Raw genomic sequence first — 57,671 nt, 5'->3', positions numbered from 1 at the left:
AACTACTACCGATTCCACTAATACGAGTACAGCGACTAAAAAGATGAGCACCAGTACCACTGATGCACAAATGCAATTAGCTACCGTTGATGATACCGTTTCCTCGGATGGTGTGCCTGATTCACCAAACTACATAGATGGATTTGGGGTAACTAATAACTATTCCCGTTACAAGGGACCCATGACTTGGCGCCCAGCTAGTGAGGATGAGTATCTATTTGATGGGGTTGTTCAATGGGATTCTGCAAAAAACACGGGAAGTAGCATTCAAGTTGCCTTTACGGTTAATGTTAAAACTGACACAGTGACCGCCTATGAGATAGCGGCTGATGGGAAGACAATCTTGAGGACCTATGTTCTTCCAGGTACGACCAGTGCCCCACTAATGTCACAGAGTTTTGCCGGTTATGGTTATGCAAGATCGGGTCAATCAATCCAACTATATTTGGTAAAGGGAACGGGTCTCCTTTTTGAACAGTATTTGCTTGCCGATGGGACAAAATTTAGTGACCAGGACCATGATGGTGTTGATGACTATACCCCAATGGGCCGGGTATGAGAAGATCTTCCTGAAGTTATTCATCAGGTGACCCATTACGTAGATGCTGAGACTGGGCAGGCATTAATGGATAACGTAACCCAAGATGGCTGGACTAACCAAGAATATACAACCGGCCGGCCTGCATCCATACAAAAAGATGGAAAAACCTATTACTTAGTAATACATGAAGAGCCGGCTAATCGAAATGGTGTTTTTAGCCCTTTCAAAAAAGGCTATGTTCAATTTTCTGATCGCTTTGTTGGCTATGGGGTCAAGATGACGCAAATCACGGATGATGGGGTCATGTCATTTAATCTTTATAAAAAAGATAGTGCTGGCAATTGGGTATTAACCAGTGAGCCAACTAAAACCATTGCGCCTGGTCAACCCGAACAGTATTATTCCATTCAAAATGTTGGGAAGCTCATTATTCGAAATCCCTATGTAACCGGGCAGTTAGATAGCTATAACATAACGTATGAATACGATGCGCGTGTTCCGCAAACAACTATTACGACGCCTGTGACAAATGAAAGTTCTACTATTTCGGGGATGGCCGATGAGACAACGGCTAAGCCAGGAGACACAGTGAATGTGTACGGTACGGATGGTCAATTAATAGGTTCAACAACTGTAGGTGCTGATTTGTCATGGACGATTGATGTTCCAGCTGGGACGACCCTAGAACCTGGGAAAACAGTTACTGCGGAAGTATTAAATCCAGCCAGCGGTCAAGGGGGTAAAGCTACAAAGGTAGTCGCAGATACCCGTGTTCCTAATACGACTATGAATCCAGTTAAGGATACAGATACATCCGTTTCAGGTGAAATTGGTACGTCCGGTAAACCCGGTGATCTCATTGTTGTAACAGATGCGGCTGGAAATAAAATTGGTGAAACGAAGGTTCAAGCAGATGGAACTTGGCGTATTGATAACCTTCCTGTGGGAACGTTAAAACCGAATACAGACGTTAAAGCGGTGATTACTAATCCTTTGAATAATGAGTCAACTTCGGCAAGTCAAAAGGTAACTGACACGCGTGTTCCGGATGTTGTAATTGATGGGGTTGATGAATCGTCAACCGCAATTACAGGAGAAGTTGGTCCAAATGGTCAACCGGGGGATGAAATCACAGTTGTTGATAGTCATAATCAAGTCATTGGAACAACCAAGGTTGATCAAAATGGATCTTGGTCGCTTCCAATCCCTGAAGGAACGAGCTTAGCTTATGGTGATAAGATTCAGGTAACCATCAAAAATCCAGCGAACAATCAAACGGGTAGCAATGAAACAACGGTGACCGATAAGCATCTACCGGATGTAACGCTAAATCCAGTTAAGGATACAGACAGAGTTATTTCAGGAACGGCTGGTACGACGGGTAAACCTGGTGATCAGGTGGTGGTGACCGACGCTGATGGAAAGAAAATTGGAGAGACAACGGTTAAAGATGATGGTACTTGGTCACTACCAGTACCAGAAGACGTTGACTTACAGCCCAACACCAAGGTGACTGCAACTGCTACTAACCCAAAGGACCCAAGTCAAACTCCCGCAGTGGCTAAACAGTTGGTTGAAGATACACGTAAACCATCAATCACCGTTGATCCAATTAAAGACAGTGATGCAATCATCACAGGTACCGCTGGTGCTACGGGTAAACCTGGCGATCAGGTGGTGGTAAAGGATGCGCACGGAAAAGTTATAGGTGAGACTAAGGTGCAAGCAGATGGAACGTGGACCATTTCAAATGTTCCGGCAGGTAGCTTGGAAGCAAATACCAAGGTGACCGCAACCATTACGAATCCCAATAACCCAGGTGACCCGACATTAGTTGAGGTACCGGTAGCAGATACCCGTGTACCAGGTGCAACTATTGACCCCGTTGAGGCAGGGGCAGATACACTTACTGGTCAAACGAGTAACGCACAACCAGGGGATATCATTACGGTGACTGATAATGCTGGTAATATTATTGGTAGTCCACAAGTTCAAGCAGACGGAACGTGGACGCTACCGGTACCACAAGGGACAACGCTAAACCCTGGTGATATGGTAAAGGTGCATATTACGAATCCTAATAATGGACAGGGGGCTTCTGACCAGACAATTGTCGGGCAGTATCGTACACCAGATGTTACCATTAATGATGTCCAGTCGGATACAACCAGTATCTCTGGAACAGCTGGAGAGTCTGGTTTACCTGGAGATCGGATTGTGGTAACAGATGGCAATGGTAGAATAATTGGCAAAACAAGCATTAAAGAAGATGGAACGTGGTCGATTCCATTGCCAAATGGGATGGACTTACAACCAGGGGCAGAGATTACTGCTACCGCTACCAACCCTAAGAATGGCCGGACTGCGTTTGCCAAGACATTGGTGATTGATGCGGCTAATCCAGTAGTAACGATTGACCATGTCCATACCAATGACCAGCAAATTACCGGTAGTGGAACTGTAGGCGGGATTGTAACAGTTACTGATGAGGTTGGCCGTAAATTAGGAGCGACTGTGGTAGATGTAAGTGGACATTGGACTATTAAAGTACCTAGTGACTATGTACTCAAGGATGGGACAAGATTAGTTGCAACCATTACAAATAGAATTAACGGTAAGACAGCTATCGCAAAAACGGTGGTTGTGACGACATTGTTAGAAAAGGCTAGAGAACAGACAACACCTGCTGAACTAGCTAGGCAAGCAGCACAAGCAGTTAAGCCAACTAAGGCGGTTACCAAGCAAACCTTAGCAAAAACTGAGCAAGCCTTGCCTAAAACTGGTGAGCGAGCAACAAATACCTTAACAGTTGTGGGCGTCATTGGACTGATGCTGGGTATGCTTGGTAGGGAAAGTAAAAAGCGTCGTGAAAATTAACGTTATGAACCCTTATAGGGTCATGTAAACAATGAAAAAGAACTAATCTTTTAAAAAGATTAGTTCTTTTTTTACATAAAACACATTCTTTACCTGTTTAATAACTAACGAAGTCGGTGTTATGTAGTTTAGAAAACAAGATAAAGCTTGGTGACTCGTAGAAAACGAAGGTCCTATGGTACAAATATAGTGTGTGACTGAGCAAGAATATACGAGTGCATAAAGGAAACCGCTTTCCTTAAAGTGTGATAGCTTGTTAGAATAGTGGGATACGGTTAAAGCAATAGCAGCGTAGTAGCTTGATCAGCGGTACACGATTGTGATGTTATCTTTATTTAAAACCGTGCGGGAGGACAGACTTAATGGTGGACCGAAGAGTAAACCGAACAAAACGACTGATAAAGGAGGCCTTTATTGATTTAATAGCAGAGCAGTCATTGCACACAATTATGGTTTCAGAAGTAGCAGAAAGGGCTGATGTTGGACGCTCAACCTTTTATAAGTATTATGACAATGTGGGGGATTTGTTTGAACAATTAAGCGATGGACTGATTGATGATTTAGTAGTGATTATGATTAAGGATTTGGAAGATCATTTGGAATTTGATCCAGAACGTCTTATGCATAAGGTAATTAATTATGTAGAGGAAAATAGTCGGGTGCTAACCCTATTTATCAGAGAAGGGGATCACTTTGTACAAGATATGAAGCAAACTTTTTGTAATGAACTTATTGAAAGTCAGCATATAGCCAGTGACGACTATAATCGACGAATGCGAATTGCCTTTACTGTGGATGCCGTCGTTGACATATTAGCACGTTGGCAATTATCGTCTGAAAAAAAGGCGGCTTACTTGGTTGAACAGGGCATTGTTAGTGTGCTGGATAAAATATATGGTAGCAAGGTCTAATAATAAGCTTTTGCCAGCGAAAGTGGTTAAGTTTAATCAAGTAGATGTTAGTCAGGCAATTCTTGCTAAGTAAAATTAAGGAAACACTTTGGATAAGTATCAGATAATTAAGCAAAAAAATACCGACTAGGCCATATATATGAGCTAGTCGGTATTTTTTAAAAGGCGTTGGTTAACTGTTGTAGTAGGCGTTTAACGTGCTGAGACCAGGGCTGACAAAACTCAACCACCGCCTGGTAGTCATCAACAAAGTCGACAAGAATACTCTCACGATAGTGCGGTAGGGCAGTCGTTGCACCCCACATATGTTTTAAGATAATATCCTTTTCCATCGGCGATAAGGGAGTAAGTTTCTCGGCATTACGTACGGCGACACGGGCATGAATAAAGGCATGTGTCCCTAGCTCAAACTTTGTTACTCGCCAGTCATAAAAAAACAAGTCATGTAAGAGACCAGCCCGTGCCACAGCGCGTGTATTTAAGCCTAAGCGTTTAGCAATACAGTAACTACGATAAGAAACGCTGAGTGAATGGGTTAGTCGATCTGAGTGGTGATGCTGGGTATACTGGGCCAATGATTGGACCTCCCGGCGCGCCAAAAGATCATCAACAAGTGTCAGATATTCAGAATCGGTTTGCCAATTTTTCATAGAATCATCGCCCTCCACAAATCAGCATACGGGTCAAAGATTAAGTTAACCTTGAGTGAGCGCAAACATGGCAATACCAGCTGCAACTGCCACGTTCAAAGACTCTGCTTCGCCCACCAAAGGAATGTAGAGATTTTGACTTGCAGCAGCACTTAGAGCAGGCTGCATTCCCTGACCCTCGTTGCCCATGATTAAGGCAAAGGCAGGTTCGGGATTAACGGTAAACAAGTCCACTGCGGCAGGGTTTAATTCCGTACCATAGACATTGATCCCGTTTTCCTTAAAGGCCGCCGTCCATGTTAAGAGGTCACCGCTGGCTAGTTCAATATGAAATTGGCTGCCCTGCATGGCACGAGTAGCCTTAGGTGAATAGGGGTCTACCGAACCTTGGCCAAAGACAACGCCAGCAAAGCCAGCAGCATCTGCAGTCCTAACCATCGTCCCAACGTTACCCGGGTCTTGAATGCCATCTAAGAACAACCAGGCGCCTTCATGAATAAATTGAGGGGCCCGGTTAGCTTTAGGCAAGGAAACTTCTGCAAAAATTCCCTGAGGGGTCACTAAGTCGGATAACTTTTTGGCAATCTCAGGCGTAATTTCAAAAACAGGAACCCCGGTAGGAAGTTCAGTGGCATGTAGCTTTAATTGCTCACTAGTGCCGATTAATGCGTGTAGGTGGCCATGATGTTGAATGGCCTCTTCCACTAAGTGCCAACCGTCTAAGAGGTAGCTACCACTTGCTTGACGGCCTTTTTTACTTGATAATTTTTGCCATGTTTTCACTCGGCTATTTTGAGTTGATTTTATATTTTCCATAATGTCTATTATAGGCCCTTAGCTAGTAAATTGGCTATGCTATAATGGCTAACGGTAGGAAATATTATAAAAATAAATACAATTATTTAGGAAAGAAGGTAGTTGGCATGCCAATGTTGGACAGGAATGATCAAAAACAGGTTGCAGCCTATCAAAATTTTGTCCGTACAACTCCCAGTGCGCGGGTAACGCAAGACTTAGCCTGGGGTAGCGTAAAAAACAACTGGGAGGCCCGAGACTTTTATGTTCAGGATGCGGATGGTCAGATTAAAGCGGCCTTATCGGTACTGCTAACTGATACTCCCGCTGGTAAGAAATTTGCCTATGCGTCAAAGGGACCAGTGATGGCAACCTTTGATTTAGCGCTCCTAGATGCCTTGCTAGCAGAGGCCTTACCACATTTGAGTGATGCTTACGTTTTACGTATGGATCCTGAGGTGCCTTATTCAGATGAGTTAAATCAGGCCTTACAAGACCATGGCTTTCAGACCCGTAATCGGAATGTGGCCGCCGCTGGTATGCATGCAACGATTCAACCCCGTCTTAATATGGTGATGGATTTGACGGCCTTTCCTGAGGCCAAACAGACCTTGGATCTGTACCCTTCAAAAACCAAGAGTAAGTTAAAGCGGCCTATTCGTGATGGGGTTACTGTTACCAATGGTGCAACCGCGGCTGAACTAGCCGACTTTTATACAACCTACGAGGCCATGGCTAAGCGCCACGGTATTACTTATCGGCCCAAGGCCTATTTTGAACGCATGCAAGCAGCCTTTGGAGCTGATATCATGCAAATCTTTGTCGCTCGACGCCAAGGACAGCTATTGTCAACGGGAATCGGTTTTAAGTATGGTGATAAAGTCTGGTATATGTATGCTGGCTCAGTCGATGGTGAAACTTACTATGCCCCCTATGCTGTCCAAACCGCGATGATTCAGTGGGCTCTGGACAATGGTGTTCGTTACTATGATATGGGCGGGATTGGTGAAGAAGATCGCAGTGACCATCTCTACCTGTTCAAGCATGTCTTTGTAAAAGCACCAGCTACTGAGTATATTGGAGAAATCGACCGGGTAATTGATCCAACGGTCTATGCAAAATTAGTGGAAAATGACTAGCAATCAGGCTAATCAAGCCTGCCTGGTAATTAGTAAGTAAACGCGTTAAAATGGACAGGTATAGCTAATAGCTTAAATCTAGAAAATAATATAATTAATCAAAGAAAGGAGCAGTGGGAAGATGACAGAAACGGTTACAAAACCTGTTGATTGTAGTGAACAACCGGTGCTATGTGACAAGTTTATTGCTACCTTTGCTTTTCTAGGCCGGAAATGGAATGGTTTAATTATTGAATCATTACTTAATAACGGTCCTATGCGCTTTAAGGACCTTTCACAAATGGTAACGAAGTGTTCAGACCGTGTGCTCGTTGAACGGCTGAAGGAACTAGAAGAGGGGCAGATTATTGAGCGACGGACCTATGAAAATTCGTCTTTAATTGAATATGCCTTAACGCCTAAAGGTGAGTCCATGAAGGAAATGATGACGGCCATTCATCAGTGGTCAGACAAGTGGATGGTACCGAATGAATCAGTAATTACGGGCTAAGTGGCTTGCCTTGCTGGCAAACAATCGGTAAAATAGGGTATAAAGACAGTGAATGGTCAGAGCAATTAAGGATTAGCTAGCGAATTGGGGATGGTGAAAGCCCAACCTAATGCTTATTTGCAGATTCAACCAGGAGTCGAGCCATTGATAAGGTGGTTCCGCTTAGTCAGCGTTAACTGACTGCTTGAGGATGCCTATATTTTGGGCATTGAATCAGGGTGGTACCACGTCTATTAGCGTCCCTTCGATATTTCATTATCGAAGGGACTTTTTTATTGAATTAAAAAAAGGAGTTAGGAAATGAGTTTAGCAGAAAAACTAGACCAATTAAGGGTAACAGCCTTGGCAGAGATTAGTGCTAGTGACTCACAAGCAGACTTGAATCAGATTCGGGTCAAGTGGCTGGGTAAAAAAGGGCCAATTACCGAAGTATTGCGCGGAATGAAAGATTTAGCACCGGCAGAGCGGCCAACCATTGGGGCCAAGGCTAATGAATTACGTGATACCTTGACCCAGGCCATTGGTGATAAACAAGCTACCCTGGCCGCAGCAGCATTAGCAGCGCAATTGGCAGGTGAAACAATTGATGTCACCTTACCAGGTAAACCAGTTGTTCAGGGGCAACCCCATGTCTTACAACAAATCATTGAAGACTTAGAGGACCAATTTATTGGGATGGGTTATCAAATTGTTGAAGGGCCTGAGGTCGAACAGGATGAATATAACTTTAAGCGCATGAACTTACCTGAAGACCACCCCGCCCGTGATATGCAGGATACATTTTATATTAGTAAAAGCTTGTTGATGCGGACCCAAACGTCACCGGTTCAAGCCCGGACGCTAGAACAACACGATTTTTCTAAGGGACCATTGAAGATGATTTCACCAGGTCGGGTCTATCGGCGTGATACAGATGATGCGACACATTCGCACCAATTTCACCAAGTTGAGGGCTTAGTAATTGATAAGCATATTACAATGGGTGATTTGAAAGGAACGTTATTAGCAGTGGCCCACCAACTATTTGGCGCTGATCATGATATCCGTTTACGGCCATCTTATTTTCCCTTTACGGAACCTTCTGTTGAAGTTGATGTGTCCTGGGGACCAGTTACGGACCAGACCAAACCAGAGGATATTGACTGGATTGAAGTTCTAGGAGCTGGCATGGTCCATCCAAATGTATTACGCATGGCCGGCGTAGACCCAGATGTATATGGAGGCTTTGCATTTGGTCTGGGACCAGACCGTTTTGCCATGTTGAAGCATGGCGTAGAAGATATTCGTAACTTCTACTTGAACGATATTCGTTTTCTCAAGCAATTTGACCAGAAAGGCTAGGCGATTATAATGAATGTTTCACTTAATTGGTTGCGCGATTATTTACCAATCACCATTCCTGCCAATGAATTAGCTGAAAAGATTGCACGGACGGCCGTGGAAATTGATGACCAATATCATTTGGCCGGTGACATGAAAAAGATTGTGATTGCCCGTGTCTTATCAGTTGAACCACACCCAGACTCAGATCATCTAGTGATTACCCAGATTGATGCCGGTGAGGATGAACCCCTACAAATTGTTACTGGGGCCCCTAATGTGGCAGTTGGTCAAACGGTGGTGTTGGCTAAACATGGGTCAACGGTTGGCGATCATAAGAAGATCCGCCGGGGTAAATTACGGGGTGAAGTATCTAACGGGATGTTAGTGGCCCTCCAAGAGATTGGGATTGACGATAAAGTCAGTCCAAAAAACTTTGAAGAAGGTATCTGGGTTTTTAATGAAGCTGATGCAAAATCGCTCGTACCAGGAGAAGATGCCCTGACCGTTTTGGGGCTGCGTGATGATATTTTAGAATTGGGGATTACCCCAAACCGGGCCGATATGTTATCGATGAATGGAACTGCCTGGGAAGTCGGTGCCATTCTAGATGAAGTGCCAACCTTACCTCAATTTGAGTTAACGGAAAGTTCAGTGCCTGCTGCAGAAGCGATTAAGGTAACAGCACCGGCTGACTTAGCACCTAAATATGGGGTGCGGGTAGTTAAAAACGTTAAGGTGGCCGATTCACCCTTGTGGTTGCAACGCCGTCTTTGGGCTATGGGTATTCGCCCCATTTCAAATGTGGTGGATGTAACCAATTTGATGCTCTTAACCTACGGACAACCCCTACACGCCTTTGATTATGACCGGCTACCAGCTAAGGAATTGACGGTTAGGGCGGCTGAAGCAAATGAAGAGCTAACAACCTTGGATGGTGTTGAACGTAGAACCCAAGCCGGTGATATTCTTGTGACCTCTGCTAACCAACCCCTGATGTTCGCTGGGGTGATGGGGGGCGCCTCTACTGAGGTCACCGCAGAGACAGAAAATGTCGTCTTAGAGGCCGCTATATTTGAGCCCAAGGCGATTCGGCATGCTGCACGTGACCAAAACTTGCATTCTGAGGCCTCACAACGTTTTGAACGTGGCGTTAATGTGGATGATACCTTTAAGGCCTTAGACCATGCGGCTGCCTTATTAGCGGAGTTGGCCCAAGGAGAAGTCTTAGCTGGACGGGTGATTGCGCAAGATTATGCTTATCAGGCACCAAGCATTGCCATTACCGTGGCAAAAATTAATCATGTGCTAGGGACGGACTTAACGGTTGAGACCGTGGGCACTATTTTTGACCGATTAGGTTTTCCTTATCAAGTTGATGCTGGTGACCGCTTTACAGTGACCATTCCTGCCCGACGTTGGGATATTAAAATTCCAGCGGACTTAATTGAAGAAGTTGCCCGGATATATGGGTATGATGAGCTACCAACTACCTTGCCAGTTGGTGAAATGACGATGGGGGGCTTGACAGGTAAGCAACATTTCCTAAGGGCGAGTCGGCATGTGCTAGAAGGTTTAGGAATGAACCAGGCTATTTCTTATGCATTGACGACGCCTGCTAAGGCCGCCCGTTTCCAAATTACGCCAGTTACGCCGGTGGTATTGGATTATCCAATGTCACAAGATCATCAAGTAACCCGGGGCAGTTTGATTACGAGCCTCTTAGATGATGTCGCTTATAATCTGGCCCATAAACAAGCTGATCTGGCCCTATATGAACAAGGACGTGTTTTTGATGCCAAAGGGGATGATACCCTGCCGGAGGAAAGAGAGCATTTGGCTGGTATTTTAACCGGCCATCTGCAAACAGCTAGCTGGGATCAAAAAGCACAAGACGTTGACTTCTTTACGTTAAAGGGAATTGTTGAACAATTACTGACTAACCTAGGCTTCACTGACGTGCACTTTGTTGCCAATCGTGAGCGTCCAGATATGCATCCTGGTCAAACGGCTGATATTTTCTTGGGTTCAACCTTAGTCGGCTTTATTGGACAAATCCATCCGCAGACAGCTCAAGATTATCGGATTAAGCAAACCTTTGCCTTTGAGCTTGATTTAACGGCAATGTTGGCGCTACCTCGTGAAGGGGACCATTATGATGTTATTTCACGTTTCCCATCAATTTCACGTGATTTAGCACTGCTGGTTGACCGGGACACGACGTCAGCCGATGTATTAGCGCTTATTAAAGCGCATGGGGGCGCTTATCTAAAATCAGTGACTGTCTTTGACGTCTATACAGGTGATAAGGTACCAGCGGATAAGAAGTCCCTGGCTTACAGTCTGACCTTTGTTAGTCCTGAGACGACCTTGGTTGATGCGGATATTAATGCTGCCATGGACCGGATTAATCAGGCCTTAGTAGAGCAGTTAGCTGCACAAGTACGTTAAGTTTTTGTGACAATACCATTTTTAGGACTGGAAACTGGTATACTGTTACTTGCATGTTTTACGGTGAAAACAGAACTAAACGTAATTAAGAGGAGCACAGTTCATGGCGAAGTATTCAAGACAATCACAGCAGCGCCGACAAGGGGTTCATTTGAGCCTGTTTTGGAAGCTGGTGATCACTATCGGAATCATTGTCGGCCTTGGTGGCATTTATTATGCCTATGTGCAAAATGACCAAACCAATTATGCGGCCTTAAACCCGCAAAAAAAGAAGACCAAAGAAGTTGAAATTAAAGCCGGCGCCTCGCCTAAACAAATGGGCTTGGCTTTGAAGAAGGCGGGGGTGTTACGCTCAGAACGGGCCTTTGCCCACTATGTGGATGCCAAAGGCTTTACTGATTTGAAATCAGGTTATTATGAGTTAAGTCCCTCAATGACGGTACCAGCAATTGTAGATGCGTTACGTTTTGGGGGCTCCCCAGTACCCATTAACAGTAAGAATGTGGTAGTAGTTCGCGAAGGTGAACCAATCGCCGACATTGCAAAGGAAGTTGGTAAAAAGACAAACTTTAGTGAGCAGGAGTTTTTAAAAGCTACCAATGATCCTAAGCTCTTTAAACAGTTGCAAGAGGAATTTCCGGGTTTGCTGGACTCAGCGGCCAAGGCTAAAAATGTTCGTTATCGTTTAGAGGGGTATTTATATCCGGCTACGTATCCTTGGCGTGATGCAAAGTCAGTCAATGAGTTAATTGAAACCATGGTCCAGCAGGAGTATTACGTGCTTAGGCCAAGGTTTGCTGACATTGAGCAATCGAAGCTAACCATTCAAGAACTCTTAACCTTAGCTTCACTGGTGGAGCGTGAGGGAGTCGATAAGGATAGTCGTCGAATTATTGCTGGTGTTTTCCTAAACCGGCTCGACATTAATATGCCAATCCAGTCAGACGTGGCGACTAAGTATGCCTTAAATACCAAGAAGACTAATTTATCCAATCAAGATGTTCAATCTGACAGTCCTTATAACTTGTATAAGTTTACAGGGTTAGGACCTGGACCGTTTAATAATCCAAGTATTGAATCAATTGATGCGGTCTTAAACCCTAAGGATCGGGATGCGGGTTATCTTTACTTTGTTGCCAATTTGAAGACTGGTAAGGTATATTATTCTCAGAATTATGATGCTCATCTATCTCGATTAGGTGAAGTTGATGCAACTAATCAATCAATGGGTAAGAATGACCATTAAATAAAAAACGTGGAGCTAAGCTTCACGTTTTTTTATTAGCAGCTTTTTAGAGAAGTTACAATCAGGGAAAAATAAAAAGGACGTTTCCATAAGGGAAAACGTCCTTTTTATTTAGGCTGTTTCTACAGCAATGATTTTAACCTGCATTGAACCACCATTTGGTAGGTCAACCTGGACTTCATCATTTAAATGATGGCCCAGCAAAGCTTTGGCAATTGGTGATTCATTTGAAATCTTACCTTCAAAGGGATCTGCTTCTGCACCACCAACGATGCTATAGGTCTCAGGTTCTTCATCGGGTAGTTCTTTAAAGGTTACCTTCTTACCAACGGAAACTTCATCAGGATCAATGGCCGAGGAATCGATAATTACGGCATTATCAAGCATGTTTTGTAACGTATTGATTCGACCTTCTACAAAGGCTTGCTCATCTTTAGCCGAAGCGTATTCGGAATTTTCAGATAAGTCACCAAAACTGCGGGCAATCTGAATACGATTAGTAATTTCAGCTCGTTTTTCGGTGATTAGGGTATTTAACTCGTCAGCAAGCTTTTGCTTACCTTCCAAGGTCATTGGATATTCTTTTTCTTCAGCCATGATTGGCCTCCTATTATTATAATCTAGCAAGGAAACTGCTTTTCAAAAGATACATTACCATGTACAGTGTGTTCTGTAAAGGTTTACCCTGTTAAATTAAGGTAGATCTGGCCTGTCATGCCGGTGATTTAGATAGCTTGACCAGGCTAAACCAAGGGTAAATAAAATAGTTCCTAAGCTAATATAGAGTCCTAATTTAAAGAAAGGAGGCCGATAAGTGAAGTGGACTTGATGTTCCCCTTCATTAAGTGGCAGTCCAATCAAGAACTTGCCAATTTTAAGGGGCTTCACTGGCTGACCATCAACTGTTGCCTGCCAACCTGGGCCGTAGGGGATAGTGGTCATCAGCATTTGATTGCCAGCCGGCATGGTAATCGTCCCCTTGATATCAGTATTACTAAAGTGGTTGATGACTAAGGCGTGTTGTTTAATTGCCTTGGCCTCCCTTGTAAGCTGTTGCTGGTTGGCCCGATAGAGGGAAACATTTTTCAGCCATAAGTCCGCTCGCTTAAAGTGCATGGTGATCGTTTGGGTTTGTCCTTTTTGTCCGTTTCTTAGCGGAATCACGATTGTATGTCGATGACTTGGGATTTCTGGCACGGTTTGCCCATTGATTTGAATTTCTAAGTCGTCTGAATTTAAGCTATCACCCAGGGTCAAGTAGTATGGGTCATCTGTACTTGGTATATAGGATAGACTAATTTTGGCATCGGCATGTTGATCCTGTTTGGTTAAGTACGCCCCGGTAACAGTTTGAGGTAATTGGGTGTTAACGGTGGTTGAGTGGTCAAAGTTAACACTAGTGAACACAGGAGATTCATCATTACCAGTTAGGGCAGCCCAGAGGCGGTTTTGATTGCCCAGCGGATCATTTTCTTTCCACTTAAGGTTTGTTAAATCGCTGTTAGCTGCAAAGGCTAAGGGTAAGGCTTGTGGATTCTTTGAGAGGAGGGTCAGCGTATTAGTATAGACAATAGGATACTCATCATTAGTATCTTGCCGCCTAAGGGTAGTTAAATTAGCTGGTGTCCCAGGTCGATTAGCCTCATGGTCGTTACTTTGCAAGAGATAACGCATTCCTAAAAAGGTATCGGTTAAGATAGTTCCACTATCATAGCTAATATAGTTATCACCTTCAGGTTGACCAATGGCTGCCATGAAATCACTCTGTTGGTGTTCTAGGCCGGAAGAAAAGACGGAGGCACCATAATAGTGGCCTTGAAAGGGATCTCCTTTGGTCCGTTGGAAGCTCTGGGCGACCCGATAAAAGTCGTTTTTATGGTGGGGTAGCTGTTCGCTAAGCGTATTTAGGTTGGTCATAGCAGTTTGATATTCACGGTTAGTTAAATAAGAAAAATTATTTAAGGTTAGGACCGTACTGGTAGCTAACTCGCTGAGCACTAAAGCAGCTAATAAAAGTGACCACCAACGACCACGACTTTGTGAAAGTAATAAGATGATAAAGAGGGCTAAGAAACACCCACCAATGAGCAACTGTTCTTGACTGAGAAAGTTGAGTTTATCTACACGTTGGTACAGGTAGGCAAAGCCCAAGCCAGCTAGACCCAAAAAGGAAAGTAACTGGAGGGAGGACAGGCGGAACTGATTGGTCCAAATGGAGGCCGTCAACCAAAGTAGCCAAAAACAGAAGACGAAAGAAAACCGATAAGGATACCAAACAGGATATTGAAAACCATGCCACAGTAGGTTCAAGGGGCTATACATCATAGACAGTACGAGAACAGCTGTGACTAGGCAGGTTGTTAGGCGAACTGGCCAACGGATTTGCCGACTAGTTATAAAAAACCAAATGATGATTAAGGGTAATGTGCCGACAAAAATGTTCGGTAGGCCAGTGGGCATTTGGGCGAAATTAAAGGAGCCAACAAAAAATTTGCCAAGTATATCAGCGGCGGGATAATCAAATTGCCACTTTAAGTCTTGCAACATATGCTGGCCCTTGCTGTTAAGGAGTGAGACTGCGGTAGGCAACCAGATAACAGCGGCTAAACCAATGCTGATGATGCTAGCAAAGATAAATTGACCTAGGGAGTGGAGCCGTTGTTGCCAGGGATAGGCTGACCAGGTTAAGCGCCAAACAAGGTAAAGTACCATAAAGAGACCGAGCATGTAGGCCATGTAGTAGTTGATGACACAGGCGGCAGTTAAGGGCAAAACATAGTACCACATACTTTTTTGCTTGAAATAACTTTCTAGCCCCAAGACAACGAGGGGCAAAAGAATGGCGACGTCTAGCCAAAGCAAGTTCAGTTGATTTGCGACAAACCAACCTGAAAAGGCATAGGCAGTTCCAAAAATAGGGAGAGACCAACCCTTTTGCCAACGCATCTTAAGGATGGCAAAGGCAAAGGACCAGCTGGTTAGACCATATTTTAGGACTGTTAGCCAGAAAAGGGCGCTTGGTAACTGGGTATTAGCAAAGGGTAAGAGTAACAAATTAGTTGGGCTCATCAGATAGTAGGCCCAGTCGCCATACATTTCCCCACCTAATCCTTTAGAAAAGGAGTAAAAAATTTGTGAAGGGTCAGTTAATAGGGTATGGCGAAAAAATTCAAAAAAATCAATATATTGTTGGCCTAAATCCACGGTCAAAATGGAGCTATTCCCAAAGGGGGCCATGTGCCGACTAGCAAAGTAAGCGGTCATAAAGAGTGCCGGCAATAAAAAGCTTACCCATAAAGACCAGGTATTAGGTCGCCAATTTTTAGGATTAAAACGTTTAGTCATCGCTATCCTCCAAATAATAACTTAGGTATATTAAACCATATTTTAAGCCTAAGATTGGGGCTTAATGTGGATCAAAGTAAAAAGTTAAAGTTAGATATGCTACAATAGATAGGTTATCAAGAAGAACAAAAGTAGGTACCGGGGAGCGTATATTAGCAGACCGGGTAAAGAATAGAAGTGAGGAAGTCAAGTCATGCAATCACCAAATCGTCACGGTGGCGGACGGGCTAGGCGACAATCAATGTCCCGCATTCCAGCGCGGTTAAATATCTTGATGGGCATCGTCGTATTAATGCTAGGAATATTGGGTTGGCGCTTAGGAACCCTTCAAATTACCGATAGTGCCCAGTACAAACAAGCTGTTAAAAGTGCTGACACGAGTATTGAAAAAGCCAACGTTCAGCGGGGAGTTATTTACGATAGCTCTGGTAAGGCGCTGGTTTCCAATCAAGGCGAACAGGCGATTACCTATACTAAACCGCGTAATGTGACTGAGCAAGAGCTGTACACAGTTGCCAATGAAGTGGGCAAATATGTCACGATTAAGACTGACCGCTTGTCTGACCATAATTATGCCAATTACTACGTCTTAAATAAGCGTCATGCTAAGCGTGTGGCTAAGTTAAGTCAGACCGAAGCTGCTCCCGGCACCGATGCCTATGCAGCTGATTTAACTAATTATGTAGAACGTCATCAAGCGAAGTTTCCCCTGTCAGCAAGTGAGCGGAATCAGGCGATGCTTTTTCAAAAGATGGTAAATGCCTATGCCTTATCAACTATTTACTTAAAGGAAGAAGATGTTAGCCAAGAAGAAATTGCTAGCATTGGGGAGCGTCAGGCTAAAATGCCGGGCGTACGAGTTGGCCTTTATTATAAGCGTGAGTCGCCTTCTGACACGGATGCGATGGCATCGATTATTGGATCGGTATCGACCTCAACAGCTGGCTTGCCAGAAAACAGTGTCCATCAATTGTTAACTAAGGGTTATTCAAGAGACGATTCAGTTGGGACAACCTTCTTAGAGGCGCAATATCAGGATGCCCTCAAGGGAACTAAAAAAGAAATTGAAGTCAAGAGCAATGCACAGGGAGAGTCGACCGAAAAGACGCTCTATCCAGGTCAACCGGGTTCAGATTTGCATCTAACCATTAATGCTAAGTTCCAGGCCGATGTACAGGATATTTTAAAGAAGAATATACCGGGTGGTCATACCCAGGGTGCCTACGCTGTTGTGCTGAACCCAAACACCGGTGGCGTTTATGCCATGGGTGGCGTTAATCGCTTGGCATCTGGTAAGTTACAGGATGATGCAATGGCGACCATTAACCGGGCCGAGGTAGTTGGTTCGGTTGTTAAGCCGGCCATGATTACCAATGCCATGTTGAACGGGACCATTTCACCAAGTAACAGTGTCTTAACGGACCAACCAATTCAAGTGGCGGGGACTGCGCCTAAGAGTTCCTGGTTTAATCGGAATGGTGAGCAGTCGATTCCATTGACCGCCTCAGATGCCTTAATGGTGTCGTCTAACTCCTATGTGATGCAGCTGATGTTAAAAATGGCTGGTAAGCCATATAGTAAGGATATGAGCTTGGCTAACTTGGGCTCTGGTATTTTCCAAACGATGCGGGAAGGGTTTAATCGCTTTGGTTTGGGGGTTGATACCGGTATCGATTTGCCGGGCGAAGTAACTGGAATTCGTGGTTCAACATCACCGGACCATTATGGTAATGCCTTGGATGAATCCTTTGGTCAATATGATACCTACACGACGATGCAGTTGGCTCAATATGTGGCAACCATTGCCAATGGCGGTTATCGGGTCCGTCCGCATGTGGTTCAATCTATTAAGCAACATGCTAAAGATAATGATGATACCACACCGCTTGAGACAACGGTTAATACTCAGGTATTGGGAACCGTTGGCTGGACACCAGCTGAACGGAATGTCATTTGGGAGGGGATGCGTAAGGTGGTTCATGGTAAGAGTCCCTTTGTGACTGGATCCATGTTGAAGGGTGTTAAGCCTGCGGTTTATGCTAAAACTGGAACGGCTGAAACAACAACTGATCAAGCTAGCACCTTAACCTATTCATTAGTGTCCTTCGTACCGGATGCCGATGTGGCAATGGCCATTGTGGTACCAGGAGTATCAGAAACTACAAGTACGGTTAATCAGACGATTGCGCAACAAATCTATGAAGCTTATTGGAAAGATGTTGAAAGCAAGTCGAATGTAAAAGATAATTAAATTAAATAGGCCTGCGCTGAAGCCATTTCGACGGAGGCCTTTTTACTTGCATATTTTTAATATTAAGAATAAAATGAGAGAAATATGAAAAAGGAGTTTAACATGAGCGCAATTAATCAAGATGAAACCGCTGCTTTTCGGGCAGCATTTTTAGCAAATGACAAGCAAAGGGCTCTGCAACGCGCCGTTTGGAAGAATGGCATTAAAGCCTCGGCCGAGAATGAAGCGGCCGTGGTTGAGAATACGCCGCTCTTTTCATTGGACTTAGCGACTGGTAAGGTAGCTAATCAAAAAAAGTCCGGTCGTTGTTGGATGTTTGCGGCCTTGAATACCGTTAGACACCAAATGACCACTAATTTCCAGTTAAAGGACTTTGAACTATCTCAAAATTATACTTACTTTTGGGATAAGTACGAAAAGGCCAATTACTTCTATGACAATATTATTGCAACGGCTCAAGAACCGGTAACAAGTCGTAAGGTGGCCTTTTTATTAGCAACACCGCAACAAGACGGTGGTCAGTGGGACATGGTGGTATCCTTGTTCAAAAAGTACGGTATGGTGCCTAAGACGGCCATGCCCGAAACAGCCAGCTCAGAAAATTCAAGTGAATTAAACGCTACCCTAAATCAGCTCTTGCGTAAGCAAGCAATTACGTTACGACACTTAGTTGCTAATCAAGCAAGTGCCGATGACATAGACCAGCACCGACAAGCCTTTTTGCAAGATGTGTATAATGTGCTGGCGATGTCCCTAGGCTTGCCCCCTGAGCACTTTGACTTTGAGTTTAGGGATACAGAGGGGAACTTTGTTCATGAAAAGGCGATGACCCCCCAAGCCTTTTTTGAAAAATATGGACGGATGGATTTTGACGACTATGTTAGCATTATTAATGCACCAACGGCAGATAAGCCCTTTATGCAGACCTATACAGTTGATATGTTAGGTAATGTCGTTGATGGCAAGCCAGTCAAGTATCTTAACCTGCCAATGTCAGAGTTGAAGGAATTGGCCTTAAAGCAATTGCAAGCCGGCGAATCAGTTTGGTTTGGGTGCGATGTAGGACAGTCATCAATCCGTGATAAGGGAATTATGGCAGCAAATGCCTATGATCTTAATGCCCTCTTTGATGTTGACTTTGATATGACCAAGGCCCAACGGTTAGCCTACGGCGAAAGTATGATGACCCATGCTATGGTGTTAACGGGTGCTGATTTGGTTGACCAGGTACCAACTAAATGGAAGGTTGAAAATAGTTGGGGTGACAAAGTTGGCGCGGACGGCTTTTTTGTGATGAGTGATGCTTGGATGGACCAGTATACCTATCAAATTGTAGTGCGCAAAGACTTACTATCAACGCAACAGCAAGCAGCACTTGCTACTGAGCCAAAGGTCTTGGGCCCTTGGGATCCGATGGGCGCACTGGCCAATAATTAATTTTGATCGCGAAAAAATCTCTTTACCTTAGGGTAAGGAGATTTTATTTTATCCAGAGTTGTTGACTATGTTAGACTAGAGAAATTAAGGCGAACTGTTAGGAGCAGGCTCAGAATGATTGAAAAAGCAGAGATACGAAAATGCGCTCAAGCTAACTATCGTGACTATTTGACCGGACATGGTAGTTACGCAATGCAAGCGCTAGTGCAGATAGTGACGGGGTTGCCGGCCTGGCAAAAGGCACAGCGTGTGGCCCTCACGCTTTCCCAAACGGGTGAGCTACCAACCCAGTTGTTAATTGAGACGGCCCTATTGCAAGGGAAAGATGTGTTTCTACCCCGGGTGGCACCAAAGCGGCAGTTAGAGTTCATTCCAATAAACCAGGATACGACTTACGAACGGCACCCTTATGGGATGTTAGAACCAGTGGGCACCCCCTTAAGTGAGGTAGAGCAGCTAGACTTTGTGCTGGTGCCCGGTCTAGCTTATAGCCAAGCCGGTGACCGGGTAGGTTTTGGGGGCGGCTACTATGACCGCTTTTTAATACGAGTTCCCAATGCGGCAACGGTTGGGGTGACGTTGCCAGCTAATTACTATCCGACCCCTATTTGGCCGGTTGAAGTCTGTGACTACCGTGTTCAAACGGTGCGGTTGTTAAAAGGAGTACAGCAACAAGATGATGAAAACAGTTAAGCAGAATTGGCAACTAGCACCGGTGACGCTCACGCTGACGATAGGTATGGTGTTGGTCTTTGTCATGCAGCTTGTGCTATCCGGGGGCCTGGCCATTTCACAAGCTATATTATTGAAGATGGGGGCTCAAGATGCACCCGACATTATCCTACACCACGAATGGTGGCGCCTCTTGACGGCAGGGTTCTTACATGCCAATGGGATGCACTTGCTATTAAACGTACTGGTTTTTTACTATCTTGGTCGGATTTTGGAGAGTGCTTTGGGTCACTGGCAATTAGCAGCCCTTTTCTTATTTAGTATTGTGACAGGTAATTTAGCAGAATTGGCATTTCTTAGCCGGTTAGGAACGATTGGCATTGGTGCTTCTGGAGGTGTCTTTGGTTTAATTGCAGCAATTATTTATTTGGGCTGGATGGAAAAACGGCCCGGGTTTTGGCAGGGGCAGGCCAAGACCATGCTGTTATTCGTGGCGTTAAACGTTTTGTTTGATATCTTTACGCCTAATATTGGTCATTGGGCCCATGCCGTGGGGTTCATTGGTGGAGGTCTGTTGGCCCCTGCTTTGTTACAGAGCACCTATGCTAAGCAAACGTTTAGACGGCCACGCGGGCGTAGCAGCTTAGGCTTGGTCTTATGTGGCCTTTTGGTGTTCGCACTTGGCCTTTGGATTTATGTTCGTTTTGGAGGCTACTAATGCGGAAATTTATTGATGTCTTAACCTTACTCAAACAATTTAATATCTATATTCACCTGGGTGATCGGCTCTGGGATATCGAATTAGCGGCTATTGAAATTGATAATCTCTACCGGGCGGGTTTACTTACAGCTGATGATTATGCACAAATTAAACTGGTTTTACGTCATGAGCATGAAATGGAATTGGCGGCGCGTAGTTAGCAAAAGAAACATTTATTGCTGGTCAATCTTGAAATTTTTGTATTAATTAGGCTATAATATTCCTTGTGAAGAAAACGATTACAATCGTTTGCCGGGTCGATTAAGCTCTAGGCGGACCTAACAAATATAAAAATAGTAAGCGAGGATATAACATGGAAAAAGATAAGCTAATTGGAATTGACCTTGGGGGGACAACGGTCAAGTTTGCCATTATGACTAAAGAGGGTGATATTCAACAAAAGTGGTCAATTACGACCAACATTATGGATGAAGGTTCACATATTGTTCCTGACATTATTCAGTCAATCAATCATCATTTAGACCTATATCAATTGCCCAAGGAACGGGTTATCGGGATTGGAATGGGGACACCGGGAACTGTTGACCAGGAGATGGGAACGGTTAAGGGGGCCTTTAACTTGAATTGGCGTGAACCACAAAATGTGCGCGCTGAAATTGAAGCTGGAGTTGGCCTACCAGTAGCCATCGATAATGATGCCAATTCAGCTGCCTTAGGTGAGCAATGGCGCGGTGCTGGAAATAATGAGCCCGATGTAGCCTTTATCACCTTAGGTACAGGAGTCGGTGGTGGTTTGATCCATGAAGGTAAGTTAATTCATGGTGTTTCAGGGGCGGCTGGTGAAGTTGGCCATATGGTTGTTGAACCTGATGGTTACCTATGTACCTGTGGCAATCATGGCTGCCTAGAGCAATACGCATCTGCTACCGGTGTGGTGCATCTAGCCCACGATTTTGCGGATGCTTATGCAGGTAATTCAAAGTTAAAGCAACTCTTAGATAATGGTGACGAAGTAACATCAAAGATTGTCTTTGATTTAGCCAAGCAGGATGATTTCTTGGCTAATGAAGTAGTTAATAAGGTTGCTTACTACCTTGGCTTGGCCTGTGCCAATTTAGCTAATATTCTGAACCCATCAAAGATTGTCATTGGTGGTGGTGTGTCGGCTGCTGGTCGCTTCCTATTGGACCGAGTTGATGAAAACTTCCAAAAGTTTGCCTTTAAGTCAACACGTGACGTTACGGAATTACGCTTAGCAGAACTTGGCAATGATGCCGGTGCCTATGGGGCTGCTTCACTTGCCTTACAAAACCAAGCGGCTCATGCTTAATCAATAATCTTATATTAAGAGAGTCTTGATTGGCTCTCTTTTTATTCGCCAAGGCAGTCATTTTCTGCTAAAATTTATAGAAACTGTTAGAAAGAGGACGTATACCGGATGTGGACAATTTTATTTATTGGCTTAGTGCTGATTTCAGTCTGGTTGGGATGGTTATACTTGCAGACACACTACTTTGCTAAACAACATGCGACCTTGTTAGATTCGCATGATTTTGAAGAACAGGGCCGGGGGCATCAAATTATTGATTTGCGCGATGCCGGTGCCTTTAAGGTCAAGCATGTCTTTGGTGCTCGTAACATTCCATATGCTATGTTACAGGAAAATCATGCTGCCTTGCGCCGTGATAAACCAGTCTTCTTATACGATTCGAATATGCAGCTGGCCAGCCGAATGGCTAAGAAGTTACATAAAGATGGTTATGAGAACATTTACATCTTAAAGGGTGGCTTTACGATGTATGATGGTCGGACGAAATCAAATCAAAGCTAAAGAAAAAGCGACTGTGAATTCACAGTCGCTTTTCGTTAATATAGTCGCTTAAAAGCGAGGGCCATGTGAGTGGGCCGCTTTACGGGCTGCCTTTAACTCTGTTTCTTCAAACTTAGCCTCTTCGTCTTCGATTGGCTCAATAACCTGCTTGTGGTAAGCAAATCCAGCCATGGCAGCAGAAGCAATGGTCCCTAAAACGCCAGTTACTAGTCCCAAACCAAATTTTTTCATGATAGCGGACACTCCTTTTATTTCTAAGTATTTAACATAATTTTAACATATTTTATCCAAGGATATGGCTGGAAAGCCAGTAAATTTAAATGAGGAGCAAAAATGCAAAAACTGATTGTCATTGTTGGGCCAACCGCAGTTGGCAAAACAGCACTTTCCCTAAGCCTAGCGCAAGCACTTGATGGGGAAATCGTGTCAGGTGATTCGATGCAAATTTATCGCGGTTTAGACATAGGGACAGCTAAAGCTACTCCTGCGGAGCAAGCGCTGGTACCCCACCATCTAATTGATGTTGCAGATCCTGATGAAAACTATTCGGTGGCACGGTTTGTCCAAATGGCACAAAAGTCAATTCAAGAAATTACTGCCCGGGGCAAACTACCAATCTTGGTCGGTGGGACGGGCTTTTATGTCCAAGCCTTACTTGGCGATCGTCCTTTAGCGAAGATTCAAGAACATCCAGATTCTGCTTTTGAAGAATATTGGAATCAACAGGTGCAAAGGGATGGTGAAACAACATTACGGAAAACCTTAGCCCAAGTAGATCCAATCAGTGCAGAACGGATTTTGCCGGGTCAAATTAGGCGTTTAAAACGAGCCTTGCTCGTATCAAAACAAACGGGGCACCCTTTTTCTAGTTTACAACCGCAACCAAAGCGGCGCTATGATGCCTTTATCATTGGCTTGAATACGGAACGAGCATACTTGTATAAGCGAATTAACCAACGAGTAGACAGCATGTTAGCAGACGGGCTCCTGAATGAGGCTCGATTGGTCTATGACCTGCCAGCTGAGGCCACCGCTAAAAAGGCGATTGGTTATAAGGAACTATTTCCATATTTGGCTGGCGAGGCAACATTAGCCCAAGCAAGCGAAGTGCTAAAAACAGCGTCACGACATTATGCAAAACGCCAGTTAACCTGGTTTAAAAATCAGTTTACTGATATTCATTGGCTTGATCTTATAGAAAAACCAGACATGGTAAAACCTTTAACAACAGAAATTAAGGCTTTCATGTCAGAATAATTAACATTTACCCATATAAGGAGCTTAATTGGTGCTACAATACCACTTGTACAGGAGGTCAGGGACGATGAGCGAACGGGAATTACGTCGTGATTTAGCAGTGCTACCGATTAGTGCTGTGCGTGAACTGACTGGTTTGTCAGATCGCCAAATACGTTATTATGATCAGCAAGGTTTGATTGAGCCCCAGCGAGGGGCCGGTAAACAGCGGCGGTATTCGTTAGCTGATATTGACCGCTTATTAAAAATTGCTGATTATATGGACGCAGGTTATACAGTAGCTGAAATTCGTCAGGTAGAAGAAAAGCAAATGCGTAAAGCCATGGCTAAGTCAACCGAAGATGATGAGCAGCTACGACACTTTCTGGCAAATGAGTTATTAAAGATTGGTCGTTTTGGCGATCAACAAGAGTACTAGTTTCGGTAAGCAGTAGGTAATCATAAAGGAGAAGGGCATGGGACGCAAGAACTATACGCAAGACGACGTTCGACAATTAATAAAAGATGAAAACGTTGAATTTTTACGTTTACAGTTTTCAGATGTTTTTGGCAACATTAAGAATGTTGAGTTGCCAGTATCACAATTGGATAAGCTTCTGAGTAATAAAGTGATGTTCGATGGTTCCTCCATTGATGGGTTTGTGCGAATTGAAGAGTCTGATATGTATCTTTATCCAGACTTGACGACCTTTATGATTTTCCCTTGGGCAACGGATGCACATGGCGGTAAGGTCGCCCGTATTATTTGTGATATCTATACAGTAGATGGAGAGCCCTTTGCTGGTGACCCACGCAACAACCTTAAACGGGTGCTAAAGGAAATGACGGATGCTGGTTATTCGTCCTTTAATTTAGGAACTGAACCTGAATTCTTTCTCTTCAAGATGGATGCAGACGGTCATCCAACGATGAAGCTTAATGATAAAGGGGGGTATTTTGATTTAGCGCCTTTGGACATGGGCGAAAATACCCGACGTGAAATTGTTCTGGAAATGGAAAAAATGGGCTTTGAAGTTGAAGCAGCACATCATGAAGTGGCCCCCGGACAACATGAGGTCGACTTTAAGTATGCTAATGCTTTAGAGGCTGCTGATAATATTCAAACCTTTAAATTGATTGTCAAAACCATTGCACGTAAGCACGGCCTATATGCAACCTTCCTACCAAAGCCCGTTTCAGGAATTAATGGAAACGGTATGCATATCAATATGTCACTCTTTAAGGATGGAAAGAACGTCTTTTATGATCCAAAGGACAAGGAAGGACTATCACAGACAGCCTACCATTTCTTAGGTGGAATTTTAGACCATGCAGCTAATTTTACTGCGTTAGCTAACCCAACCGTTAATTCTTATAAGCGCTTAACCCCTGGTTTTGAAGCCCCCGTCTATATTGCTTGGTCTGGTTCTAACCGTTCGCCAATGGTGCGGGTGCCAGCTTCAAGAGGTCAATCAACGCGGCTGGAATTGCGGTCAGTTGACCCAACAGCCAACCCATATTTGATTTTTGCAGCCATCTTAGAAGCGGGCCTAGATGGTATTCGGCGGAAGCTCGAGCCAAACAATTCTGTTGATCAAAATATCTACTTGATGGATGAAGGTGAGCGCAAGAAGGCGGGCATCAAAGATCTACCGGATACGCTTTTGGCCGCCATTGATGATTTTTCAACAGATGATGTCATGAAGGCAGCAATTGGGCCAGTGATGACGCGGACCTTTATTGATGCTAAGCGGCTTGAATATCAATCTTACCGTCAGGCTGTATCAAAGTGGGAAATTGATAATTATCTCGATCAATACTAAAATTTTCTAAAATCTTCTAAAAAACAGGGTTATCATCGTGAGATGATAACCCTGTTTTTTAGATTTGGATGTATGATAGGGGTATTAGTAAAGCTTGTGTGATTTGTCGATATGGAGGGATGTACACATGGAGCAAATGCCCTATATTAAATCATCAATTACCAATGTGAATGCGGTTCTTGATGGAAAGCTACAAGTAAAAGTGGATTATATTAAGTCTATCCAGGAAGCCTTAAGCAAGGGGGATGATCGACGAATTTACGAGCTCATTGACAGCCAAAAATATAATGAAACCATTCGTAAGGCTCCCCATGCAGATAGTAACGAGTCGCTAGCAGCCTTAATTTCAGACGTGAAGTTTGACTTAAGTCATCATTTAGGCCAACAGTTAATTGATTATTTATCTGACCGTTTTCCTTTCTTTTATTATGAAGAGGAACGGCTAGGGGTTTTTCGCCTTTACTTTGGTAACTGGTGGGATCGACGCCAATTTGGCTTTTTGGATCCAATCACGGTCCGTTTTATTTTTGATGATGGTGAATACGATAAATTAGTTAAGTCAGTTGAACTCGCCCAGGAGGGGACACGCTTTCATGCCACGGCAATTGAAGATACGACCAAGGCAAATGAAATTTTGCAGGGACTTGTTCAAGCTCAGCCAGAACGAAATCAGCAACGCCAAGTGCTTGAACAAAAATTGAGTAGTTTAGAGGAACGGGGTGGCTTTTTTGGGGGCCGAAATCAAAATGAAGAACAGGCTCAGTTAAAACAAGCCCTAGCCAAATTAGACGCAGCTGATGCTAAGGCTGCCAAGGTGCCGGCACAAATTGAAGCCAATAATGCGAAAATTTTAGAGTATTCAAAAGAAGATACCATTTTAATTTATGAACAACGGGCAATTAATGACACCTTTGGAACCTTTACTGACTTCCAAAGTGCTGTTTCAAACCTATACGCAGATTATGTAGGTCAGTTAGCAAAGCGGGAGGATGAGCAAAATGACTGAGCGCTTACGAGAACGGGTCGTAAATTATACAGATTTAATTGAAAATGACCTAACAGCTATTCAAGACTTATTGGCCAATGCAAGGATGATGGCGCAAAGTGATGATCCGGTTGAACTGCATCAACTGGCTGGTAAGCTCACGCAAGCACAGCTTCCGCTTGATTGGGTAAAGGTACCGCGTCAATATAGCCACGCTGACTGGTATCTAATTGCAATGGATCGTTTTTTAGAGTTAGCGGGTATTAGTGGTTTTGATATTTTGATGCCAGCGACCCGAGAAGAAGTGACCATGATTATTCCGGAGTTAGGCCTACCAGTAACCTTTGAATTTGATGTCAATCAAGATGAAAATGGGGGGGCCTACTTTGTAGAATTGGCAACGGGTTATCGGCTCTTTTATTGGTCCTTGGAGCGCAAGCAGTTATTGTTCAATGCTAAAGCCATTACGGACTTGCTAGTGGCTAAGTTCCGTCCTCAGGCAACGGCTGCCCAAATTCGGACCATTTCAATTATGTTAACTGAATTTGGACGTTATTTAGAACGGACCTTTGACTATCAGGTGGATTATAATATTCTCGAAACACAGGATAGTTATCACTACCCGCTCGTGCAAAATGAAATGCCGGCCGGGATGTTAGACCGGTTATTTGTCCTTTCGGCAGAAACTGATTACTTTTTGCAAAGTATTCCACAAGGGGCGGCCATTATGCTCGACAACCAAGTTGAAGTACGGATCTTCTATGAGGAAGATGAGCATTTGCCAGGCCAGCAACAGTGGTATTTCCAGGTTATTGATGGTCGGGATGCCGTTTCTTGGTTAGACGTGTTAATGGACTATGACTTTATTGGTGCTTGGTACTTGAAGGAACGGAAAGCAGTAGAAGTGACGTATGATCAACTGGTGTTTGCTCAGCAAACGAGTCAACCACGGGAAATTTCGCCCTTAGTTGGTGCACGCCGGGCGCCAATGATAGATGAAACGGTTGTTAAACAAAAGGTGCAACCAGAAGATGAAACAGTGGTGGAAGAAGCCGCGGGTGAGCCAGGTGTTGAGGATACCGAAACGAATCTTGATGGGGAAGAGTTAGACCGTCAGGATGAACTAGGAGATGAGAAGGGCGAGGCATGACGCTAGATATTGCAAGGTATTTACGGTTAACGCAAGATTGGCGACGGCAAGGGCATCCGCTCTGGGAGCGGCCGTTAAAACAGCAAGATTGGTTGTTAAATGATTACTTGAATTTATCAGCCTTAATCAATGCCCTAATGGTCGAAACACAGGGGATTAATCCTAATTTTGCAAGTTTGAAGGTAAAGGCACAGCCAGACAAGGTTTTGGCGATCTATGCACAAGCCTTGGTTGCCTTTTTAGATATTAGTGTGGCCCAACAGTGGACCCATCTGATGGTATTAGAGCAGGCGGATTTTACGGCTCTAGGACGTTTTCCTAAAGGCCAACTAGGCCACCACTATATGGGGATGTTGACCATGCTTAATAATGCCTATTATCAAAAGCGACAGGCAGATTTTGCCCATGCTTGGCGGTCCTTTCTTAAATTGGGCTTGAATGAGTTATCACTGTCAGAAAAAGAATTAGATTCTGTTCTGCTGCAAATTTTGCAGTCAGCTTGACTAACCTTGAGTTGGACTACACTTTTGAGGCTTGCACCAGTTTGAAAATCAGTCTACAATAGTTAAACGGTGGCTTGGTTTCACCGTTTAACCTGTCGTACCCGTAGCATAACTGGATAATGCACTCGGTTTCTACCCGAGCGACTGTGGGTTCGAACCCCACCGGGTACATCGTAAAACACCTCATTAATTAATGAGGTGTTTTTTTAATTACTGCTTGTTTTTATATCATTACCGGGATTATTATATGCAAAGAGTAGGTTAATGGTCAGATTTTTTGGGAAAGTAGGTAAATAAGATGAGAATAAAGGTGAATCACTTGCGTCATCAGTATGGGAAACGGGTTGTTTTAAAGGATCTTTCCTTTACTTTGCATGATCAGCAATTTATTGGTGTTTTAGGGCCAAATGGAGCCGGAAAATCAACATTGATGCGTCTAATTAGTCACCAACTAACACCTACTGAGGGGCAGGTCGAGTGGTTGGATGAGAATCAGCATGTACTATCAGCAGGGGAACGTGCTCGGATTACAGGGTACGTACATCAAACAAGTGTCTTAGACGACTATCTGACGGTCAAAGAAAATCTAATTTCACGAGGAGCGATAAAAGGATTATCCAAGAAGGCAACTGTTGCCCGGATTGCTGAATTAACGCCCAGTTTGGGGATTGATGAGTTAGCCAAGTATTCATATGGTAAATTATCTGGTGGTCAGAAACGCCGCGTTGATATTGCAAGTGCCCTTTTAAATCGGCCACGTTTATTGGTGTTAGATGAACCGACTAGTGGAATTGATCCTGAAATTCGCCAACATATTTGGTCAGCTTTGACACAAATTCGGCACCAGGATCAGGTATCTATTATTTTGATTACCCACTATCTAGAAGAAATGGCGGATGTCGACCAATTGCTGGTGCTTTTGGAGGGCCGTTTGCAATTTGATGGTCAACCAGCTGATTTTATCCAAGCCTATTCACAAAACCAATTGCGTTTATGGTTGAAGGAAGCAACTGGGGACCAGGTAGAGATTAAGCAGCTACCTTACCAATCCTTAGATGAGAAGATGAGCATCATTAATCATGCATATCAGACGGGGCGGTTAGTTGATTTTAAGGATGAACCACAAAGTTTAGAAGGTGCCTATCTAAATCGCTTGGCGCAAGCTCAACGGGAGGTGTTACATGCTGAGTCTAATTAAACGGAACCTATTGTATACCCTACGGGACCGGACTTCCTTTGCCATGTCCTTCATTTCAGTCGCCATTTTAATTATGATGTATAAACTTTTTTTGAATAATCTACAAATCAGTCAATTAAAAGCGGCTATCCATAGTCAACATGTGGGCCTTGCGGGAACGACGATGATTAATTTTTGGTTAATTAGTGGGCTGGTAGTAGTCACCCTAGCCACTGCTGCCATTAATGGTTTGAGTGTCTTGGTGGAAGATCGTGTTAGTGGAAAGCAAGCAGACTTTATGATAGCGGGCGTTAAGCCCTATCGCATGTTGCTGGCCTATTTAATTTCAGCTGTCATATTAACGTTTATCACGACCGGGGCTACCTTCCTGGCGGGTACTATTATTTTTGTGGGCTGGTCAGGTCTCACGGGATTTAGCCTAGTAGCCTGGAGCCAGTTAGTGGGGCTAATGGTTTTTGCCAGTCTGCTTGCCTGTTTGTTAGCATTACCTTGGGTAGCAATGATGAAAAGTCTCCAGTCATTTTCAATTTTCAGTACGATGGTGGGCACATTAATCGGCTTTGTCGCGGGGATTTATCTGCCGCTAGGGGCTTTAAGTAATAGTTTACAAAAGTTAGTCCTGAGTTTGCCCTTTGTGCACGAGGGAGCGTTATTTAAGCAGATTTTAATGGCGCCTAGTGCAGATAGCTTTTTCAAGGGAATGTCTGCGGCTGCCCGACAACAATACGATCTTTTTTTTGGCAATCGTTTGACGGATCTAGCGGGACAGGTCATAAGTTCGGGGGCCAGTCAGCTTTATCTACTAGCTTGGCTAGTGGTTGCTAGTCTACTAACCATTCTGAGTTACTATTGGTCGCAGCGCCATTAAAAAAACAAGGCGGGTTTAATCTAACCCGCCTTGTTTTTGCTTTTATACGGTGGTCGTTTTTGGCAAAGTAAGTAAAGTCCTAAAAGGGCCAAGCTCGTTGCACTAGTCAGGTAAGCAGCTAGGAGCCAAGTGGGTAGTAAAAGCCGTATCTGTAAGTGATGATCACCCGCCTGAAGCTTTAATTGTAGGCGGCCTTGTTTAGAAACACGACTAATACGAGGCTGACCGTTATCAAAGACTTGATAGGATAAGTAATGGTATTGCCAGATTGGTAAATCATAGTGGCCACTTTTGGGCAAGTGCACCCATAGATCAATGCCGTTTGGAACACTGTGTTGCCGTTTTGGTGGATTCACGGTCACTGGACTGGCAAAGTCAGTTGGCTGCGTTTTGTCTAAGTGCAAATCGTTACCAGAAAAATGACTGGGCCTAACTGAATGGGCCTGGTTAACATCCCGAGCATATTCAGAAGCAAAAAAGGCTTTTTTACCAGCTTTAACATAAGGAGCCTGTTCAATCGGCAGGTAGTCGCGGTAGGTTCGCATGTTAATGAAGGCCGGTTGCTGATAAGTCTGATTTGTAATTTTAGTCAGTCGGCGGTGATAACCAGGTTGGGCCTGCCAAGTTGTTTGTGCTTGTAATTGCTGGTGAACATGGAAGACAGTTTTAGCAGCTGAAAATAGGGTCACGCTGGCTAGAACTATGTAAAAAATGGTCGAAACCCCCTTACCTAAGGGTTGTTGACACAAGCGGACTAAGCAAATGAAAATAGCAAGTTGCGCGCTGTAAAGGTAAAAACGTTGTGGAAATTGGACTAGTTCAATTAGGGGCTGCAAGGTTAAATTACTGCCATAAATAAAGAAAAGAGTTAGACTAGCTATTTTAAGTGGTCGCCAGTTATCATGGCGCCACAGAGTTAAAGCTAGGTAGGTTAATGCTAGCAGGGTTAGCGGGGTGTAACCAAAATAAGGGCCAATTCCTAGGTGGTGCCAATGTTCTTCGAATAACTGGCCCCACTGAAAGAAGGAGCGTTGGGCAACTTTAGCGACAGCCAAGGTTTGACTACTAGCAACTAAGATAGTGACCAAGGTGGGTAAGCCAATCCCCAGCGCCCAGCAACCAGCTTGAACAAAGGAGAGAAAGCGATGGCGATGACTGATAAGGTCAAGGCCAGCAATCAGCACTACTAATAAAATTAAAATAAAGGCAGATGGTAAGTGGGTAAGTAAGGTTAGTCCAATATTAAGCCCCAAGACAGTAGCTGTTGCAGGATGGGGAGTGTTCGTTTGCAGCTGGTAAAGGCTCCAAAAAATTGGTGGCATGAAAATAAAAACCAGAGCGAGTGGTAATTGGCCATAGACCAGCAAATTAATGAGGGGAATGCTGTAAGTAACGGTGAGCGCAGCTAGCAGGGCCTGATTAGTGGTTAAGTGGCTAGCCTTGAAAACGAGGTAGTTACTGGCGGCAATGGCACAAAGGATGAGACCAAAGATACAGTAGACTTGTTGGACCGGGGCTAGCCAATTCGTGATGGCCACCAGAGGTAGGAGGGTCTGACTAGGATAGAGACCCTGAATGAGTTGCCCAGCTTGACCAAAGGTGAACCAAGAGCCTAGCGTGGGCAAGGCCTGGTGTAGCATGGCTTGACGAATTTCATAAATCCGCATCAGATGAAACCAGGTATCATGCCGATATGATAGGGTACCAGTTAGTAAAAGCGGCAGTAATAAAAGCCAGGGTAGGGTTAGTAGAACCAACCAGGGCCAGAATTTAAATCGGGTATTCACGTTAAAAAGCCTCACATGTTAAAAGATAATCGCACATTTATCATAGCATAGTTGACACTGGCCGGTATGTCAGCTTAGTAGGCTGGCTATTTCTAAGTTAGGGATTGCCTAAATGGGTACGATGGGCTATAATAGACACGTTGTGTTTGTGGAACTCACAAACTGCAACCATTCGTTGTCTGTAGTAAGTGGCAGTTTTGTCCGCGGGCACGGTGAGTCTAAGTTGTCGCTAGCAATAGCAAAGGAAAAAGAGGAGGTCTGCAGACTCATGGCAGCATATGCAATTATTGAGACTGGTGGAAAGCAATATAAGGTTACACCAGGTGACGTGATTTACGTTGAAAAGCTTGAAAACGCTGAAGGCGATAAGGTTGTCTTTGATAAGGTTGTCTTTGCTGACGGTAAGATTGGCGCCCCTTACGTAGAAGGTGCATCCGTTTCTGGAACCGTACAAAAGCAAGGCAAGCAAAAGAAGGTTGTTACCTTTAAGTATAAGCCTAAGAAGGGCTCACATTCTAAGCAAGGTCATCGTCAACCTTATACTAAGGTTGTCATTGACGCGATTGCCTAGGGCGTTAGAGAGAGGAGAGTTTGAATCATGCAATTGAATTTAACTAATTTAACGATGTTCGCGCACCACAAAGGTGGCGGATCATCTGCTAACGGTCGTGACTCTGCTGGTCGTCGCCTAGGAACTAAGCGCGCTGACGGACAAGATGTTACAGCTGGATCAATTATTTATCGTCAACGGGGAACACATATCTATCCAGGGGCCAATGTTGGTCGCGGTGGTGATGATACCTTGTTTGCTTTGACAGATGGTGTGGTTAAGTTCGGTCGTTTGGGCCGTGACCGCCGTCAAGTATCAGTGATCTCTCGTGAAGAATACAACGAAATGATCGCTAAGTAATTTAATAAAAAAGGACTTACCAATTTAGTTTGGTAAGTCCTTTTTTTATTGTTCTAAGGTGGTTTGTGGAGGATAGGTTGATACAAATAACGCCCCTAGTATGCATGCATATCCTGTTTGAACTGAGATCATTCGAGGATGTGTATTTGAAGGGGTAAAATACACCCACTGATTAGATTGCTCCCACTAACGAGTGGTATTAATCTTGGTTAGCTATTTTGCAACAACGTGTTTAAATAAATGTTTCATGATAAAGACGCTGAAAATGAGTAAGGTCACCATGTTAGCAAGCAGGGAAATGAAAAACATGACCTGGTTTCGATTATTATGATTAACAGTTACTGTTACCTGATTGCGTTTATTTAATAAATCATCAGGTAAAGTTACCTTTAATTGACCATCACTTTTGCGAACTGGCACATTTACCCCATTTAATTTAACTTGATAATGATAGTGATGATAACCAACTACAGGAATTAATAGTACTTTTTTGGTAGCTGGTGTATTCTGCTTAAAGGTTACTGAATGATAATTAGAGCTAACGACAGTAAATTTTTTGTCGTTATCAAAATTAAAGGCTGCCCGTTCATTCCGATTGGTTGCCTTCCCATTAGGGCCAAATGAATATGGTTTATCAACTAATTCGGGTTTTGCTAATAGATAATCAACAGATTCTACATTATTCTTTAGTTTTGACATGTTATCATTCGTAAGCCATTCTCGATATGGTCGGTTTTTAATATCTGTGTAAGCTTTATACCCACCTGACAGTGTCGTTATAGCTAATAGAGCGCAAAGAAGTAATGCAATGGGCTTATTATTCTCTTTTTGTTGATTGAAAAATAGAACAAGGGCAATTGCAATAAATAAGGCAATCGGACAAAATAGACGCATGGTAAATTGGAATAGTGTTAGAGGTGTATGTAAGAACAAAGGCCAGGGCAGCCAATTTAGGGTACATATGAATAGGAAGATAGCAGCAATTGACCAATACCGCCAGTTACCTTTTGGCACAATAAATAACAAAACAAAGAGGGTTAGTAACACTAAGGTGATAATTAAGCCCATTGTTGGTGAAGCAGTTTCGATAAATGTATTGCTGAGGGTCTCTTGAATATAGGCATTAAGGTCGACTGGCGAAATTCTTGGTACTGGTGGAATTAGCTGGTTATATCTACCCCATACTAAAACATTTGTTAATGAATAAATTGACAGAGCAAGCGCTAGTAAAGCGGCTTTTAATAGTTCTTTAACCTCAAACCACTCCACATGTCGTGTGACTAATCGCAATAGTTCAATCATAACAATCAGTAATGTAGTTATAATTAGGCTAAGAATATGGGAATTTGCAATTATGCCCATGCCCAATCCTACATACAGGAAGCCGTACTTTTCTTTGCGCCAAACCTTAAATAAGCCAGCCATGACCAGGGGAAGGAGGGCATAGCCGATTGCCTCGCCAAGCGCCATACGTTGATACATTAAAATAAAGTGGTATGCATTGAATTGATATAAACAAACCCCGAGGAAACGTAGCCACCATTTTGATGTTAGTTCTTTGGTGAGTGCGTACATACTACCGATTGTCATTAAGTTGATGATGAAAAAGCCTATGAAACCAACAACGGCTGGATTATGTGAGATGAACATTGGCAGTATAAACATCCATGTTCCAAGCCAAGGATACACAGCAGTTATTGCTAATCCACGTTGGTTGAATCCAAAAAAATTCACCATATCGGGTAAGTGACCATCACTAAGAGATTGATAGATTGATGCCATTCTTATCAGATGAAAGCGACCATCTGGATTAATTTGAGCGTTGTGGACAAATTGTATGCGGGCTGAAAGATAAGCAAGCATGAGACCTACTAGAATAATGCCAATTATTTTAGTGATTTTTTTGTAATTCATAAAATGCCTCCTACCATTTTTATCGCTATGGATACAAATTTATTAAAATAGCTCCTAGCAAATTAGTATACCGCACTTCTGAGGACAACGTCAGCCTCAGTCATAGTTCTAAATTGTAGGGCAGCACAAGAGTCCATCCTGTCCGTAGGGGTAGGACTTGTTATGGATATTGGCTTACCTTTTTATTTGTTAACGCTGTTTTCTACTAGCTTTAAGCTTATGGCACGCTAGCCAGAATCATGGTAAAGTTTAGGCAAGTAGAAAGTAAGCGTATTCAAAGAGAAACTGAAATGAGGTCATAATGTTAAAAGAAATGCCAGTTGCTGACCTAAATGTCATTCAATGGGCCCTAGATCAGGGCATTGATCGGTTAGAATTGAATACTAATCTAGCTGTTGGTGGGTTAACACCGAGAGATGATTTAGTTCGGAATGTTTTAGCGTTAGCACAGCCGTATGCGGTATCAGTGGTTGTGATGGTACGACCACGAGCAGGTAATTTTTACTATAACCATCGAGAAACTGAAATGATGTTAGCGACTTTAAAACGTTTTCGGGCCCTCGGAGTGCAAAGTGTTACCTTTGGTGCAGTGACAGGGGATGGATACTTAGATCGGGCGACTATGCTAAAGTTAATTGAAGCCGCTGCACCAATGCAAGTCGTATGCCATATGGCCTTCGATGCGATTCGGTTTGAGTATCAAGAGCAGGCGCTTATTTGGTTAGCAGATCATGGGGTTAAGCGGGTCTTAACCCATGGCGGCCCCTTGCAAGTACCAATTACAAAGACCTTGGCCCATTTGCAAACACTTTGTCGTTGGGCACCTGAAAAGATGGAGATTTTGCCCGGTGGTGGCATCACTGGTCATAATTATAAGGATATTGTAGGAGCACTAGGAGTGCAGCAAGTCCATGGGTCTCGTATTTTGTCTCAGGCCTAGTTGACCGGTATTAGATGGAGATTGATACTAGCTCATTTGTGACCACTGTCATCATAGCCAGGTAGCAAAGCAAGTAGAATGGGAGATTAGAGATGAGTAGACAAGGTAAACAAGGACGCATTTGGCTAGGCATAGCAGGAGTAATTCTTTTCGTAGGGGCCGTGGCCCTTGGCTACCACTTGGTCAAACCAGTCCAATCGCAAACTAAATCAGCAGAGCACACAACAAAGCAGAAAACAAAGCAAAAAGAGCAAAAGTTTAGTTCAGCATCTAGTGATAAGGATCGGTCAGTTAAGGGGTCATCAAGTAGCAGTTCAAAGGCAGCAACCAAGCAAGCAGCTAATAAACAGCAACCAATTGAAGGTACTAGGTTTACAAGTAGCCAACAAAAAAGGATTAGTCAGGCCTTCTTAAAATGGGCCGGTCAGCGCGCTGAAATTGGTAATATGGCAGTGAGTGACTGGTATTTTGACCACGGGACTGCTGGTCAAGGGGATTGGTACGCCAATACACCGGATGGACCAGTCCAAGTGCAAAATTTTGGTCACCCAGGTCCGAAGGCCTTTAACATCCATGCCTTAGGTGTATGTGTCTTCTATACTGATCAAGCAGGCCGCACTGGGGTCCAAGACTTGTATCCTGGTTCATTTGCGGAAAATTATACGGCAAATGTTAATCCACAGTATCCGGTTGTTAAATATTTACTGGGGGATAATGGCATTGTGTATGAACTTAGAATCGATAATGGAGGACGGGCATCCACCAATTCTGGTTTTGGCGAATATGATGATCAAGGCCAGGTAGGTAGCCAGCTGCCTGATGCAAGTTTTAAAGTATCGGATGATCATGCCGCCCAGGTTGAATTAAAGGAGTTAATCAAGCAAGTTCGTTAAGGTTGGTAAAAACATAGATAAAAAGGGTGCCCGTGCGGGCACCCTTTTTATCTAACTAATCAATTTAGGGGAAGGTCCAGCCGACTTTTCGTAAGGTCTACAGTATAGTGAATCGGTTGGTTTCCACGAATAGTGGTTGCAAAATCAGTCGCGTAAATGACGAGTCCGAGTTGCCGACCAGCTGGCAAGTGATAAACCGTTGGTTGCAGTGGAAGGGTAACCGTATAAAATTGCCCAGGGTTAACTGCGTTAGCCTGCCATAAACTTGTTTGGTTTTGGAGGTTAAGATGACCTTTGGTAATCATTTTATAGGGACTGACCTGGGGATTTAAAGTGAACTCAACCAGGTCATCTTTACGCCAATCATAGGCACCGCTAAGCTGGTTTTTAGCTAGGAGGGTGGGCTTAGTAGTTAATCGATGAGCTGGGCCAAAGTCGACTAGTTGACAACTCACGAGGCCAAAGGGGTGATCACTACTAATGGTTAAGGTGACTTGAGGGACTCCGTTTAAGTACCAATCTTGGGTTAGTTTAGGTCCCTTAAATAGTAGGCGGTTATTGGCCATGGGGGAACCAAGCTCGTCAGTCAATAAATCATGTTGCCAAGCAGCAATTTGCTTTCGGTAGTGGTTAAACTGCTGATCAGGTAAGTGGTCAGAGTAGGTGGTCATTTGTGTTTGGCTCGGTCCAGGATTTGGACTAAGCTGATTGCCGCCTAGGTATAGGGTCTGTTTGGCTTGGGCTGAACTGGGCCAATCCGGATAAGTATGCCAAGTTTCGGGACTTACATTATCCTGAACCAAGACTGCTGGTAACTGAGTGTCAGCTCCGTTATCAAGATCAAAGAGTTTATTAGTCAGCCAAAGATTCAGCATATCTGTGACGTCCAATGAACGGAAGTTGTTAATGTAGATATGTTGCCCTTGGTGCAAAATGAGTTTTTTGGTAATGGGGAGGTCACGGAGTCCTTGCCAGAGTTGATAGGCATGGCGGGGCTTGACATTCCAGTCATTAAGACCATGAATGACAACGACGTCCGCTTTAATAGCGGATAGTTGATTTAAATAATTTCGTGCATCCCAGTAGGTTGAGTAGTTACCATTTGCACGGGCCTGGGCTTTAGCAATAGCATTGAGTGTTTTTCCAAAGGCAGACTTAACCTTAAGATAATCACCAGCATCTAAACGGCGACTGAAGACTTCGGCAGCTAAGACGTCCATATCTTCACCCTGGAAGGTGTCTGGTGCAGCAACTAAACCATGATCGCGGTAGTAATCATACCAACTGGAAATTGCTGCTTCAGCAATGACGGTTTTCAATCCATCAACACCAGTGCTGGCAGCCGCGGTAGCTAATGTTCCTAAGTATGACCGTCCGGTCATGGCAATGTGCCGATTTGACCACCATGCGTCAATTGCAAGTTGGTCACATTGATTTGTAAAGGCTTGTCGTTGGCCATTAAGCCACTCAATAACGGCCACGGTGGAAAGGGTTTCCGCTACGCTTCCCGTATCGCGAAAACCTTGTGAGCCACGGGTACCAATGCCGGCTGCGTAGACAACGGCAAAACCACGACTTAAAAAGTAGTCATTGAGGTGATAGCCATTTTCGGGCGCAAAGTGCTCGCTAGCTTCTTGGGTATAGCCAGCTGGAATGCGCTTAGGAGGGAGGGGAGCTACTGAGCTTGGCTTGGGTTCACTGGTTGTGGCTGCTGGAGTTACGGGTTTTTCAGTTAGTGCTTGGTCAACTTGATGGGTCAAAGCCTGTCCCCACTGGTCATTGGTCCCTAAATGGTAAGGACTAGCTGTGTAGAGAACGGGTGCTCGATAACCAGTTTCGGTAACTTGGGGGCGAATCACTTGTACCTTGAGTAAATCACGTTGACCATCCTGGTCACTATCTAAGGGGGCCTCAACATAGACTACCTCGCGGATTAGAGAATGAGGGTCAAAGACTGGTTGGGCTTTACCATTGAAGAAAATAGGTTGAGTTGTCACGTTATAAAAGGGCCGAAAGTAACCTAGTTGCGCTAAATAATCAAGATAAGTCTCACCGTGTTTAGTGTGGGTGGTTAGTAAGTGATACCAGGCATGCCAGACATCACTAGCATGTTGGAAAGTTTGCACCTCAAAAAAAGGAAGTTGCAGGCTGGCATAGGCCGTAAGTGGTTGGTCTAGGTCATAGTCAACCTCAGGTTCAAATGCGAGTAATTGTAAACTTAAACGGGCAAAAACGGCAGGGGTGAGTTTTAAGTCAGGTCGCTCAAAAAAAGTGGCTAAATCAACTTCATCCGTTGCTAGTAGGCGTTTAAAACGGTCAGTCAGCGTATGAGCATCTTGCGTGATTGGTGAAAAGGCACGTGATAGTAAATTAGCCAGGGCTTTTTTTGGATCGGTTTCTTGGATTTGGGAAGCATCGAGAAAGCGGATGGTTCTTAACTCTGCGAGTTCGTCGGCTAAACTTTCTGTGATACGACCAAATTGATGGTTTTTCATAGTTAACTCCGTTCTTAAAAACATATATAAAAAACTAGATTATTCTCATTATACGCTAATTAAAGTCGTGGCTGAATGTTAGCAAGTGATTTTTATATTGTCTGGTGACCTAGGGTAGGAAACTTGACGGTTTGTTGGTCTTTATTTATAATGGTTCTAAATTAGAAGTGAGAAGGTGTGAGTAATATGCATAAAATGGCGTTCGGACAGATGCAAAATATATTGCGGGCTGCTGTAATGGGGGCCAATGATGGCATTTTATCAGTAGCAGGGATTGTAATCGGGGTGGCAGCGGCAACAACGGATACCCACAAAATTTGGTTGGCAGGTTTTGCTGGTGCATTGGCGGGCACGATTTCCATGGCAATGGGAGAATATGTATCAGTGCATTCGCAAGCTGATGCTCAGGCCAAAGCACAGGCTGAAGGGGCTGAGCTGCTAGTAAAGCACCCCCATCAAGCGCTAGCCCAAGTGACAGCTGGCTATGAGCAGGCCGGTATATCGAGTGGTTTAGCACAGCAGGCAGCCAAAGAGGTGATGGAAAAAGATTCCTTGGCTACTTTAGTTTACGAGCAGTATGGATTTGACATTAAAGAAAAAATTTCAGCTAGTTATGCTGCCTTAGCATCAATGCTTGCCTTTCCCCTCGGTTCGATTTTACCTTTGTCGATGAGTTTAGGTTTACCAGGTACTTGGCGCATTGAGGGAACGTTTTTAGCGGTGGTAGTGGCCCTAGCGTTAACTGGTTACTCGGCGGCCCGCTTCTCTGGAGCTAATCCGCGTTTGGCGGTATTGCGTAACCTAACAGCAGGTCTGGTGACAATGATTGGTACCTTTGGTTTAGGCTGGCTAATTGGTCGTTAGGACATCAGATTCAAGGAGAGCGGACATGTTAGAAAAGAGAGCAGGTAAAACTGAAACTGAACGGACCAACCTGGATGCCAAGCTGAATGCAGTCCGGGCAGGCGTCTTGGGATCGAATGATGGTATTTTAACAGTGGTGGGCGTTTTGTTTTCGCTGGGGGCAGCCACCACTAATCAGTGGACGTGGTTTATTGCGGCTTTAACTGATTTGCTAGCATGTGCTTTGTCGATGTCGGCGGGAGAATATGCGTCGGTTAGTGCCCAAGCAGATGCTGAAAAGGTGGCCTTGCAACGGGCACAGACACTTTTGGTCCAGGCACCACAACAAGCACATGCACAGATTAGTCAATTTTATCAAGGCCGTGGGGTTAAAGCTGAGACAGCTGATCGCATTGCGACTGAATTGATAGCTAAAAAACCGGTCGCAACGCTTTTGTGGATTCAAGATGGTTTAATTTCAGGGAAGTTTATGAATCCTTGGGCTGCAGCCGGCGCATCCTTTGGGGCGGCCTTATTAGGTGGTAGCCTACCGCTGATTGCGATGTGGCTAACGCCCAACGCTTGGAAATTTTTAGGAACCATTTTGGCAACCGTGGTGGCAGTTGCCTTGACCGGAATGTTAAGTGCCCAACTTAGTCATGGCTTCGTTAAGCGAGCGGTTTATCGAAATGTAGCGATTGGTCTGATTACCATTTGTTTACATTATATGATTGGACTAATCTTCTAGCAGGCGGATAGAGTTTCACCTACAGTAAAAAATATTATTGCTTATGAAAAAAAGCATAATAAACCTTGCCTTTTGAAATGCACTAGCCTAATATGGAACTGTGCCAGGGTGTGACTGGAAGGGTTAGATAGTCTTCATAAGCTTTCAACGGCTAGTTGGATGAAACTCTTTATGAAAATTGTTTAGCGTTTGAAACATTAGTCGGGCTGTGTTGGATTAATACAGAGGGGACGACTGTGCTTTAAATAACGAAGCTCCGTCAGTCATGACCTGAGAATACAAAAGGAGTGGTGAATACATGACGGAAAGAGCAAACACCCCGGAGGCTAACGAGCCTAAACAAGATGAATTGGACATGAGTTTAGGGGAGGTTAATGGCTCCATTGATACGCCGATTGGTAATAAAAACACCAGTTTTTGGCGCAAGGTTCTATCCTTTTCGGGACCTGGGGCCCTGGTTGCGGTCGGTTATATGGATCCTGGTAATTGGGTTACCTCTGTTAGTGGAGGTGCTCAGTATAAGTATGTTCTCTTAAGTATTGTGTTGATTTCTTCGTTAATTGCCATGATGCTGCAATATATGGCGGGGAAGTTAGGAATTGTTAAACAAGAGGATTTGGCGCAGGCAACCCGAAAACGAACGAATAAGGTTGGTGGCTTCATTCTTTGGATTATTACTGAATTAGCCTTAATGGCGACTGATATTGCTGAGGTTATTGGAGGAGCGATTGCCTTACACCTTTTGTTTGGCTGGTCAATGATTGCTTCAGTTTTGACCACTGCTTTTGATGTTGTGATTTTACTTTTGCTGATGAAATTTGGTTTCCGTAAAATTGAGGCCATTGTGATGACCTTGATTTTAACCATTATCGTCATCTTTAGTTACTTGATTATTTTGGCTAATCCAGATTGGACTGGTGTCTTTGCTGGTTACTTACCATCTTTGCAAACGGTCAGTGATGTTGCTCCAATGGGTGGCGACTCACCCCTTACTTTGACCTTAGGGATTATCGGGGCTACTGTAATGCCCCATAATCTTTACTTGCATTCATCAATTTCACAAACACGTAAAGTAAATCACGATGATCAAGAACAAGTTAAAGAAGCAGTTCGCTTTATGGCCTGGGATTCAAACATTCAATTGACGATGGCCTTCATGGTGAATTCGATGCTGTTGATTTTGGGAGCAGCTTTGTTCTTTGGTCACGCCGATCAAGTTGGTACTTTTGGTTCTATGTACAATGCCTTAGATGATAAAACAATTGCCGGGGCTGTGGCCTCACCAGTTTTGTCAACGTTATTTGCGGTGGCCCTGTTGGCTTCAGGACAAAATTCAACTATCACCGGTACCCTAACCGGTGAAGTGGTCATGGCCGGCTTTATTCGGATGCGCATTCCAATGTGGGTTCGACGAGTGGTGACGCGAGGGTTGGCTTTACTACCAGTCATCGCCTTCACCTTACTTTACGGCGGTTCTGAAACGAAGTTAGATTCCTTACTTGTCTTCTCACAAGTCTTCTTATCAGTTGCCCTGCCATTTGCAATGGGTCCCTTGATTTATTTCACGTCTTCAAAGAAAATAATGGGTGAGGACTTTGTTAATCCTAAGTGGATGATTATTTTAGGTTGGACAGTCTTTGCAGTTCTCACTTACTTGAATATCAAGTTGATTGTTGGAATGTTCTAACTGGTTAATGGAATCCAAAGGAGCAGAAAAATGGATACACTAGATTTGAATGTGGCACCGACCCAGTTTAAGGATATCTTAGTGGGGGTGGATGAATCAGAACAAGGGTACTTTGCTTTGACTAATGCGGTTCACCAGGCACGTGAGGATGACGCTAATTTGATCATTGCCACTGTATTGGAACTAGGTGACTTATCAACGATGCAAGCCATGAACCTCTCAGTTATCAAGGAAAAGCGAGCGGAGTTGGAAGCAAATTTGCAACGCTACAAGGATTATGCAACAAAACAAGGGGTTCAAAACGTGCAAGTTAAGTTTGCTGACGGCGGTAAGGCGGGGGATGTCCTAGTCAACGATGTCGCACCGGCTGTAAACGCGGACCTAATTGTAGTTGGCGCACATTCGCATCCTGATTTTTGGGATTCACTAGGTTCACAAGCTGCCTACATAGCCCGTTATGCTAAGGTTTCAACGATGGTGGTCCGAAAGAAATAAGTTATTAGAGCTAGCCTTATGGCTAGTTTTTTTGTGTCTTTAAAAAAGGACAGACCGGTTCAAAACGGACTTATTTAATGCAAGTAGACTGGCTTTCATTTGCAAAGTAGACTGAATATTGGTAGTATTATAAACTATTGTTGTAGCTATGGAAGAACGAACAGCAATGCTATCAGCATTGTGGTTTAAACTGAAGGGAGTTCTTGAACGTGGAAAAGAAGAAGATAGGATTATTTCAGCTGGTAATGCTTAGTCTAGGTGCCTTAATCGGTTCGGGCTGGCTATTCGGGTCTTGGGAAGCAGCACGGATTGCTGGACCAGCAGCGATCTTGTCCTGGATTATTGGTGGCATTGTGATTGGAACCATCGCCTATAATTACATTGAATTAGGTACGATGTTTCCTCAATCAGGTGGGATGAGTAAATATGCTCAGATTACACATGGATCTTTGCTTGGCTTTATTGCCGCCTGGGCCAATTGGGTGTCTTTAATTGCACTGATTCCGATTGAATCCATTGCGGCGGTTCAGTATATGAGTACGTGGCCCTGGGAATGGGCTAGCTGGACTCATGAATTTTTTCATGGAACTGGATTAACCACGACTGGATTTGCGGCCGTCTTTATTTTCATCATTATTTTTACCTTGCTTAACTATTGGTCAGTTGGTTTATTAACCAAATTTACAAGTTTTATTTCCATTTTCAAAATTGGAATTCCACTTTTGGTGATTATTCTCTTTACCATGACCAGTTTTCATCCAGCTAACTATGGACGGAACTTAGGCGAGTTTATGCCCTATGGATCAGCGCCAATTTTTGCTGCTACCACGGTAGCCGGGATTATTTTTTCCTTTAATGCCTTTCAAACGGTCATTAATATGGGGAGTGAAATTAAAAACCCTGAAAAAAACATTAGCCGGGGAATTATTATTTCCCTAGTGATTGCTGGCCTGATTTATATTGCCTTGCAAAGTACATTTATTACCTCTATTGATCCAACCTTTATTGCACAGCATGGTTGGCATGGGATTACCTTTAATTCACCGTTTGCTGATTTAGCGATTATGCTGGGAATATACTGGTTATCAGTGTTGCTTTATATGGATGCCTTTATTTCCCCCTTTGGAACTGGGGTTTCCTTCGTAGCAACGGCAAGTCGAACGTTAGCAGCGATGGTATCGAATAACCATATGCCTAAGTTTGTGGGTAAGATTAATCAAAAGTATGGTATTCCACGAATGGCAATGGTTTTAAATGCCGCTTTGAGTATGCTCTTGGTAGTGGTCTTCCCATCTTGGAGTGCCCTAGCTAGTGTCATTTCAACGTCAACGTTAATTGCTTATTTGACTGGCCCAGTATCAGCGATGAGTTTACGCCAGGATGCTAAAAAGTTGCGTCGGCCGTTTACTGGTCGTTGGTTACCCATTGTGGCGCCCTTGTCCTTTGTATTAGCGTCATTGGCTACTTACTGGGCTATGTGGCCAACAACCTTAGAGGTCATCTTGGTCATTGTCCTGGGCTTGCCATTTTATTTTTATTATGAGTGGAAACTGGGCTTTCCAAATACTAAAAAGGCCTTTATGAGTAGTTTATGGATGTTGACCTATTTGATTTTTATTTCGGTTGTTTCCTATATTGGCTCAACTGAATTTAATGGATTGAACTGGATCCACTATCCATGGGACTTTTTGGTTGTCATCATCGGTTCAATTGGCTTTTACATTTGGGGGAAGCAAACTGCCTTTAAGGGGCGTTATTTCCGCGAAGCCAAAGATTTGAACAAGACAGTTGTCTTACCAGAAGAAGAATAAGATGATTATGAACAAAACAGGTAGCCGTGCATGAACCATGGGTACCTGTTTTTTTAAAAGGAGTCATGATGGAATATGAACGGTATGCTCTTTCATCAAAGGTACAGGTATACTTGCTGGGTAACGAACGGGGCTTAGCCTTTGTTGGTAGTCCTAATACACCGCTAACAGAAGCGGAGCAGTTTTTACCACAACTTAGTCAGTTAAGACGGGCTAATCACTTTCAGTTAGCAGCTAGTATGATGCGCGCTTACTGGCAGGGTAAACAACTTGATTTAACCCAAGTAGCGCATAATTACCTGGCAGGAACGCCCTTTCAAAGACGCGTTTGGCAGGCGGTTGAAATGGTCCCATATGGGCAAACCATTAGTTATCAGGAAATAGCCTTAAGGATAGGTCAGCCAAAAGCTGTTCGCGCAGTGGCCACGGCGGTAGCTAAAAATCCTTTACTTTTGGTGGTACCTTGTCATCGCATTATTCAGGCCAATGGCCAGTTTGGTAACTATCGTGCTGGTTGCCAGACCAAGCACAAACTCTTGATGACTGAAGCAAAAGCCATTAGCCAACATGATATGATAGTAGAATAAAAAAGGAGTAGGAGAGAATAGAATGGATTGGACCTCGTTATCTGAAAGCATTATTTTGCAAGTCATCGCCTGGGGGTTAGTCCTCGTCTTATTTGGCGCCCTTTACCTAAGTTTTCGAGCTAATAAGGTGCGTTTACTTAATGGTATGTTAGCAACCGGGTTGGTCTTGGCTTTAGGACTGGCCATTTCTGGGAGTGTCCTTGCTAGTCAGAATAAATTTTTGATGGGAATTTGGGCCGTGGTCGTGGTGGCCGTATGTGTGGGACTGGCCTTACTCGTATCCTGCCTGGGACTGTTACTATTATGGAACGCTTGGATTGTCTGGCACCGGGAGAGCCATTCATTGGGTAATTCTTTAACCTTGTTACTAGGCATCTATGTGGTTTTGTCTCCTTGGTTATTTAGATTGTTTGATATGATTTTGCCCCAGTGGTTAGCTAGGGGTTTACAAGGTGTAAGTTCAGCCTTTATTGCCTACTTGGTATTTTGGCTGATAAGTTATCTCATGTCCTTTTTATTGTATGTTCTCTTTCAGCCTAAATTGAGGCAGGATTACATCATTGTACTAGGCGCTGGCCTTTTGCATGGCAACCAAGTGTCCCCCTTATTGAAATCCAGAATTGATGTTGCCTTGCACTTTGCAAAGCGGCAATATCAGTCCAATGGGCACTGGCCAGTAATTGTTTGTACTGGTGGTCAAGGGCCAGATGAAACCACTAGCGAAGGCGCCGCAATGGTAGCCTATGCTAAAGAAGCTGGTTATCCAGCAGAAAAACTCTTGGCGGAAACACAGGCGAAAAACACTTATGAGAATATGGCCTTTAGTAAGCGACTATTGAACGAGCATGATATTCCACTGGCGAAGGGAATATTTGCCACGAGTGATTATCATGTTTTCCGGGCCGCTGGTTATGCCCGCTTGGTTGGTTTACCCATTGATGGAATTGGCGCACATACCAGTCGCTACTTTATTTTTAATGCGATGTTGCGTGAGTATGTTGCTATTTTAATGAATCATAAAGTGTTTCATGTATGTTGTTTGAGTATCCTTTTTGTCAGCGCCTTTTTGAATGCCTGGTTGGCAACGCACTAAGGAAGATTGAAAAGGTAAGGCTGAAACCGGCTCATTGTGAGGCGGTTTTTTTGTTGAAATAATAAAATCAAACGCTAGACCAACAGTTTGTCTATCAACCCAAAGGACCTACTTAGGGATGCTGGAAAATTAGAAAGGCGCTATACTAGATGGTATGAAAAATACAGCCTTAGAAAAATTTAATGTTACAACGTTGACTCAAGAGCAGTTAAACCAGCTGGACAAGCTGGAACACTTTATTCAAGCTCATTTGCAGACTAACTATCCTGCAGTCGCGGTCTTGCAAGGCGATGCGGGTACAGGTAAAAGTGTACTCTTAACGGCCCTGTTTAAACGTTTACAAACTGCCAGTAAACAGGAAGGGAGCCCTTATCAGGGCAGTCATAATCGCTTTTTAGTTAATCATCCGGAATTGTTAAAAGTCTATCAAGAACTTGCGCAGACTGAACCAGATTTATTAAAAAAAGACTACCTACGGCCGACCTCCTTGATTAATCGCGCCCACAAGGATGGTAAGCGATATGATGTGTTAGTAATTGATGAGGGGCATTTACTACTATCTAAAGCAGAACCTTATATTAAATTCAGGCAGGCAAACCAGCTTGCTGAATTGATTAAGTTGGCTAAAGTGGTGGTGGTAGTGTTTGATTTTAAACAGGTCATGCAAAGTAAGATGTTTTGGACACCAGAGATGTTAGCTGCTGTTTTGGCGCCATACCCACACCAGTATTTTACCTTAGCTAAACAATATCGTTTACAGGCTAATGAGCAGGTGCGGGCTTGGATAGCTGCTCTAGGTCGTGGCGAGGTGCATCCCTTACCAAGGGATTGCGGAAACTATGACTTAGAAATTTTTGCACGGGCGAGTGATTTATATGCTAAAATTCGTGAACGTGATGCTCAGGTTGGCTTATCGCGTGTTTTATCAACGACAGGTTTTGTCCGTCGCAAGGCGGGTGAACACCATGTCTATCTTGATGACTTTGATCTACCTTGGGATCAGTATGATGGACAGGTAACGCCTTGGGCAGAGCGCAAAGATTCACTGGGTGAAGTCGGGTCTATTTATACCATTCAAGGGTTTGATTTGAATTATGCCGGCCTGATATTAGGCCCACCCTTTGAATATGATTCACGGCAGGGACGCATTAAAATTAATCCAGCCAAGGTAACCCATCGCGAAATTTATAAACACCATCCGGATGTACAAACACCTGCAGACGTTGCCCAGCTGAAAGAGCTGGTGATGTTAAATACGTTGAATGTTTTGGCGACGCGAGGCGTCTATGGCCTGTACTTAACAGCAACGGATGATGCATTACGAGCAGCATTATTACAAGGAGCAGCAGATAAGAAAATATGGTAATAAAACGGACAGCCTTATTAGCAGCCTTTCAACAGGCCGACTCAGCCGTTTATTTTGCAACAGCTGATGGTCAACATGAATACTTTGGTTTTGGACAGGTAGCAACACTGATGAACCCAAGCTTAACTGAATTGGCAGATTTTCAAGCAAAACAGAGCCTACCTATTTTTGGAGGGTTGCCTTTTTTTAGCAATCAACACGACCAAGTGGGGCTAATGTCAGGGTACTTTGTCGTACCTGCCTGGGTAATAGACTATCCGACGGGCACTACTTGGGGACGACAACCAAAAGACCTAGCAAGGGCAGTTGAGCCCCCCAAAAAAATCAGACTGCTAGAGCAACATGATGAAACAGACTGGGTATCTCGGATGACAGCGGTAGTTGATGAAATGCAACGGGATCGGGCTAAAGAGAAGGTCGTTTTGGGGATGCAACGGGAGTTGATATTTGATCAGCCCTTAGAGCCAGGTCAATTGATTGCTGATTTGGCGCGACAACAGCCGCAAGCATATCGAATTGTCATAAAAAGAAGATCAGAACTTTTTGTATCAGCAACTCCAGAACGTTTAGTTGCCGTCAATGGGCGCTCTTTTGCAACGGCCGCTGTAGCGGGCTCTATCCGACGGGGGAATGATAGTAAGACTGATGAGCAACTAGCCAAGCAGTTACAGCATGACCCTAAGAATTTGCATGAACATGCGCTGGTTGTCAGACGGTTAAAAGAGCAGTTGATGCCAGTGGCCGATCTAAACTATCCTTGCAAACCAAGGATGTTAAAAGGACCGCAGATTCAACACCTTTATACACCAATCGCGGGAAAACTAAAAGCGGCAGTCAGTTTGGTTGATTTAATTCGAGTCCTGCATCCAACGCCTGCTTTAGGTGGTGTGCCCCGTGAATGGGCTTTAGATACCATTAGAGATTTAGAAACCAGTCAGCGCGGTCTCTTTGCCGGGCCAATCGGGTACATGTTACCGGATGGCCGGGGTGAATTTGTGGTTGGTATACGGTCTTTATGGGCCCAAGATAGGCAGGTTCGGTTATTTGCGGGAGCTGGTATTTTAGCAGCATCAGATTTAGAGCAAGAAGCGCAAGAGATCCGGCTAAAGATGTCAGTGATGATGAAATTAGTGGAAGGACAGGTAAAACATGGTTGATACGTTAACAGAAAATAGTAAGACCTTAATTATGGCCCTCGCTGCTCAAGGTGTACGGGAATATGTGGTGTCACCTGGTTCGCGTAACACGCCGTTGGCCCTGTTGTTAGCAGAGAGTGGGCTTAAACTAACGATGGCTGTTGATGAACGGTCGGCAGCCTTTTTAGCGCTAGGACGGGCCAAGGATGGCCAACGACCAGTAGGATTATTGGCCACCTCAGGAACGGCAACGGCTAATTATTTACCAGCCTTAGCGGAAGCACAGGCTACTCATCTACCCTTAGTTGTTTTAACAACGGACCGACCAGAAGAGCTACAAGGCATTGGGGCGCCGCAAACGATCGGGCAGACCAATCTTTACGGGCAACAAACAAAATTAGCACTAACGCTTCATCTGCAAGATCCACATCCGGATGTGCAGGAGTACATCGCCTATAAAACGCAGCAAGTTGTGCAGTTGGCAGTTAGCCAGCCAGCTGGACCGGTCCAGCTTAACTTGCCGCTGCGTAAGCCGCTCTTACCCAGCTTGGACCAGCCTTGGCCTAAAGTCATGGCCGCTGATTTTGGTCAGGTTGAACGCCGCTTAGCATCAGATGAATTAGAACGGTTACGGAGTGCATGGCAAGGCCGTAAAATCATGATATTGGTAGGCCCAAATGAAGGGCACTGGTCTCCTGACTTGTTTGAACAGGTCGCCGAACAATTAGATGCGCCAATTGTAGCGGATATCCTTAGTCAGCTACGGGGACTACCGCATGCCATTACCGGTCTGGATGCAGTCCTAGCCGCACAGGCCGATCAGCCTGAAATGGTACCCGATGTCGTCTTACGGTTTGGTGGAACGCCCGTTTCAGCTAAAATTTTGCCTTGGCTAAAGGCCCATCAGGTGGAGGTTTATCAAATTGGTGCCAATTACCTCGGACAGGATCATAGTCGTTTTGCTCGGCATCACTATGCGATTGATGAAGAGTCGTTTTTAGCAGATATTTTGGCAAGTGAGTATCAAGCGACAAATAGATATTACCAATCAGTTTGGCAACCACTGCAGGCTGCTTGGTCAAGTCTAAATCAGTCAACTACCCATAAGCTAACGGACTTTGCAGTTGTGGATAGCTTAACGCACCTAAAACAACCCCAACAGTTATTCTTAGCTAATTCTATGCCGGTCCGTGACTTTGAGCAGTATTTTCAGCCGCATCAAGTGCTAAGCGTAGCTGGTAATCGAGGTGCAAATGGGATTGATGGTACCATTTCAACTGCCGTTGGGATGGCAATGAATGGGCAGCCAACCTGGTTAGCAATTGGCGACTTAGCCTTTTATCATGACATGAATGGGCTAATGTTGGCTAGGCAAACGGCAGTGGACTTAACAATCGTGGTAACGAATAATAATGGGGGTGGGATATTTTCTTTCTTGCCGCAAGCAGCTGCAGACCAGTATTTTGAAAACCTTTTTGGAACACCACAGAATCTAGCAATTGACCAAGTAGCCCAACTCTATCAAGCAGAGTATCACTTGATCGAAAAGCCACAGGATTTAGTTGCCTTAACCCAACAACCATGGACCGGGTTACGCATTCTTGAACTGGTCACGGATCGGACTAGTAATACTGACGTGCATGCCAATCGATTAGCCAAAGTGAAGGAGCTTGTTAAACATGTGGCAAAACATTGAGATTAATGGTTATCACTATCAGTATTACCGAGCCGGAACTGGAGAACCAACCTGGCTTTTTTTACATGGCTTTTTGGGCAGTGGGCGTGACTTTAAGGCCATTCAGCCACGTGGCCGTTGTATTTACTTGACCTTAAAAGGATTTGCGCCTGGTGATCCAGTTCTATCAGCTAATGAACTTACTTTGGCAAATCAAGTGGCAGACTTAACTGCTTTCATAGCGGCGTTAGGCTTACCTAAGCTAAGGTTAGTCGGTTATTCTATGGGTGCTCGGCTGGCGTTGGGGTTTGCATTAGCCCATCCAGAATATTTGGCAGAATTGATTTTAGAAAGTGGCACGCCAGGTTTAGTAACGAAAGAGGAACGATTAGCGCGGCAAGCACTTGATGCTGACCGGGCCCAGCAAATACTTAAAGACGGCTTAGCACAATTTGTTACAAACTGGGAAGGATTACCTTTGTTTGCCAGTCAGCAACAAAGGTCATTATCTGATCAGCAAGCAATGCGCCAGCAGCGTCTAGCTCACGTCCCGGCTAATATGGCGGCCTCACTACTAGGCTTTGGGACGGGTACAATGCCTAATTTGTGGCCCCAGTTAGCAAGGTTAAGCGTACCAGCCCGTTTAATAACGGGTGCATTAGATCATAAATTTACTAAATTGGCGCAAGCAATGGTAAAATCATTACCGCAGGCGGAGCATGTGATAGTCGCTGAAGCCGGGCATAATGTACACTTTGAACAACCCCAGCTATTTACTAAGCTGATAGAGCGAACATAGATTGAAGCAAACTTCACCCGTGCATTTTGCAAGGTCTTCGTGTATAATAAATTCTGGCATTTGTTATGACCTGTGGTCTCCTTAGCTCAGTTGGTAGAGCAGAGGACTTTTAATCCTTGGGTCCAGGGTTCGAGCCCCTGAGGGGACATCAGCTAGTAATAGCTGTGTAGATGGTAATAACAGATACCTTGTTCCTTTAGCTCAGTTGGTTAGAGCAGACGGCTCATAACCGTCCGGTCGTTGGTTCGAGTCCAACAAGGAACATCGTAATAAAAAGGCTTGGTGCAAGTGCGCTAGGCCTTTTTATTTTAAAAACATTTGGTGCGGCGCAGATGATTCCGGGAGGTGCGGGTTGATGAAGATTGAACAAATCACAGTGTGGCCGTTACAATTGACCTTACGAACGCCATTTATGACGGCACATGGGACAACCTCTTTGCGACCATTACAATTGATTGAACTAAAAATGGCCAGTGGTGACTGTGGCTATGGTGAAGTACAAGCTTTTGCTGATCAAGCCTATGCCAAACAAGATCAAAGAAGCGCACGGCAGGAATTAGCAAAGGTATTACCCCGGTTGGTTGGACAAACAGTTAATCAGCCAGATGAATTTCAAAAGGGGTTAAATGGACTGACGGCCTTTGCAAAGGCGGCTGTTGAGATGGCCCTTTGGGATGCCTATGGCAAGGTGAAGCAACAAAGTCTGGCGCAACTGTTAGCAGTTAGTCAATTGTCAGTCCCAGTAAGTGCAGCCATTGGCATTCAAACGCAGCAAGTAAGGGCGCTCAATCAGGTGATTAGGCAGGGTTATCAGCGGGTGAAGATTAAGGCTGTTGACCCTCAAACGGCCTTAACCTTAATTAAGGCCGTTAAACAACATTTCCCAAACCAAATGGTTTCCTTGGATGCAAATGCTGCTTGGTCTAATCAACCAGCAACGGTAAGCTGGTTAAGGGCGATGGAAAAGGCAGGCTTAGCCTTGATTGAAGAACCGGTTCATGATACAACCTTGCATGAGTTTCACCAGTTACAAGGCCAGTTTCAGCAACTTAAAATTAGTTTAGATGAATCATTGACCAATCTAAGGACGGTTGAGAAAGCGCTCCAAGTAGATGCAGCAGCTGCCTATACGTTAAAACAAGGTAAATTAGGTGGAGTTACGGATACCTTAAAGGCGATAACAGCCATTTTACAGGCTAATCGATTACCTTTTATTGGTGGTATGTTAGCCTCGGGGTTAGGTCGATCGTTAGACTTAGTGTTGGCAGCCAAGGCTGGTTACCCTCCTTTTCCAGCAGATATCGGGGCCAGTGATCATTATTTTGAGAAGGACATCATTAAAGAAAGATTGACTATTCATGATGGTAGGATGAATTTACCAACGGAACCAGGTTTGGGGGTGACCATTGATTGGACGAACGTGGCTAACCTGCAAGTTGGCCCCAGTTCAACCTTTTCTTAGGGGGTTTGACTTAAGGCAAACGTTCAGAAATTACGGTCTAACTTTGTTATAATAAAGGATAAAGAAACGAGGGCTAAGACATGAGGACACGCATAGAAAATGTACGAAAGCTATTTGGACCATTAGATATTGATGGCCTTTTAGTCGCTGAAGGAACGAACATGGCCTATTTAAGTGGCTTTACCGGTGGCACCGGAGACGGTCTAGTTTTAATTGGGCGTGATCAGGTGGCAGTGATTACAGATGACCGCTATGAGGACATGTACCGTCAGTCATTAGCTGATGCTGGCATTGAATTGCTGATAACTCGTAACTATTGGGGTGTGGCAATGGCAGCTGCTAAACGGTTTAAGATTAGTAAGCTTGGTTTTGAAGCCTCTTTACCCTTCCGCGATTTTGATTATCTAGATGAAAACTTTGAGGGGGTTGATATTGTCCCCATTCCCGATTTGATTGAGGCCCTTCGCGAAGTGAAAGAGCCGGATGAAGTGGCTAAAATCCGTCATAGTACTCAAGTGGCCGTTGAGGCGTTTAATACTTTGATTGGGCAATTACAGGTTGGGATGACCGAACGTGAGGTAGCTAACCGCTTGGACCAATTGATGAAAGAGGGAGGCGCGGATAAGGTTTCCTTTGATACGATTGTGGCAGCTGGTAGCCGGGGTGCCTTGCCCCATGGAACCTATACTGACAATGCAATTGAAGATGGCGACCTAGTTACCATTGACTTTGGTTACTATGTTGATGGTTATACATCTGATATCACGCGTACCCTGTCTTTTGGGCAACCTGATCCTAATTTAGAACGGGTTTACCAAGTTGTTTTAGCTGCTCAAGAAGCGGCGATTGCGGCTGTTAAACCAGGAGTACTGGCAGCTGATGTTGATAAGGCGGCCCGTGATGTCATTGAAGCGGCTGAGTTGGGGGCGTATTTTAATCACGCAACCGGTCATAGTATCGGCCTGAGTATCCATGAAGGACCGGTACTGTCTAAATTTGCTTCTAACGAAGACGTCTTAAAGGAAAATATGATTGTCACTATCGAGCCAGGGGTTTATTTGAAGGACCAAGGTGGGGTACGCATTGAAGATGATATTTTAGTGACGAAGGATGGGCATGAAAATTTGACTGCAGCTATTCCAACGACACTGATTAAAGTAGGAAAATAAGATGGGCTTAAAGTATTTTGAATTTTATCATGGGAATTTGACGACGGGATTTGATCGTATTTATGGGAAAAAGGTAGCAGACCACGCTTTTTTGTTAGCCATTCCAAAAACAGCAGTTTTACCACCATTGTCGCTGGAACAACCTGGGGTAGATTTTGTTCGTAAACACCAAGGTGAGGTGGAAACACAGCCTAGGTTGAAAAAGTATACTAAATATTGGCAGGACGTGAGTATTCAATGGTCGAATATTGACCGCCGGATGCACGAATTAGTGGCAGAATGGCCCCTTGAATCGCGTGAAGTTGTGGCTGCTCCTACCGATGAATGGGGATTACAGCTAACAAATGAAGAAGGTGAGCAGCAGACTTATTTAGGCGCTAATGCTTATCCTGATAATTTTAAGTTGTTTGAAAATTGGTTGCATGGGTATGCCAAGGGACGTTTGCGTTAGAGATAGAATATGCTAGCAAACAAAAACTGGTTATTTAAGGTTAAAAGGGGGAGTTATGCGGGAAGAGTTGCAAGTATTACACACTAATGATTTGCATTCACATTTAGAACGCTGGCCAAAAATTCGCCGTTTTTTAACTAACCAGCGCCGGTTAGCGAAGCGAAAGGGGATAGAAACCTTTACCTTTGACATTGGCGACGCCTTAGACCGACAAAATGCGTTAACAGAAGCAACCATGGGTCAGGCCAACGTAGACTTAATGAATGAAGTTCATTATGATGCGGTCACAATTGGTAACAACGAGGACTTGGGGATGAATCATGATGCCCTTAATCGGCTGTATACACATGCTCAATTTCCAGTATTAGTGGCTAATTTAACAGATGCTGGTTCAGGCCAGTTACCAGACTGGGCGTTTGAAAAGAAAATTTTAACCACTACGGCTGGTACACGGGTGGGCGTCTTAGGACTAACGGCGCCCTTTATTTTAACCTTGCCTCTTTTAGGTTGGCTGCCAAAGGAAGTCGATGCGGTATTACCGCAATTATTAGCTGATTTGCACAAACAAGTAGATGTTATCATCTTGTTATCACATTTAGGGTTGCCAGTGGATCGCTATCTAGCTGACCGTTATTCAGATATAGACCTGATACTCGGTGCCCATACGCATCATCTTCTACCTGAGGGTGAATGGTGGTCAGGAACCCTGTTAGCGGCAGCCGGTCGGTATGGAGAACATCTTGGTAAAATTCATTTGACCTTAGTTGATCATCAGGTACTAAGCGCACAAGCAAGCACGATAAAGACAGATGACTTACCAAGCCTACCTGATGATCAAGGAGAAATTGATGCACTTGAACAACGTGGTCATCGCCTATTGGCTAAAAAGGTATTTGCCAAACTTGAGGCGCCTTATGAACGCTCATTAGGGGCGTCACACCGGGTAATTGATTTGGGGGTGGCCGCCTTGAAGTGGTACACCCAAACGGATCTCGTTATGTTGTCAACGGGCATGTTTTTAACGGACTTACCAGCAGGTGAGGTAACGGCCGATGAGTTACATACGATGTTGCCCCATGCAGTGCATCCAATGCGGACGACATTAACGGGAGCTGACTTAAAGCGCTTGGTGCAAGAAGTTCATAAAAATCAACCCTACCTAGTAAATCATCGGGTTCATGGAATGGGCTTTCGCGGTGATACTTTTGGTCAGGTGTTATTTGACGGATTACGTGAAGATGCGCAAGGGACGTTATACGTGCAGGACATACCGGTAGAGGATTGTAGAGTTTACCGGCTTGGCACCCTAGAACATTATATGTTTATTCCTTATTTTCCTACCCTCGAAATAGCTGGTAAGAATGAGTTAATGTATCAACATGTGTTCCGTGAAGTAGTGGGCGCTTATTTAGCTAAAGAATCTAAAGAGAGTGGAGAGCATGATTCATGAATCGTGAAAAAATGAAGGAGTTAGCGGACGCACAGTTTTTAGAACGTCAGGCAGCGACGACGATCGTTCATGACCCTGATGACCCAACAGGGTTGGTAATTAATGACCGGGCTTATCGCATTGTAGAAAATTATCGAGATGCTTTGAAGGAGCCACAATTGGCTGCCCGTTTTAGTTATTTCCTAGAGAAGTATGATTTTATTTTAGGGGATATTGCCTCAGAGCAGTTGCGCTTGCGAGGCTTTTATCGTGCTGGAACAGCAGGCGTAGCCCGTAGTCAACAAATTACGGCCTTAAATGATTACCTCTATGAGACAGTGAATTTTGGAGCCCCTTATTTTGTTTTAGAAAATTTGGCGCCTCATGCCATAGCTGAAGAAGAAGGGGCCGCTAAAGGCCATCAGCGTCGTCATCGAGGACGGCGCCACCGTGGTAAGGGGAAAGGCCATCAAGAGAAGGCAGAACTTGGAGAACAGCGGCGACCGGTACGACAACATAAGCCAGGTAGCAAGGGGCAAGCTGTGGAAGTGAAGGCCAAAGGTAAACGTAAGCAGCGGCATTTCGAAGTTCGGGAACGGGTCAAAGAGACGAAGGAGACGACCAAATGAAGCACTATCAACAGTATTTGATTGATCTTGATGGTACGATGTACCGTGGTAAAGAAAGAATTCCTGCCGCCAAACAATTTATTGAACGCTTAAATGCTGCTGGGATTAAACATCTTTTTGTAACGAATAATTCAACAAAGACGCCAGCAGAGGTGGCTGAAAATTTAACTCGTCATCATGGCATTGTGACTGAGCCAGGCCAAGTCTATACGAGTTCGCTGGCTACCGTAGCTTATTTGCAAGCAGCCAATGTTCAGTCGGTATTAATGATTGGAGAGCATGGGTTACAAGCAGCCTTGCAAGAACATGGTTTCAACTTGGTCACCCAGGAACCAGCAGATGCAGTCGTAGTTGGGTTAGATCGCAACTTAGTATATGAGGATTTAGCTCGGGCAACCTTAGCTATTCGAGCAGGAGCTAAATTTATCGTCACTAATCCAGACACTAATTTGCCTAGTGAACGGGGGATGATTCCAAGCACTGGGGCAATTGCAGCGGCGATTCAAACGGCAACCCAGGTTGAGCCGGTAGTGATTGGTAAGCCAAGTAAACTCATTATGGATGCTGCTATGCAGTATGCTCACGCTAATCCTAAACAGACGATTATGGTTGGTGATAATTATCAAACAGATATTTTAGCTGGTATCCATGCTGATATTGATACGCTACTTGTTTATAGTGGCCTGTCCACCCCTAAAGCAGTAGCCAAAGAGCCCATTCAACCTACTTATACAGTAGACAGTTTAGCTGATTGGACGCTGTAAAATAAACCTTACCAGTGTTTGACTAGTAATCTAATGCAGAAAGGTGGACTAATGCGGCAGCAGCTTAGTTTGTTTATTGATGCTGATAAAGTGAAGGTGGGGCGTCACCACTGCGTTTTTTGGGAAGGCCAATCCATAGAGATGATGT

Annotated in this window: 53 protein-coding genes, 3 tRNA genes and 1 other annotated feature (2 of these 57 cut by a window edge); of the genes, 48 read left to right on the top strand and 8 right to left on the bottom strand. The window is 44.2% G+C overall.

Features of this window, described 5'->3' with window-relative positions; all coding sequences use genetic code 11:
• From G414_RS0103145 to G414_RS07500, 3 genes are all read left to right on the top strand, one after another.
• Positions 1 to 559 carry the 3' end of a KxYKxGKxW signal peptide domain-containing protein gene (locus G414_RS0103145; RefSeq protein WP_022791409.1) on the top strand. Its footprint begins 575 nt before the window's first position, so the window shows 559 of its 1,134 coding nt (coding positions 576–1,134); the start codon falls outside the window, past its left edge; its stop codon occupies positions 557 to 559.
• A gap of 27 nt (positions 560 to 586) precedes the next feature.
• Entirely contained in the window at positions 587 to 3,418 is a 2,832-nt protein-coding gene (locus tag G414_RS0103140; protein WP_022791408.1) for an Ig-like domain-containing protein, read from the top strand.
• Between the two features lie 362 nt (positions 3,419 to 3,780).
• Positions 3,781 to 4,329, top strand: a complete 549-nt coding sequence (locus G414_RS07500; RefSeq protein ID WP_022791407.1) for a TetR/AcrR family transcriptional regulator — start codon at positions 3,781 to 3,783, stop codon at positions 4,327 to 4,329.
• 158 nt (positions 4,330 to 4,487) lie between these two features.
• On the opposite strand, the gene G414_RS0103130 is transcribed toward G414_RS07500, so the two are convergent.
• Together G414_RS0103130 and G414_RS0103125 are read right to left on the bottom strand one after the other, a co-directional pair.
• Entirely contained in the window at positions 4,488 to 4,979 is a 492-nt protein-coding gene (locus G414_RS0103130; RefSeq protein WP_022791406.1) for an HD domain-containing protein, read from the bottom strand.
• 45 nt (positions 4,980 to 5,024) lie between these two features.
• The gene (locus G414_RS0103125; protein WP_022791405.1) at positions 5,025 to 5,795 is read right to left on the bottom strand and encodes a TrmH family RNA methyltransferase; all 771 of its coding nucleotides are present in this window, start codon (positions 5,793 to 5,795) and stop codon (positions 5,025 to 5,027) included.
• Positions 5,796 to 5,902: 107 nt separating this feature from the next.
• Between G414_RS0103125 and femX the strand changes: the two genes are divergently transcribed.
• The 5 genes from femX to mltG all read left to right on the top strand — a co-directional run bounded on the left by femX (position 5,903) and on the right by mltG (position 12,420).
• A complete protein-coding gene (femX, locus tag G414_RS0103120) occupies positions 5,903 to 6,913 on the top strand; it encodes a UDP-N-acetylmuramoylpentapeptide-lysine N(6)-alanyltransferase (RefSeq protein ID WP_022791404.1) in 1,011 nt (336 codons plus the stop codon).
• Positions 6,914 to 7,034: 121 nt separating this feature from the next.
• Positions 7,035 to 7,403, top strand: coding sequence for a winged helix-turn-helix transcriptional regulator (locus tag G414_RS0103115; RefSeq protein ID WP_022791403.1), 369 nt, complete (start codon positions 7,035 to 7,037; stop codon positions 7,401 to 7,403).
• Between the two features lie 300 nt (positions 7,404 to 7,703).
• Positions 7,704 to 8,744 carry a phenylalanine--tRNA ligase subunit alpha gene (pheS, locus tag G414_RS0103110; RefSeq protein WP_022791402.1) on the top strand — a complete coding sequence of 347 codons (1,041 nt, stop codon included), beginning with the start codon at positions 7,704 to 7,706 and terminating at the stop codon, positions 8,742 to 8,744.
• Positions 8,745 to 8,753: 9 nt separating this feature from the next.
• Positions 8,754 to 11,174, top strand: coding sequence for a phenylalanine--tRNA ligase subunit beta (gene pheT / locus G414_RS0103105; protein ID WP_022791401.1), 2,421 nt, complete (start codon positions 8,754 to 8,756; stop codon positions 11,172 to 11,174).
• A gap of 103 nt (positions 11,175 to 11,277) precedes the next feature.
• Complete coding sequence (gene mltG, locus G414_RS07190; RefSeq protein ID WP_022791400.1) at positions 11,278 to 12,420, top strand: endolytic transglycosylase MltG; 1,143 nt, start codon at positions 11,278 to 11,280, stop codon at positions 12,418 to 12,420.
• A 111-nt stretch (positions 12,421 to 12,531) separates the two neighbouring features.
• On the opposite strand, the gene greA is transcribed toward mltG, so the two are convergent.
• Together greA and G414_RS07185 are read right to left on the bottom strand one after the other, a co-directional pair.
• A complete protein-coding gene (gene greA, locus G414_RS0103095; RefSeq protein WP_022791399.1) occupies positions 12,532 to 13,017 on the bottom strand; it encodes a transcription elongation factor GreA in 486 nt (161 codons plus the stop codon).
• A gap of 96 nt (positions 13,018 to 13,113) precedes the next feature.
• Positions 13,114 to 15,765 (bottom strand): YfhO family protein, encoded by a 2,652-nt coding sequence (locus G414_RS07185; RefSeq protein WP_022791398.1) that lies wholly within the window; start codon positions 15,763 to 15,765, stop codon positions 13,114 to 13,116.
• A 193-nt stretch (positions 15,766 to 15,958) separates the two neighbouring features.
• Between G414_RS07185 and G414_RS0103085 the strand changes: the two genes are divergently transcribed.
• The 7 genes from G414_RS0103085 to G414_RS0103055 all read left to right on the top strand — a co-directional run bounded on the left by G414_RS0103085 (position 15,959) and on the right by G414_RS0103055 (position 22,677).
• The gene (locus G414_RS0103085) at positions 15,959 to 18,016 is read left to right on the top strand and encodes a peptidoglycan D,D-transpeptidase FtsI family protein (RefSeq protein WP_022791397.1); all 2,058 of its coding nucleotides are present in this window, start codon (positions 15,959 to 15,961) and stop codon (positions 18,014 to 18,016) included.
• Between the two features lie 102 nt (positions 18,017 to 18,118).
• Positions 18,119 to 19,453 (top strand): C1 family peptidase, encoded by a 1,335-nt coding sequence (locus G414_RS0103080; RefSeq protein WP_022791396.1) that lies wholly within the window; start codon positions 18,119 to 18,121, stop codon positions 19,451 to 19,453.
• A 114-nt stretch (positions 19,454 to 19,567) separates the two neighbouring features.
• Positions 19,568 to 20,146, top strand: coding sequence for a 5-formyltetrahydrofolate cyclo-ligase (locus tag G414_RS0103075; protein ID WP_022791395.1), 579 nt, complete (start codon positions 19,568 to 19,570; stop codon positions 20,144 to 20,146).
• Complete coding sequence (locus G414_RS07180; protein WP_022791394.1) at positions 20,130 to 20,843, top strand: rhomboid family intramembrane serine protease; 714 nt, start codon at positions 20,130 to 20,132, stop codon at positions 20,841 to 20,843. The genes G414_RS0103075 and G414_RS07180 overlap by 17 nt, the downstream gene beginning before the upstream one ends.
• Complete coding sequence (locus G414_RS0103065) at positions 20,843 to 21,046, top strand: YqgQ family protein (protein ID WP_022791393.1); 204 nt, start codon at positions 20,843 to 20,845, stop codon at positions 21,044 to 21,046. Before G414_RS07180 ends, G414_RS0103065 begins: the two co-directional genes overlap by 1 nt.
• Positions 21,047 to 21,198: 152 nt before the next feature.
• Positions 21,199 to 22,176 (top strand): ROK family glucokinase, encoded by a 978-nt coding sequence (locus tag G414_RS0103060; protein ID WP_022791392.1) that lies wholly within the window; start codon positions 21,199 to 21,201, stop codon positions 22,174 to 22,176.
• 108 nt (positions 22,177 to 22,284) lie between these two features.
• Entirely contained in the window at positions 22,285 to 22,677 is a 393-nt protein-coding gene (locus tag G414_RS0103055) for a rhodanese-like domain-containing protein (RefSeq protein WP_022791391.1), read from the top strand.
• 48 nt (positions 22,678 to 22,725) lie between these two features.
• On the opposite strand, the gene G414_RS0103050 is transcribed toward G414_RS0103055, so the two are convergent.
• Positions 22,726 to 22,908, bottom strand: a complete 183-nt coding sequence (locus G414_RS0103050) for a DUF3042 family protein (protein WP_022791390.1) — start codon at positions 22,906 to 22,908, stop codon at positions 22,726 to 22,728.
• A gap of 102 nt (positions 22,909 to 23,010) precedes the next feature.
• Between G414_RS0103050 and miaA the strand changes: the two genes are divergently transcribed.
• From miaA to G414_RS0103005, 9 genes are all read left to right on the top strand, one after another.
• Positions 23,011 to 23,934: a tRNA (adenosine(37)-N6)-dimethylallyltransferase MiaA gene (miaA, locus tag G414_RS0103045; protein WP_022791389.1), complete on the top strand. Its 924-nt coding sequence runs from the start codon at positions 23,011 to 23,013 to the stop codon at positions 23,932 to 23,934.
• Positions 23,935 to 24,001: 67 nt separating this feature from the next.
• Positions 24,002 to 24,352, top strand: coding sequence for a MerR family transcriptional regulator (locus G414_RS0103040; RefSeq protein WP_022791388.1), 351 nt, complete (start codon positions 24,002 to 24,004; stop codon positions 24,350 to 24,352).
• Between the two features lie 37 nt (positions 24,353 to 24,389).
• Complete coding sequence (gene glnA, locus G414_RS0103035) at positions 24,390 to 25,736, top strand: type I glutamate--ammonia ligase (protein WP_022791387.1); 1,347 nt, start codon at positions 24,390 to 24,392, stop codon at positions 25,734 to 25,736.
• A gap of 127 nt (positions 25,737 to 25,863) precedes the next feature.
• Positions 25,864 to 26,742: a hypothetical protein gene (locus G414_RS0103030; RefSeq protein WP_027694519.1), complete on the top strand. Its 879-nt coding sequence runs from the start codon at positions 25,864 to 25,866 to the stop codon at positions 26,740 to 26,742.
• On the top strand, positions 26,735 to 27,871 hold the full coding sequence (locus G414_RS07175; protein WP_201782289.1) for a hypothetical protein: 1,137 nt from the start codon (positions 26,735 to 26,737) through the stop codon (positions 27,869 to 27,871). Before G414_RS0103030 ends, G414_RS07175 begins: the two co-directional genes overlap by 8 nt.
• A complete protein-coding gene (locus tag G414_RS0103020; protein ID WP_022791384.1) occupies positions 27,868 to 28,374 on the top strand; it encodes a hypothetical protein in 507 nt (168 codons plus the stop codon). Before G414_RS07175 ends, G414_RS0103020 begins: the two co-directional genes overlap by 4 nt.
• Positions 28,375 to 28,471: 97 nt before the next feature.
• Positions 28,472 to 28,545 (top strand) — tRNA-Arg (locus G414_RS0103015).
• Positions 28,546 to 28,672: 127 nt separating this feature from the next.
• Positions 28,673 to 29,572 (top strand): ABC transporter ATP-binding protein, encoded by a 900-nt coding sequence (locus tag G414_RS0103010; protein WP_022791383.1) that lies wholly within the window; start codon positions 28,673 to 28,675, stop codon positions 29,570 to 29,572.
• Positions 29,556 to 30,440, top strand: a complete 885-nt coding sequence (locus tag G414_RS0103005; RefSeq protein ID WP_022791382.1) for a hypothetical protein — start codon at positions 29,556 to 29,558, stop codon at positions 30,438 to 30,440. Before G414_RS0103010 ends, G414_RS0103005 begins: the two co-directional genes overlap by 17 nt.
• Before the next feature lie 20 nt (positions 30,441 to 30,460).
• On the opposite strand, the gene G414_RS0103000 is transcribed toward G414_RS0103005, so the two are convergent.
• On the bottom strand, positions 30,461 to 32,227 hold the full coding sequence (locus G414_RS0103000) for a hypothetical protein (RefSeq protein ID WP_022791381.1): 1,767 nt from the start codon (positions 32,225 to 32,227) through the stop codon (positions 30,461 to 30,463).
• Between the two features lie 156 nt (positions 32,228 to 32,383).
• Positions 32,384 to 32,457 (top strand) — a sequence feature (ribosomal protein L21 leader region).
• 38 nt (positions 32,458 to 32,495) lie between these two features.
• On the opposite strand from G414_RS0103000, the gene rplU reads away from it, so the two are divergent.
• Positions 32,496 to 32,798, top strand: a complete 303-nt coding sequence (gene rplU / locus G414_RS0102995) for a 50S ribosomal protein L21 (protein ID WP_022791380.1) — start codon at positions 32,496 to 32,498, stop codon at positions 32,796 to 32,798.
• 27 nt (positions 32,799 to 32,825) lie between these two features.
• Positions 32,826 to 33,137, top strand: a complete 312-nt coding sequence (gene rpmA / locus G414_RS0102990) for a 50S ribosomal protein L27 (protein WP_022791379.1) — start codon at positions 32,826 to 32,828, stop codon at positions 33,135 to 33,137.
• A gap of 213 nt (positions 33,138 to 33,350) precedes the next feature.
• On the opposite strand, the gene G414_RS0102985 is transcribed toward rpmA, so the two are convergent.
• The gene (locus G414_RS0102985) at positions 33,351 to 35,051 is read right to left on the bottom strand and encodes a hypothetical protein (RefSeq protein WP_022791378.1); all 1,701 of its coding nucleotides are present in this window, start codon (positions 35,049 to 35,051) and stop codon (positions 33,351 to 33,353) included.
• Positions 35,052 to 35,352: 301 nt separating this feature from the next.
• Here G414_RS0102985 and G414_RS0102980 point away from each other — a divergent pair, with 301 nt between their 5' ends.
• Both G414_RS0102980 and G414_RS07170 read left to right on the top strand, forming a co-directional pair.
• Positions 35,353 to 35,991 carry a copper homeostasis protein CutC gene (locus G414_RS0102980; protein ID WP_022791377.1) on the top strand — a complete coding sequence of 213 codons (639 nt, stop codon included), beginning with the start codon at positions 35,353 to 35,355 and terminating at the stop codon, positions 35,989 to 35,991.
• Positions 35,992 to 36,083: 92 nt separating this feature from the next.
• A complete protein-coding gene (locus tag G414_RS07170; protein WP_022791376.1) occupies positions 36,084 to 36,884 on the top strand; it encodes a hypothetical protein in 801 nt (266 codons plus the stop codon).
• A gap of 59 nt (positions 36,885 to 36,943) precedes the next feature.
• Here the strand turns inward: G414_RS07170 and G414_RS0102970 are convergent, their stop codons facing one another.
• Positions 36,944 to 39,379 (bottom strand): Xaa-Pro dipeptidyl-peptidase, encoded by a 2,436-nt coding sequence (locus tag G414_RS0102970; protein ID WP_022791375.1) that lies wholly within the window; start codon positions 39,377 to 39,379, stop codon positions 36,944 to 36,946.
• 186 nt (positions 39,380 to 39,565) lie between these two features.
• Here G414_RS0102970 and G414_RS0102965 point away from each other — a divergent pair, with 186 nt between their 5' ends.
• The 20 genes from G414_RS0102965 to G414_RS0102870 form a co-directional block, all read left to right on the top strand.
• Positions 39,566 to 40,243, top strand: a complete 678-nt coding sequence (locus tag G414_RS0102965; RefSeq protein WP_022791374.1) for a VIT1/CCC1 transporter family protein — start codon at positions 39,566 to 39,568, stop codon at positions 40,241 to 40,243.
• Positions 40,244 to 40,268: 25 nt separating this feature from the next.
• Positions 40,269 to 40,970, top strand: coding sequence for a VIT1/CCC1 transporter family protein (locus G414_RS0102960; protein WP_022791373.1), 702 nt, complete (start codon positions 40,269 to 40,271; stop codon positions 40,968 to 40,970).
• 298 nt (positions 40,971 to 41,268) lie between these two features.
• Positions 41,269 to 42,657, top strand: a complete 1,389-nt coding sequence (locus G414_RS0102955; RefSeq protein WP_022791372.1) for an Nramp family divalent metal transporter — start codon at positions 41,269 to 41,271, stop codon at positions 42,655 to 42,657.
• A gap of 30 nt (positions 42,658 to 42,687) precedes the next feature.
• A complete protein-coding gene (locus G414_RS0102950; protein WP_022791371.1) occupies positions 42,688 to 43,152 on the top strand; it encodes a universal stress protein in 465 nt (154 codons plus the stop codon).
• A 203-nt stretch (positions 43,153 to 43,355) separates the two neighbouring features.
• On the top strand, positions 43,356 to 44,963 hold the full coding sequence (locus G414_RS0102945) for an APC family permease (RefSeq protein WP_022791370.1): 1,608 nt from the start codon (positions 43,356 to 43,358) through the stop codon (positions 44,961 to 44,963).
• Positions 44,964 to 45,028: 65 nt separating this feature from the next.
• Entirely contained in the window at positions 45,029 to 45,550 is a 522-nt protein-coding gene (locus G414_RS07165; protein WP_081634557.1) for a methylated-DNA--[protein]-cysteine S-methyltransferase, read from the top strand.
• Between the two features lie 22 nt (positions 45,551 to 45,572).
• Positions 45,573 to 46,643, top strand: coding sequence for a YdcF family protein (locus G414_RS0102935; RefSeq protein ID WP_022791368.1), 1,071 nt, complete (start codon positions 45,573 to 45,575; stop codon positions 46,641 to 46,643).
• Positions 46,644 to 46,797: 154 nt separating this feature from the next.
• On the top strand, positions 46,798 to 48,009 hold the full coding sequence (locus G414_RS0102930; protein WP_022791367.1) for a DUF2075 domain-containing protein: 1,212 nt from the start codon (positions 46,798 to 46,800) through the stop codon (positions 48,007 to 48,009).
• Positions 48,003 to 49,166, top strand: coding sequence for an isochorismate synthase (locus tag G414_RS0102925; protein WP_022791366.1), 1,164 nt, complete (start codon positions 48,003 to 48,005; stop codon positions 49,164 to 49,166). The genes G414_RS0102930 and G414_RS0102925 overlap by 7 nt, the downstream gene beginning before the upstream one ends.
• Positions 49,159 to 50,841 (top strand): 2-succinyl-5-enolpyruvyl-6-hydroxy-3-cyclohexene-1-carboxylic-acid synthase, encoded by a 1,683-nt coding sequence (menD, locus tag G414_RS0102920; protein WP_022791365.1) that lies wholly within the window; start codon positions 49,159 to 49,161, stop codon positions 50,839 to 50,841. The genes G414_RS0102925 and menD overlap by 8 nt, the downstream gene beginning before the upstream one ends.
• Entirely contained in the window at positions 50,825 to 51,619 is a 795-nt protein-coding gene (menH, locus tag G414_RS0102915; protein ID WP_022791364.1) for a 2-succinyl-6-hydroxy-2,4-cyclohexadiene-1-carboxylate synthase, read from the top strand. Before menD ends, menH begins: the two co-directional genes overlap by 17 nt.
• A 75-nt stretch (positions 51,620 to 51,694) precedes the next feature.
• A tRNA-Lys gene (locus G414_RS0102910) sits at positions 51,695 to 51,767 on the top strand.
• 42 nt (positions 51,768 to 51,809) lie between these two features.
• Positions 51,810 to 51,883 (top strand) — tRNA-Ile (locus G414_RS0102905).
• 91 nt (positions 51,884 to 51,974) lie between these two features.
• The gene (locus G414_RS0102900; protein WP_027694517.1) at positions 51,975 to 53,081 is read left to right on the top strand and encodes an enolase C-terminal domain-like protein; all 1,107 of its coding nucleotides are present in this window, start codon (positions 51,975 to 51,977) and stop codon (positions 53,079 to 53,081) included.
• Between the two features lie 80 nt (positions 53,082 to 53,161).
• Positions 53,162 to 54,250: a M24 family metallopeptidase gene (locus G414_RS0102895; RefSeq protein WP_022791362.1), complete on the top strand. Its 1,089-nt coding sequence runs from the start codon at positions 53,162 to 53,164 to the stop codon at positions 54,248 to 54,250.
• Position 54,251: 1 nt separating this feature from the next.
• Positions 54,252 to 54,701 carry a hypothetical protein gene (locus G414_RS0102890; RefSeq protein WP_022791361.1) on the top strand — a complete coding sequence of 150 codons (450 nt, stop codon included), beginning with the start codon at positions 54,252 to 54,254 and terminating at the stop codon, positions 54,699 to 54,701.
• Between the two features lie 55 nt (positions 54,702 to 54,756).
• Positions 54,757 to 56,151, top strand: coding sequence for a bifunctional metallophosphatase/5'-nucleotidase (locus tag G414_RS0102885; RefSeq protein ID WP_022791360.1), 1,395 nt, complete (start codon positions 54,757 to 54,759; stop codon positions 56,149 to 56,151).
• On the top strand, positions 56,148 to 56,759 hold the full coding sequence (locus G414_RS0102880) for a YutD family protein (protein WP_022791359.1): 612 nt from the start codon (positions 56,148 to 56,150) through the stop codon (positions 56,757 to 56,759). The genes G414_RS0102885 and G414_RS0102880 overlap by 4 nt, the downstream gene beginning before the upstream one ends.
• The gene (locus tag G414_RS0102875; protein ID WP_022791358.1) at positions 56,756 to 57,523 is read left to right on the top strand and encodes a TIGR01457 family HAD-type hydrolase; all 768 of its coding nucleotides are present in this window, start codon (positions 56,756 to 56,758) and stop codon (positions 57,521 to 57,523) included. Before G414_RS0102880 ends, G414_RS0102875 begins: the two co-directional genes overlap by 4 nt.
• A 51-nt stretch (positions 57,524 to 57,574) precedes the next feature.
• On the top strand, positions 57,575 to 57,671 hold the 5' portion of the coding sequence (locus G414_RS0102870; RefSeq protein ID WP_022791357.1) for a hypothetical protein. Its footprint extends 986 nt past the window's final position; the window shows 97 of its 1,083 coding nt (coding positions 1–97); it begins with the start codon at positions 57,575 to 57,577; the stop codon falls past the right edge of the window.

Origin of the sequence: Weissella halotolerans DSM 20190 (assembly GCF_000420365.1) — a bacterium.
In the GTDB taxonomy this organism is placed as follows: Bacteria; Bacillota; Bacilli; order Lactobacillales; family Lactobacillaceae; genus Weissella; species Weissella halotolerans.
This window is presented reverse-complemented; position numbering and strand designations above follow the sequence as displayed.

Coding starts and splice junctions, on each gene's coding strand:
- G414_RS07500 (WP_022791407.1), top strand. CDS start 3,781: ATGGTGGACCGAAGAGTAAACCGAACAAAACGACTGATAAAGGAGGCC.
- G414_RS0103130 (WP_022791406.1), bottom strand. CDS start 4,979: ATGAAAAATTGGCAAACCGATTCTGAATATCTGACACTTGTTGATGAT.
- G414_RS0103125 (WP_022791405.1), bottom strand. CDS start 5,795: ATGGAAAATATAAAATCAACTCAAAATAGCCGAGTGAAAACATGGCAA.
- femX (WP_022791404.1), top strand. CDS start 5,903: ATGCCAATGTTGGACAGGAATGATCAAAAACAGGTTGCAGCCTATCAA.
- G414_RS0103115 (WP_022791403.1), top strand. CDS start 7,035: ATGACAGAAACGGTTACAAAACCTGTTGATTGTAGTGAACAACCGGTG.
- pheS (WP_022791402.1), top strand. CDS start 7,704: ATGAGTTTAGCAGAAAAACTAGACCAATTAAGGGTAACAGCCTTGGCA.
- pheT (WP_022791401.1), top strand. CDS start 8,754: ATGAATGTTTCACTTAATTGGTTGCGCGATTATTTACCAATCACCATT.
- mltG (WP_022791400.1), top strand. CDS start 11,278: ATGGCGAAGTATTCAAGACAATCACAGCAGCGCCGACAAGGGGTTCAT.
- greA (WP_022791399.1), bottom strand. CDS start 13,017: ATGGCTGAAGAAAAAGAATATCCAATGACCTTGGAAGGTAAGCAAAAG.
- G414_RS07185 (WP_022791398.1), bottom strand. CDS start 15,765: ATGACTAAACGTTTTAATCCTAAAAATTGGCGACCTAATACCTGGTCT.
- G414_RS0103085 (WP_022791397.1), top strand. CDS start 15,959: ATGCAATCACCAAATCGTCACGGTGGCGGACGGGCTAGGCGACAATCA.
- G414_RS0103080 (WP_022791396.1), top strand. CDS start 18,119: ATGAGCGCAATTAATCAAGATGAAACCGCTGCTTTTCGGGCAGCATTT.
- G414_RS0103075 (WP_022791395.1), top strand. CDS start 19,568: ATGATTGAAAAAGCAGAGATACGAAAATGCGCTCAAGCTAACTATCGT.
- G414_RS07180 (WP_022791394.1), top strand. CDS start 20,130: ATGATGAAAACAGTTAAGCAGAATTGGCAACTAGCACCGGTGACGCTC.
- G414_RS0103065 (WP_022791393.1), top strand. CDS start 20,843: ATGCGGAAATTTATTGATGTCTTAACCTTACTCAAACAATTTAATATC.
- G414_RS0103060 (WP_022791392.1), top strand. CDS start 21,199: ATGGAAAAAGATAAGCTAATTGGAATTGACCTTGGGGGGACAACGGTC.
- G414_RS0103055 (WP_022791391.1), top strand. CDS start 22,285: ATGTGGACAATTTTATTTATTGGCTTAGTGCTGATTTCAGTCTGGTTG.
- G414_RS0103050 (WP_022791390.1), bottom strand. CDS start 22,908: ATGAAAAAATTTGGTTTGGGACTAGTAACTGGCGTTTTAGGGACCATT.
- miaA (WP_022791389.1), top strand. CDS start 23,011: ATGCAAAAACTGATTGTCATTGTTGGGCCAACCGCAGTTGGCAAAACA.
- G414_RS0103040 (WP_022791388.1), top strand. CDS start 24,002: ATGAGCGAACGGGAATTACGTCGTGATTTAGCAGTGCTACCGATTAGT.
- glnA (WP_022791387.1), top strand. CDS start 24,390: ATGGGACGCAAGAACTATACGCAAGACGACGTTCGACAATTAATAAAA.
- G414_RS0103030 (WP_027694519.1), top strand. CDS start 25,864: ATGGAGCAAATGCCCTATATTAAATCATCAATTACCAATGTGAATGCG.
- G414_RS07175 (WP_201782289.1), top strand. CDS start 26,735: ATGACTGAGCGCTTACGAGAACGGGTCGTAAATTATACAGATTTAATT.
- G414_RS0103020 (WP_022791384.1), top strand. CDS start 27,868: ATGACGCTAGATATTGCAAGGTATTTACGGTTAACGCAAGATTGGCGA.
- G414_RS0103010 (WP_022791383.1), top strand. CDS start 28,673: ATGAGAATAAAGGTGAATCACTTGCGTCATCAGTATGGGAAACGGGTT.
- G414_RS0103005 (WP_022791382.1), top strand. CDS start 29,556: ATGCTGAGTCTAATTAAACGGAACCTATTGTATACCCTACGGGACCGG.
- rplU (WP_022791380.1), top strand. CDS start 32,496: ATGGCAGCATATGCAATTATTGAGACTGGTGGAAAGCAATATAAGGTT.
- rpmA (WP_022791379.1), top strand. CDS start 32,826: ATGCAATTGAATTTAACTAATTTAACGATGTTCGCGCACCACAAAGGT.
- G414_RS0102985 (WP_022791378.1), bottom strand. CDS start 35,051: ATGAATTACAAAAAAATCACTAAAATAATTGGCATTATTCTAGTAGGT.
- G414_RS0102980 (WP_022791377.1), top strand. CDS start 35,353: ATGTTAAAAGAAATGCCAGTTGCTGACCTAAATGTCATTCAATGGGCC.
- G414_RS07170 (WP_022791376.1), top strand. CDS start 36,084: ATGAGTAGACAAGGTAAACAAGGACGCATTTGGCTAGGCATAGCAGGA.
- G414_RS0102970 (WP_022791375.1), bottom strand. CDS start 39,379: ATGAAAAACCATCAATTTGGTCGTATCACAGAAAGTTTAGCCGACGAA.
- G414_RS0102965 (WP_022791374.1), top strand. CDS start 39,566: ATGCATAAAATGGCGTTCGGACAGATGCAAAATATATTGCGGGCTGCT.
- G414_RS0102960 (WP_022791373.1), top strand. CDS start 40,269: ATGTTAGAAAAGAGAGCAGGTAAAACTGAAACTGAACGGACCAACCTG.
- G414_RS0102955 (WP_022791372.1), top strand. CDS start 41,269: ATGACGGAAAGAGCAAACACCCCGGAGGCTAACGAGCCTAAACAAGAT.
- G414_RS0102950 (WP_022791371.1), top strand. CDS start 42,688: ATGGATACACTAGATTTGAATGTGGCACCGACCCAGTTTAAGGATATC.
- G414_RS07165 (WP_081634557.1), top strand. CDS start 45,029: ATGATGGAATATGAACGGTATGCTCTTTCATCAAAGGTACAGGTATAC.
- G414_RS0102935 (WP_022791368.1), top strand. CDS start 45,573: ATGGATTGGACCTCGTTATCTGAAAGCATTATTTTGCAAGTCATCGCC.
- G414_RS0102930 (WP_022791367.1), top strand. CDS start 46,798: ATGAAAAATACAGCCTTAGAAAAATTTAATGTTACAACGTTGACTCAA.
- G414_RS0102925 (WP_022791366.1), top strand. CDS start 48,003: ATGGTAATAAAACGGACAGCCTTATTAGCAGCCTTTCAACAGGCCGAC.
- menD (WP_022791365.1), top strand. CDS start 49,159: ATGGTTGATACGTTAACAGAAAATAGTAAGACCTTAATTATGGCCCTC.
- menH (WP_022791364.1), top strand. CDS start 50,825: ATGTGGCAAAACATTGAGATTAATGGTTATCACTATCAGTATTACCGA.
- G414_RS0102900 (WP_027694517.1), top strand. CDS start 51,975: ATGAAGATTGAACAAATCACAGTGTGGCCGTTACAATTGACCTTACGA.
- G414_RS0102895 (WP_022791362.1), top strand. CDS start 53,162: ATGAGGACACGCATAGAAAATGTACGAAAGCTATTTGGACCATTAGAT.
- G414_RS0102890 (WP_022791361.1), top strand. CDS start 54,252: ATGGGCTTAAAGTATTTTGAATTTTATCATGGGAATTTGACGACGGGA.
- G414_RS0102885 (WP_022791360.1), top strand. CDS start 54,757: ATGCGGGAAGAGTTGCAAGTATTACACACTAATGATTTGCATTCACAT.
- G414_RS0102880 (WP_022791359.1), top strand. CDS start 56,148: ATGAATCGTGAAAAAATGAAGGAGTTAGCGGACGCACAGTTTTTAGAA.
- G414_RS0102875 (WP_022791358.1), top strand. CDS start 56,756: ATGAAGCACTATCAACAGTATTTGATTGATCTTGATGGTACGATGTAC.